The sequence below is a fragment of the Blastocatellia bacterium genome (assembly GCA_025054955.1).
Taxonomy (GTDB): domain Bacteria; phylum Acidobacteriota; class Blastocatellia; order HR10; family J050; genus JANWZE01.
In genome coordinates this window covers 1-57671 of the sequence record JANWZE010000114.1, presented here as the reverse complement: position 1 = coordinate 57671, position 57671 = coordinate 1, and the positions used below count along the sequence as shown (strand labels likewise).

44 protein-coding genes (1 of these 44 running past the window's edge) are annotated in these 57671 nt (G+C 55.8%); 26 read left to right on the top strand and 18 right to left on the bottom strand.

Translation table 11 applies throughout. The annotated features are described in order from the left end of the window. The 5 genes from NZ823_14885 to NZ823_14865 all read left to right on the top strand — a co-directional run. A protein-coding gene (locus NZ823_14885; protein ID MCS6806415.1) for a phytanoyl-CoA dioxygenase family protein crosses the window boundary here: on the top strand, positions 1-774 show its 3' portion. Its footprint begins 36 nt before the window's first position; 774 of the gene's 810 nt are visible here — the last part of the coding sequence; its start codon lies beyond the left edge, outside the window; its stop codon occupies positions 772-774. A gap of 508 nt (positions 775-1282) precedes the next feature. Next, complete coding sequence (locus tag NZ823_14880; GenBank protein ID MCS6806414.1) at positions 1283-1708, top strand: c-type cytochrome; 426 nt, start codon at positions 1283-1285, stop codon at positions 1706-1708. Between the two features lie 68 nt (positions 1709-1776). Next, positions 1777-2874, top strand: a complete 1098-nt coding sequence (gene amrS / locus NZ823_14875) for an AmmeMemoRadiSam system radical SAM enzyme (GenBank protein MCS6806413.1) — start codon at positions 1777-1779, stop codon at positions 2872-2874. 2 nt (positions 2875-2876) lie between these two features. Next, positions 2877-3077, top strand: coding sequence for a hypothetical protein (locus NZ823_14870; GenBank protein MCS6806412.1), 201 nt, complete (start codon positions 2877-2879; stop codon positions 3075-3077). A 194-nt stretch (positions 3078-3271) separates the two neighbouring features. After that, the gene (locus NZ823_14865; GenBank protein ID MCS6806411.1) at positions 3272-4624 is read left to right on the top strand and encodes an alginate export family protein; all 1353 of its coding nucleotides are present in this window, start codon (positions 3272-3274) and stop codon (positions 4622-4624) included. A 400-nt stretch (positions 4625-5024) separates the two neighbouring features. Here NZ823_14865 and NZ823_14860 read toward each other — a convergent pair whose 3' ends face one another. The 3 genes from NZ823_14860 to NZ823_14850 form a co-directional block, all read right to left on the bottom strand. Then, a complete protein-coding gene (locus NZ823_14860) occupies positions 5025-5438 on the bottom strand; it encodes a response regulator (GenBank protein MCS6806410.1) in 414 nt (137 codons plus the stop codon). Between the two features lie 209 nt (positions 5439-5647). Next, positions 5648-6508, bottom strand: coding sequence for an SDR family NAD(P)-dependent oxidoreductase (locus tag NZ823_14855; GenBank protein MCS6806409.1), 861 nt, complete (start codon positions 6506-6508; stop codon positions 5648-5650). Further along, the gene (locus NZ823_14850; protein ID MCS6806408.1) at positions 6508-7425 is read right to left on the bottom strand and encodes an NAD(P)-dependent oxidoreductase; all 918 of its coding nucleotides are present in this window, start codon (positions 7423-7425) and stop codon (positions 6508-6510) included. The genes NZ823_14855 and NZ823_14850 overlap by 1 nt, the downstream gene beginning before the upstream one ends. A 267-nt stretch (positions 7426-7692) precedes the next feature. On the opposite strand from NZ823_14850, the gene NZ823_14845 reads away from it, so the two are divergent. Both NZ823_14845 and metH read left to right on the top strand, forming a co-directional pair. Continuing rightward, positions 7693-9420, top strand: coding sequence for a proline--tRNA ligase (locus tag NZ823_14845; GenBank protein ID MCS6806407.1), 1728 nt, complete (start codon positions 7693-7695; stop codon positions 9418-9420). Between the two features lie 50 nt (positions 9421-9470). After that, on the top strand, positions 9471-13151 hold the full coding sequence (gene metH / locus NZ823_14840) for a methionine synthase (GenBank protein ID MCS6806406.1): 3681 nt from the start codon (positions 9471-9473) through the stop codon (positions 13149-13151). Positions 13152-13157: 6 nt separating this feature from the next. On the opposite strand, the gene NZ823_14835 is transcribed toward metH, so the two are convergent. Further along, a complete protein-coding gene (locus NZ823_14835; GenBank protein MCS6806405.1) occupies positions 13158-13328 on the bottom strand; it encodes a hypothetical protein in 171 nt (56 codons plus the stop codon). Positions 13329-13413: 85 nt separating this feature from the next. Here NZ823_14835 and NZ823_14830 point away from each other — a divergent pair, with 85 nt between their 5' ends. The 4 genes from NZ823_14830 to NZ823_14815 all read left to right on the top strand — a co-directional run bounded on the left by NZ823_14830 (position 13414) and on the right by NZ823_14815 (position 19828). Then, a complete protein-coding gene (locus tag NZ823_14830; GenBank protein ID MCS6806404.1) occupies positions 13414-14772 on the top strand; it encodes an insulinase family protein in 1359 nt (452 codons plus the stop codon). Beyond that, positions 14765-16051 carry an insulinase family protein gene (locus NZ823_14825; GenBank protein MCS6806403.1) on the top strand — a complete coding sequence of 429 codons (1287 nt, stop codon included), beginning with the start codon at positions 14765-14767 and terminating at the stop codon, positions 16049-16051. The genes NZ823_14830 and NZ823_14825 overlap by 8 nt, the downstream gene beginning before the upstream one ends. A gap of 114 nt (positions 16052-16165) precedes the next feature. Beyond that, a complete protein-coding gene (gene gltX, locus NZ823_14820; GenBank protein ID MCS6806402.1) occupies positions 16166-17743 on the top strand; it encodes a glutamate--tRNA ligase in 1578 nt (525 codons plus the stop codon). A gap of 1350 nt (positions 17744-19093) precedes the next feature. Beyond that, a complete protein-coding gene (locus tag NZ823_14815) occupies positions 19094-19828 on the top strand; it encodes a hypothetical protein (protein ID MCS6806401.1) in 735 nt (244 codons plus the stop codon). A gap of 23 nt (positions 19829-19851) precedes the next feature. Here the strand turns inward: NZ823_14815 and NZ823_14810 are convergent, their stop codons facing one another. From NZ823_14810 to ftsY, 3 genes are all read right to left on the bottom strand, one after another. Beyond that, positions 19852-21141, bottom strand: a complete 1290-nt coding sequence (locus NZ823_14810; GenBank protein ID MCS6806400.1) for a glucose-1-phosphate adenylyltransferase — start codon at positions 21139-21141, stop codon at positions 19852-19854. Positions 21142-21204: 63 nt separating this feature from the next. Then, on the bottom strand, positions 21205-22401 hold the full coding sequence (locus tag NZ823_14805) for a divalent metal cation transporter (protein MCS6806399.1): 1197 nt from the start codon (positions 22399-22401) through the stop codon (positions 21205-21207). Positions 22402-22404: 3 nt separating this feature from the next. Continuing rightward, positions 22405-23412: a signal recognition particle-docking protein FtsY gene (gene ftsY / locus NZ823_14800; protein ID MCS6806398.1), complete on the bottom strand. Its 1008-nt coding sequence runs from the start codon at positions 23410-23412 to the stop codon at positions 22405-22407. 473 nt (positions 23413-23885) lie between these two features. Between ftsY and NZ823_14795 the strand changes: the two genes are divergently transcribed. The 3 genes from NZ823_14795 to lysA are packed head-to-tail and all read left to right on the top strand — an operon-like array spanning position 23886 to position 27354. Beyond that, positions 23886-25148 carry a dipeptidase gene (locus NZ823_14795; protein MCS6806397.1) on the top strand — a complete coding sequence of 421 codons (1263 nt, stop codon included), beginning with the start codon at positions 23886-23888 and terminating at the stop codon, positions 25146-25148. A gap of 20 nt (positions 25149-25168) precedes the next feature. Next, on the top strand, positions 25169-26116 hold the full coding sequence (locus NZ823_14790) for a glycosyltransferase family 2 protein (protein MCS6806396.1): 948 nt from the start codon (positions 25169-25171) through the stop codon (positions 26114-26116). Then, entirely contained in the window at positions 26113-27354 is a 1242-nt protein-coding gene (gene lysA, locus NZ823_14785) for a diaminopimelate decarboxylase (protein ID MCS6806395.1), read from the top strand. Before NZ823_14790 ends, lysA begins: the two co-directional genes overlap by 4 nt. Positions 27355-27401: 47 nt before the next feature. Here the strand turns inward: lysA and guaA are convergent, their stop codons facing one another. From guaA to larB, 3 genes are all read right to left on the bottom strand, one after another. Beyond that, positions 27402-28943, bottom strand: coding sequence for a glutamine-hydrolyzing GMP synthase (gene guaA / locus NZ823_14780; GenBank protein MCS6806394.1), 1542 nt, complete (start codon positions 28941-28943; stop codon positions 27402-27404). A gap of 150 nt (positions 28944-29093) precedes the next feature. Beyond that, a complete protein-coding gene (locus NZ823_14775) occupies positions 29094-29558 on the bottom strand; it encodes a transcriptional repressor (GenBank protein ID MCS6806393.1) in 465 nt (154 codons plus the stop codon). A 913-nt stretch (positions 29559-30471) separates the two neighbouring features. After that, positions 30472-31215: a nickel pincer cofactor biosynthesis protein LarB gene (gene larB, locus NZ823_14770; GenBank protein MCS6806392.1), complete on the bottom strand. Its 744-nt coding sequence runs from the start codon at positions 31213-31215 to the stop codon at positions 30472-30474. A gap of 539 nt (positions 31216-31754) precedes the next feature. Between larB and NZ823_14765 the strand changes: the two genes are divergently transcribed. The 8 genes from NZ823_14765 to NZ823_14730 all read left to right on the top strand — a co-directional run bounded on the left by NZ823_14765 (position 31755) and on the right by NZ823_14730 (position 44029). Further along, entirely contained in the window at positions 31755-32681 is a 927-nt protein-coding gene (locus NZ823_14765) for a hypothetical protein (GenBank protein MCS6806391.1), read from the top strand. A 103-nt stretch (positions 32682-32784) separates the two neighbouring features. After that, a complete protein-coding gene (locus tag NZ823_14760) occupies positions 32785-35673 on the top strand; it encodes an alpha-amylase family glycosyl hydrolase (protein ID MCS6806390.1) in 2889 nt (962 codons plus the stop codon). Positions 35674-35860: 187 nt separating this feature from the next. Next, a complete protein-coding gene (locus NZ823_14755; GenBank protein MCS6806389.1) occupies positions 35861-37204 on the top strand; it encodes an SBBP repeat-containing protein in 1344 nt (447 codons plus the stop codon). A gap of 95 nt (positions 37205-37299) precedes the next feature. Then, entirely contained in the window at positions 37300-38538 is a 1239-nt protein-coding gene (locus NZ823_14750; GenBank protein MCS6806388.1) for an alpha/beta hydrolase-fold protein, read from the top strand. Between the two features lie 91 nt (positions 38539-38629). After that, a complete protein-coding gene (gene malQ, locus NZ823_14745) occupies positions 38630-40165 on the top strand; it encodes a 4-alpha-glucanotransferase (protein ID MCS6806387.1) in 1536 nt (511 codons plus the stop codon). A gap of 122 nt (positions 40166-40287) precedes the next feature. Beyond that, a complete protein-coding gene (locus NZ823_14740; protein ID MCS6806386.1) occupies positions 40288-41682 on the top strand; it encodes an MFS transporter in 1395 nt (464 codons plus the stop codon). A 26-nt stretch (positions 41683-41708) separates the two neighbouring features. After that, positions 41709-41945 carry a hypothetical protein gene (locus NZ823_14735; protein ID MCS6806385.1) on the top strand — a complete coding sequence of 79 codons (237 nt, stop codon included), beginning with the start codon at positions 41709-41711 and terminating at the stop codon, positions 41943-41945. Between the two features lie 197 nt (positions 41946-42142). Further along, positions 42143-44029 (top strand): alpha-amylase family glycosyl hydrolase, encoded by a 1887-nt coding sequence (locus NZ823_14730; protein ID MCS6806384.1) that lies wholly within the window; start codon positions 42143-42145, stop codon positions 44027-44029. Positions 44030-44213: 184 nt separating this feature from the next. Here the strand turns inward: NZ823_14730 and NZ823_14725 are convergent, their stop codons facing one another. From NZ823_14725 to NZ823_14715, 3 genes are all read right to left on the bottom strand, one after another. Continuing rightward, positions 44214-45164, bottom strand: a complete 951-nt coding sequence (locus NZ823_14725; protein MCS6806383.1) for an aldo/keto reductase — start codon at positions 45162-45164, stop codon at positions 44214-44216. A 109-nt stretch (positions 45165-45273) separates the two neighbouring features. Further along, positions 45274-46581, bottom strand: coding sequence for a carboxypeptidase-like regulatory domain-containing protein (locus NZ823_14720; GenBank protein ID MCS6806382.1), 1308 nt, complete (start codon positions 46579-46581; stop codon positions 45274-45276). Between the two features lie 881 nt (positions 46582-47462). After that, on the bottom strand, positions 47463-48146 hold the full coding sequence (locus tag NZ823_14715; GenBank protein MCS6806381.1) for a dienelactone hydrolase family protein: 684 nt from the start codon (positions 48144-48146) through the stop codon (positions 47463-47465). Positions 48147-48206: 60 nt separating this feature from the next. Between NZ823_14715 and NZ823_14710 the strand changes: the two genes are divergently transcribed. The 4 genes from NZ823_14710 to NZ823_14695 all read left to right on the top strand — a co-directional run bounded on the left by NZ823_14710 (position 48207) and on the right by NZ823_14695 (position 52516). Next, entirely contained in the window at positions 48207-48827 is a 621-nt protein-coding gene (locus tag NZ823_14710) for a DNA-3-methyladenine glycosylase (GenBank protein ID MCS6806380.1), read from the top strand. A 48-nt stretch (positions 48828-48875) separates the two neighbouring features. Continuing rightward, on the top strand, positions 48876-49616 hold the full coding sequence (locus NZ823_14705) for an SDR family oxidoreductase (protein ID MCS6806379.1): 741 nt from the start codon (positions 48876-48878) through the stop codon (positions 49614-49616). Positions 49617-49804: 188 nt separating this feature from the next. Further along, a complete protein-coding gene (locus tag NZ823_14700) occupies positions 49805-51004 on the top strand; it encodes an aminotransferase class V-fold PLP-dependent enzyme (protein ID MCS6806378.1) in 1200 nt (399 codons plus the stop codon). Between the two features lie 30 nt (positions 51005-51034). After that, the gene (locus NZ823_14695; GenBank protein ID MCS6806377.1) at positions 51035-52516 is read left to right on the top strand and encodes an NADH:flavin oxidoreductase; all 1482 of its coding nucleotides are present in this window, start codon (positions 51035-51037) and stop codon (positions 52514-52516) included. Between the two features lie 91 nt (positions 52517-52607). On the opposite strand, the gene NZ823_14690 is transcribed toward NZ823_14695, so the two are convergent. The 5 genes from NZ823_14690 to NZ823_14670 form a co-directional block, all read right to left on the bottom strand. Continuing rightward, positions 52608-53681: a hypothetical protein gene (locus NZ823_14690; GenBank protein MCS6806376.1), complete on the bottom strand. Its 1074-nt coding sequence runs from the start codon at positions 53679-53681 to the stop codon at positions 52608-52610. Between the two features lie 511 nt (positions 53682-54192). Continuing rightward, a complete protein-coding gene (locus NZ823_14685) occupies positions 54193-54348 on the bottom strand; it encodes a hypothetical protein (GenBank protein MCS6806375.1) in 156 nt (51 codons plus the stop codon). Positions 54349-54658: 310 nt separating this feature from the next. Continuing rightward, entirely contained in the window at positions 54659-56026 is a 1368-nt protein-coding gene (locus NZ823_14680) for an AAA family ATPase (GenBank protein ID MCS6806374.1), read from the bottom strand. A 297-nt stretch (positions 56027-56323) separates the two neighbouring features. Continuing rightward, complete coding sequence (locus NZ823_14675) at positions 56324-56557, bottom strand: DUF2283 domain-containing protein (GenBank protein ID MCS6806373.1); 234 nt, start codon at positions 56555-56557, stop codon at positions 56324-56326. Between the two features lie 388 nt (positions 56558-56945). After that, positions 56946-57671 (bottom strand): DUF1998 domain-containing protein (locus NZ823_14670; protein ID MCS6806372.1); only part of this gene is annotated, 726 nt, incomplete at its 5' end.

Sequence of the window (57671 nt, the reverse complement as noted above, 5' to 3'; positions counted from 1 at the left end):
CATGCATGTTCGTGTGTCCGACAGGATGTGCTTCAGCAAGCTGTCAAGCAGTTTCGCCTTCATGGTTGCCTCTTTCTGGGCAATGTCTTTCCTACGAAGTTTATGACTCGCCTGCGCAATGCTTACCAGAAGCGGTATGCACGCTATTTTGAGGAAGCGCACCATCTGGATGCGTTGGAGGTGGGCCAGAAGCGTTATATGGTGACAGTCGCCTTTCGTCCTCCATTCACAGCGCCGCTTTTATATGCTCATCCACTCGTCTTGCCGATCATCAGAGCCATACTCGGTGAAGATTGTGTGCTGGGAAGTTTGGCCTCCGTGGTTTCGTTACCGGGGGCTCCGTTGCAGCATCTTCACCGTGATGGGCCCGCCCTATTTCCTACAATGCCGAACGAGTTGTTGCCCTGTTATGCTCTCACGATGGCCATTCCTTTAATCGAATTTAATGATGTGCATGGAACAACAAGGATGTGGCCGGGCACACATCTCCAGATAGCTGAGCAGCCAGTCAACGCGTCGTTTGTAGACCCGCAGGTGCCGGTCGGGTCGTGTTTCTTGATGGATTACAGAATACTGCACCAAGGGACTGAGAATCGTTCTCAGCACGTACGCCCGCTTTTGTATTTGGTTTATCATCGCCCCTGGTTCAAGGATTATCGAAACTATAAGAAACAACCGTTCCTGATTATCTCCAAGAGGCAGTACCAGAAGATACCGGAATGCTATCGCGGGATGTTTGCCTGGATCGAGCATTATAAACACGGCCTATTCTGATAAAGCGTTTGACGGCAGTAGCCCGAAAAGGGGTTCATACGCTCGCCACACGTCTTAATTGCAACCGCATAGCACGCGGATGGACGCCGATGAAGCGGATATGGGCCGATGTTTTGATCTGCGTTGATCCGAACGGCTCGCGTGATCCGCGTAGATTTGGGTCTGCCGGTTGAAAGCGGACCTGAATCTCATTGCCTACCATCTACCCTCGTGTGAGCTCCCTCTAATCGTTTCCACCTTTTTGCGTCAGTTTCTCCTCACCATCTGAATCCGCGAAGCGTCTGCTACATAGTGATGGCGGAGCCCTGCTTTGGTGGGCTCATAGCGCCACACTGATGGCTCAACTGGGTGATATGACGCTTTGCAGAGGGCGAAATTCCCATGCGCATTTGCTCGTCAGGGCTAATTGATTGTTTATCAACGGATGGCATTCGATGGATGGCTGGTACGTTGTTTGCACATATATTTGCCTACCCAGAGGTGAAGAAACTAATCGTAGGAGGAAACTATGATGAAGAACGCGGGAGTCATCCTCATGATGGGCTTTCTGGCCGCATGGATGCTCGGCGTGAGTGTCACGCCCGACCATGTTGTGGCGTGGCAGGATGAAGGGTTTATAAGCAAAGGGCAAGAGCTTTACCGCGAGCACTGTGCAACATGTCATGGGCTAGATGCCAAAGGCAACGGGCCGGCGGCGCGCGCGTTGAAGAAGAAGCCGACTGATCTGACGCGCATTCAGCAGCCGGGCGAGAAATTCCCTGCATATCGCGTGTTGAATGCGATCGAAGGTGAGAAGATCACGCCAGCTCATGGGAGCCGGGAAATGCCCGTGTGGGGAACGATCTTTCGGCGTACCAAGGGCTCGATGCAGGAGAAAGGTGATATTTACGCCTTGATGAAGTACGTCGAATCTATTCAAGTGCACGCTCAATAGCTCTGCGCCACCTGTTCCCAATTGAATATCTCCCGGCATCGAGCCGTCCGAGCAGCGAGGAGGACCACATGAGAGAAGCGATGCTGTATCATCGGACTGGCGACAAGGGGGTCGTGTGTGATCTTTGCCTTCATCAATGCCGCATTGAGCCGGGACGGCGTGGACGGTGCGGCGTGCGCGAAAACCGCGATGGGACACTCTATACGCTTGTGTACGATCATGTGGCTGCGCTGGAAGTAGACCCGATTGAGAAGAAGCCCTTCTTTCACGTTCAACCTGGCTCAATGTCTTTATCCGTTGCCACCGTCGGGTGTAATTTACGGTGCCGGTATTGTCAGAATCATTATTTGTCGCAACTGACCAAGGGGCGCAATCCGCGCATCATTGGCGAGCTGCTGAGCCCCGCCGAGATTGTGGAAACTGCCCTCAGACACGGCTGCCGAAGCATTGCCTACACCTATACTGAGCCGACCGTTTTCTTCGAACTCGTTTACGAGACGGCGCGGCAAGCTTATGCCCAAGGATTGAAGAATCTGCTGGTGACCAACGGGTATCTTTCGCCGGAAGCGATTCGTCAACTCATGCCGTATGTGATCGCGGCGAATGTAGATTTGAAAGGGTTCGATAACGCCGCGTACCGACGGCTCACCGGCGGCAAGCTGCGGCCTGTGCTTCGGTGTATTCAGTTCATGCGGGCGCTTGGGATGTGGGTTGAGGTCACGACGTTGATTGTTCCGGGACATAATGATTCGGATGAAGAACTACACGCCATCGCGGAATATCTGGCCTCGCTCTCATACACCATCCCGTGGCATGTGACCGCTTTCGTCCCAGCCTATAAAATGGCTGACCATGCGCCGACGCCGGTCGAAACGTTACAACGAGCTTATACCATCGGGCGTCATGCCGGGTTGCACTACGTTTACTGTGGCAACATTCGAGGGAGCGTCGGCGCTAACACGTGGTGTCCACACTGCCGCCGCTTGCTCATTGAGCGAGCTGGATTGACGGTGTTGGCCAACTGGATTGTCAATGATCAATGTCCTGACTGCGGCACACCAATCGAAGGCGTGCAGATGAGCGGCCCGGCGGTCCACCACCATGTCATGAACAACGCCGGACGACAGCCGCTCAGGACAATGTCAGCTTACACCAGCCGGAGGTGAGTATGGTTCGACTCGAGTTGACCGTCGAAGAAGCAACCTTGTTGTTGGAGGAACTCAAGGAGCGGCTCGGCACACTTCGCGAGGAGATTTATCATTCCGACACCTATGAATTCACCGAGGAGCTGAAACGAAAACAGACTGTTTTGCGAAATCTTATCGAGAAAGTTGAGACCAGCTTGGCGCCGCCGGATGTTACGCAGTGATGAACGTTCATGCCCCGCCAGAATCAATCCGGATGCCGGGTGAGCGGATTAGCTTTTCTCGTCAACAAGAGAATGCGTTATGCCATATCAAGCAGACTGACCAATGAAGCGGTCTCGGGTTGAGCGGTCGTGTGGTTTTGATATGACAGGCAGCGCTAAGGAGGATCGTGATGATACAAGGAGCGTCGCGTTCTGTGGCAGTCATCGTTATGGTATTGTGGTTTTGTGGGACCGTTTCGGCCCAGCAGCTTGTGCCGGCCGTTGCTCATTCACCGACCATTCCATCGCCAACCGAGGGCTGGCGCTGGCCGCATCAAGGGATGGCTCGGATCAACCAGCGGACCAAAGAGTGGCTCACGCTGGGCGCCGAACTGCGGCTACGCTGGGAAACCAGGCAGAACGCCGGGTTTCGCCCAAACAATGACGACGGATATTTGCTGACCCGCGTCCGGCTGAACGTGGATATTCATCCTGGCTCATGGTTCAAGATTTTTCTTGAAGGCCAGGATGCGCAGGCGCTCGGTTTCAAGGCTGATCCTGACCCGCCCGCTTTTCAAGATTCATTCGACTTGCGGCAAGCCTACCTGGAATTTTTTCATCGCCAACGAAAAGGATGGGGGCTGCGCGTTGGGCGGCAGGAGGTAAACTTTGGCGATGAGCGGCTCATCGGTTCGTTCAATTATGGCAATACGGCCCGGACGTTTGACGCTGTGCGCGTTTTTTATGAACACGCACGAGTCCGCCTCGATGGCTTTGCTGCGGCTGTGGTGCGTATCGAAGATGGCCGATTCAATCGAACGACCGACGGCGACAATCTCTACGGGCTGCATGCCACGTTCCCCACGGCGATTCCAAAGGGACGCTGGGACGTCTACACGTTTTGGCGGGCGCAGTCACGCTTGTTGAATGAGCGCGGTCAGCCGGGCGATGCCGACCGGATCACGTTCGGCACACGCTTGGCAGGCACACTACCGGCCAACTTCGATTACAACATCGAGCTGGTCGGCCAAACCGGAGATGTGGCCGGCGATGAAATTCGCGCCGGCGCCGTTCATGCGCTCATCGGGCATACGCTAAGCAACGTGGCCGGCAAACCGCGGCTCGTCGGTGAATACAATTTTGCTTCCGGCGATGGCAATCCGAGCGATGGCAAGGTTGGAACGTTCGATCAGTTGTTTCCGACGAATCACGCCAAGTACGGTTATGCTGATCTGGTGGGTTGGCGCAACATTCATGATCTGCATGGCGGCGTGTCAGTCAAGCCGGTTGAACGCGCCAGTGTAGGATTTGATCTCCGTTGGTTTTGGTTAGCCAGCCCTCGTGACGCATTTTACAATGCAGCCGGACTGCCTGTTGCGCGGATCAGGGACGGCGCGCGCCATCGGCATGTGGGCCGCGAGATGGACCTCTCTACCTCCATCAAGTTAACCAACCATCTGTTTATCGAATCGGCGATCGGTTACTTATTCGCCGGCAGTTTCCTCAAGCAAGCCACACCGGGGGCTAATTCGAGTTACATTTACGGCATGGTAGGTTATCGGTTTTGATGAACTGTCGTCGTCGTTGTGACTCATTGTGCCTCATTGCGGAGGAACCGTCCGATACATCAGCCCAAAGCCGTTAGGTGCTGAACACGTGTGCGCCGCCGGCCTACTCACCGAGCTGAGTAGGTGGACAAAAGTTCCGGGAGATTTTGGGGGACGGGTTGGAGGGACGGGACGTTTCGGAGCGCGGTGACGTGTCACCGCTTTCTGGCCAAAGCTACGACGAGTCGCAGCACTCCAAAAACGCCCCGAACTTTTTTAGAAATGCAAGAGCTGAGGGTTCGACCTGCTCAACCGATCCGAGCGATTTGTGAGTGAGTTTACCCTAGGGCACACGCTTGCGGCGTGCATCAGCTCGCAAAAAGATGCGGGGCAACCAGGATAAATGCAATTGAAAATCGCTCTAGGCGGCCGCAGCACATGGGGTGTCAGCCGTGCGCTTGTTGGTTGTTGCTTCAGACCGCAAACAAAAGTGCCGGAGCGCCGCAGTAAATTCATCGCGTGTGAACGGCTTTGACATATACAAATCAGCGCCCGCTGTTTCAGCCTGCGTCCGCGTGTCTTCTTCAGACCAACCTGACAGGGCAAGGATTCTCGTCTCTGGTGAAATGAGTCGCACGCATGCGATCAGCTCTTCTCCCGGTATGGGTTCCATCGTCATGTCGGTGACTATGAGGTCATATCGTTCTCGTTGAATTTTGTATGCAGCTTCAAGCCCGTCACAGGCTATCTCTACTTGATGTCCTTCGCTTCGACAGAAAATATCGAGTAGGTGTCGAATCGGCGCTTCGTCATCAACGACCAGAATCTTTGACATACTGTCTGTTCTCCTCTTGGTGTGGTTGAGACCCCTGATGAGCCGAGGCTGAGCCATCGCCCGCGGGGCGCTTCGTCCGGTGCACCGGTATCTTGACATAACAGCCTTGCCGAAGAGAATTCGTATGATTGCTTAGTTCTGTCGGTAGTTTTACGTAACCGGTGTGTCGCCACGCATGTCAAATCCGTCGGGCGGATTCGGAACAAGCTTTACGATTTTTGCGTGGCGGTCAGTTGGCGATTGAGTAAAGAATCAAACACGCGGTCGGGCAGCAGTCGCTTGAGCAGTAACGCGATTTGGGCATGAAGCGGCGCAGCGTAGCGTGCGCGTGGATGGTCGGCCTTCAAGGCTTCGACAATCAGCCGTGCAATATCGTCGGGTTGGCCGGCGATCTTTTTGATGCGCTCGTACCCGCGACTCAAGTTGGAAAAAAACGGGGCATACGGCCCGGCCTGTTCGCTCATCGGTTTGGCGAGTTCATTGGCCACCTGAACAAATTCGGTGAGGATGAAGCCTGGCTGAATCAGTACGACTTGTATGCCGAATGGCGCTAGTTCACCACGTAGCCCATCGGAGATCGCCTCCAGGGCATGTTTGGTGGCGTCATAGACGGATGACATCGGCCGGGCGATGCGTCCGGCGACCGATCCAACGTTGATGATTCGGCCACTGCGTTGTTGCCTCATCAGTGGAATCACCAGTTGCGTCAGCGCAATCAGCGAGAAGAGATTCGTCTCAAAGTTTTGGCGAATGGCTTCGACCGGAACCAATTCAATCGGGCCACGTTGACCATAGCCAGCATTGTTGATCAGTGCGTCAATGCGACCGAAATAGCTCACCGTCTCTTCAATCAGCCGCCGACGATCTGCCTCAGATGTCACATCTGTGACAACGGGCAGGGCAAACCCACCCGCGCTGGCAATCTCTCGTGTGAGAGCTTCCAGTCGCTCCTGCCGTCGTGCCGCCAGCACAACTTTGGCGCCTTGCCCGGCCAGGCGTCGCGCTGTTGCTTCGCCGATGCCGGCCGATGCGCCCGTCACAATGATGACTTGCCCACGAAGCTCTCTCATCAGATTGTCTCTGGCAAAGCTGAGCCCGAACCGATGCGCGTCCGAGCCATTTCTTCCAATACCTTGATGGCCGCCGAATAATCTTCACGGCTATAACCGGCTGCTTCCGCTGCGACAAAAAGCTCGCGCGCTGCCGCTAAACTCGGTAGCGCCACACCAAGCTCGCGAGCTGCTTGCAGTATCAGCTCAATGTCTTTGAGCATGTGTTGAACATAGAAATTTGCTTGCGAGAATTGGCGTTGCGCGATCATGCGTGCCTTACTTTGATACATCGGCGAGTTGAGCGCTGAGGCCGCCAGTACGTCCAGAATTGTCTCAATCGGTATGCCAGCCTTTTGACCCAATACCAACCCTTGCCCTAGGGTAACAATCATGCTGGCGATGAATTGATTGCAAATCAGCTTCAGGTAAGTTGCCTGCACAACATCTGGGAAGCGCCAAATGCGATTGCCAAGGGCGCGGAATATCTCATCTGTTTGTGGCCATGCCTGAGGTGATCCACCAACAAAGATCAGCAACGTGCCATCGCTGGCCTGGGGGCGGCTGCCAAGCACCGGCGCATGAATGAAGCAGAAGCCTTGAGTTTGGGCCAGGGATGTGAGTTGTTGCGAGAGGGCTGGTGAAATCGTGCTCATGTCAACATGGACTTTGCTTTCGACGCGCTTGGCGTATAACCCCTGTTCACCGCAGGCCACTTCGTGGAGCGCGCGGTCGTCTGACACCATTGTAATGATGACATCGCACGCCGCTGCCACATCACATGGCGCCGCGGCCCGTCGGGCGCCGCGTTCGACCAAGGGTTGCGTCTTTTCGACTGTGCGATTGTAGACGGTTAGCTCAAAGCCCGCGCCGAGCAGCCGCTCAGCCATCGGCCGACCAAGCGTGCCTAATCCGATGAAGCCGACTTGTTTTGTCATGGCGGCGGTCAATGTAGCTTGAAGCGCCCTCAGACGCAAGCGTGTCAGGAATCAAAGACAGAACCTCGCCTCGGCCATCCGCGTCGGAGGCGGATGGGACGTGGCGGGTTACTGCCTTTCGCTGCTTTGTGTCTGAGCCGGTGAACAACTAACTTTCGGTGGCCGCACTCGATATGACGTTGCCCGTATACAGATGAGGCCGAGATGGATACAATGCTCCATTCTCGAAACATGATGTTACTGCGTGGAGGATGAACAAGGTCGTTTATGCGTTGGTCGAATTATTTCATTCCAACTTTGAGAGAAACACCGGCTGATGCCGATGTCATCAGCCATCAGCTCTTACTACGCGCCGGGTTGATCCGCCAGTTGGCGGCTGGCGTCTATAGCTATTTGCCGCTGGCGTGGCGCACGTTGATGAAGATCATGGACATTATTCGTGAGGAAATGAACCGCATTGGCGGTCAGGAGTTTCATCTGCCGGCGATTCACCCAGCCGAGGTCTGGAAAGAGAGTGGTCGCTGGGAGGTGATGGGCGATAACATGTTTCGCCTGACCGACCGCAAAGGCGCTGCCATGTGCTTGGGCATGACCCATGAAGAAATCTTCACGGCCATTGCCCGTCACGAATTACGCTCGTATAAGCAACTGCCGCAGACATGGTATCAGATTCAGACCAAGTTCCGCGATGAGCCACGCCCGCGCTCCGGCGTGTTGCGTGTGCGCGAGTTTATCATGAAAGACTCCTATTCGTTTGATCTGGATTGGAGCGGTCTGGATAAATCCTACGAGCTTCACCGTCAGGCCTATTGTCGCATCTTCAGCCGTTGCGGGTTGGAATTCGTCATGGTGCAGGCCTCGTCAGGTTCTATGGGAGGGTCGGAGTCAACCGAATTCATGCTGTTGACCGATTCCGGCGAAGACCATATTGCGTTATGCGCAGCCTGCGGCTATGCAGCCAATACAGAGAAAGCCACGTCACGGCTGGCGCCAATTCATGATGAAGACGGCCTGAGCCAGCCGGAACCATTTCCAACGCCCGGTGTGCGCACGATCCAGGACCTGGAGCAATTTCCTAACGGCGCGGCGGCTGAGCGGCAGATCAAAACGTTGGTCTACATGGTGGATGGTCAGTTAACATTGCTGTTGCTGCGTGGCGATCATGAATTGAATGAGACGAAATTGAGCGATCTGGTCGGTCCGGTGCCGCTTCGTCCGGGGCATCCGGAGGAGATTCGAGAGGCCCTGGGCGCGTTACCTGGCAGCCTTGGCGCCGTCGGCGTGACGCGCTATCCGATCATCGCCGATTATGCCATTCGCGGTCGAAAGAATATGGTCACGGGAGCGAATCGCGATGATTTCCATTTGCGCGGTGTTGATGTCGAACGCGACATTGCCGTCACGCAGTGGGCCGATCTACGCTCGGTCAAGAGCGGCGAAGGCTGTCCGCAGTGCGACGCCTCGCTACAAGTAAGGCGGGCGCTGGAAATCGGGCATATCTTCAAGCTCGGATTGAAGTACAGCACTTCGATGGGCGCTTATGTGTTGACCGAGCAGGGCCGAGAAACGCCGATTGTCATGGGCAGCTATGGGATCGGCGTTGAACGTGTCATGGCCTCAGCCATCGAGCAGCATCATGACGCCGATGGCATTATCTGGCCGATGTCTATCGCGCCGTTTCAGGTGGTGATTACGCCCGTCAACCTCAGCGATTCACAACAGGCGCAAGCCGCCGAGCGCCTTTATCAAGAGCTGACCAAAGCTGGCGTTGAAGTTTTATTGGACGACCGAGACGAACGCCCTGGCGTCAAGTTTAAGGACGCCGATTTAATTGGTATTCCGTTGCGCGTGACCATCGGCCCGAAGAAACTGGCGCAGGGACTCGCTGAGATCATGCTTCGACGCAACCGCCAAACCATTGAGGTGACGCTCGACGCAGTTGTTCACAAGGTGCGCGAGCTGATCCACGCCGAGTTAGAATCGCTGGCCGGCTAAATTGCTGGCTTCTACCTGAACCGCTATAATCGTTGGCGGGTGCAAAGGAGATGATCTTCGATACGCTGACTGAACTGCTGCAAAAACGAATTCTGCTGCTTGATGGTGCGATGGGCACCACCATTCAGCAGTACCGGCTGACAGAGGCAGACTTTCGCGGCCAGCTCTTGAAGGATCACCCATACGATGTGAAAGGGAACAATGACCTGCTGTGCTTAACTCAGCCGCAGATCATCACCGAGATCCACCGCGCGTTCCTAGAGGCGGGAGCGGACATCATCGAGACGAACACATTCAACGGGACGGCTATCTCGCAAGCCGATTATCACACCCAGTCGCTTGTCTATCAGATTAACTTGCAGGCAGCGAAAATCGCTAAGGAGGCGGCGCTGGAGTTTACGCGCCGGACGCCTGATAAGCCGCGCTTCGTTGCCGGCGCGCTCGGTCCTACCAACAAGACGGCCTCGCTCTCACCTGATGTCAATGATCCAGGGCTGCGGGCCGTCTCGTTTGACGAGTTAGTAGTGGCTTACACCGAGCAAATCCGCGGCCTGATTGATGGCGGCGTTGATCTGTTATTGGTCGAAACCATCTTCGATACACTCAACGCCAAGGCCGCCCTGTTTGCCATTGAGGAGTATACACGGTCGCTTGGCAAGGCGCTGCCGGTGATGATTTCAGGCACGATCGTGGATGCCAGTGGCCGCACGTTATCAGGACAAACGACCGAAGCGTTTTGGATTTCTGTTTCGCATGCGCGGCATTTACTCAGTGTTGGGCTTAATTGCGCCCTCGGTTCGCAGCAGATGCGCCCGTTTATCGAGGAACTGTCGCGGCTGGCGCCGGTGTTTGTCAGTCTGTATCCCAATGCCGGGCTGCCCAATCAGTTTGGCGGTTATGACGAAACGCCGGAGATGATGGCTGAGACGCTGCGCGACTATGCGCGGCACGGCTTCGTGAACATCATTGGTGGATGCTGCGGCACGACGCCTGAACATATCAAGGCGATGGCTCCCATTGCCGATGAGTACCCGCCCCGGCAGCGGCCTGAGGTTCCTCCTTATCTGCGATTGAGCGGCTTGGAGCCGCTCGTGGTGCGGCCTGAAACAAACTTCGTCAACATTGGCGAGCGCACCAATGTAGCCGGCTCGCGCCGGTTCGCGCGGTTGATTATGGACGGCGATTTTGAAGGCGCTCTGTCGGTGGCGCGGCAGCAGGTGGAAAATGGCGCTCAGATTCTCGATGTCAACATGGACGAAGGGCTGTTGGATTCGGAAGCAGCCATGGTTCGGTTCCTACGGTTGTTGGCGGCTGAGCCGGACATTGCCCGTGTGCCCATCATGATTGATTCATCCAAGTGGTCGGTGATCGAAGCTGGGTTGAAATGTCTGCAAGGGAAATCCATTGTCAATTCGATCAGCTTGAAGGAAGGCGAAGAAGCGTTCAAAGCACAGGCACGTAAAATTCTGCAATATGGCGCGGCCGTGGTGGTCATGGCGTTTGACGAGCGGGGGCAGGCTGATGTTTATGAGCGCAAAATTGAAATCTGTGAGCGCGCCTATCGGATATTGACGCAAGAAGTCGGATTCGCGCCGCAGGACATCATTTTTGACCCCAATATCCTCACGATTGCCACCGGCATTGAAGAACATCAAAACTACGCGATTGACTTCATTCGCGCGACACGATGGATAAAAGAGCATCTGCCGTTGGCCAGCGTCAGCGGCGGCATCAGTAACATTTCGTTTTCGTTTCGCGGCCACGAGCGCGTGCGGCAGGCGATGCACGCGGCGTTCCTCTATCATGCCATCAAAGCGGGCTTGGACATGGGGATTGTCAATGCTGGTCAACTGGAGGTTTATGAGGAAATCCCGCATGACTTGCTGACGTTGATTGAAGATGTGCTGTTCAATCGCCGGCCGGATGCTACAGAGCGGCTGGTGGCCTATGCAGAGGGTCTGAAACGGACGGGCAGAGAAGCTGTTGTTGAAGATGGATGGCGGCGCGCTTCAGTGGAAGAACGATTAAAGCACGCCCTGATCAAGGGCATTGTTGACTACATCGAAGAAGACACGGAAGAGGCGCGGCAGAAGTACGTCAGCCCATTGAAAGTGATCGAAGGCCCTTTGATGGACGGCATGAATGTGGTCGGTGATCTATTTGGCGCCGGCAAGATGTTCCTGCCACAAGTGGTCAAAAGCGCCCGCGTGATGAAGAAGGCTGTGGCGTATTTGGTCCCATTCATTGAGGCGGAGAAAGCGAAATCGAATGAGGCGCGCGCAGCCGGAAAAATCGTGCTGGCTACCGTCAAAGGCGATGTGCATGACATCGGCAAGAACATCGTCGGCGTGGTGTTGGCCTGCAACAATTACCAGGTGATTGATCTGGGCGTGATGGTGCCGTGCGAAAAGATTCTGCAGGTAGCCCGTGAGCAGAACGCCGACCTGATCGGGTTGAGCGGATTGATCACCCCATCGTTGGACGAGATGGTTCACGTCGCGCAAGAGATGGAACGACTGGGTTTCCAGGTTCCGTTGCTGATTGGGGGGGCCACGACGTCGCGGATTCACACGGCTGTCAAAATTGATCCGCATTATTCTGGGCCAACCGTTCACGTGGTGGATGCTTCGCGCACGGTTCCCGTCGTCAGCCAGTTGGTTGATACTCGCACGCGCGCTGCCTTTGCTCAGGCTGTTAAATCAGAATACCAGAAGATTCGCGACGATTATCAACGCCGCCAAGCTGATAAATCCTATTTGACGTTGGAGCAGGCGCGAGCGAATCGGTTGCAATTTGATTGGACGCAGGTGCACATTACTACTCCTCAACGCATGGGCATCACGGTGTTGACGGATTATCCGCTTGAAGAGATCAGCCGGTATATTGATTGGACGCCATTTTTCCTGACGTGGGAATTATCTGGCAAGTATCCTGATATTTTTGAGCATCCCAAAATCGGCCAGACGGCACGCAAGCTCTACGAAGACGCGCAGGTCATGCTGGCGCAGGTGATTGCCGAAGGTCTTTTGAAGGCTCAGGGCGTCGCCGGTTTGTTTCCAGCTAACAGCGTTGGCTATGACGATATCGAAGTCTATGCTGACGAAACGCGGCAGCGGGTGCTGGCCGTGTTTCATACGCTTCGGCAGCAGAGCATAAAGGCGCCGGGGCATCCGAACCTGGCGCTGGCCGATTATGTCGCGCCAAGAGAAACCGGCGTGAAGGATTACATTGGTGCGTTTGCTGTGACAGCCGGCATTGGCATTGAGCAGGTCATTGCCCGATTTGAGCGTGAGCACGATGATTACAGCAGCATCATGATCAAAGCGTTGGCCGACCGGCTGGCCGAGGCGTTCGCCGAATTGCTGCATCAGCGCGTGCGAACCGAGTTGTGGGGATACGCGCCCGACGAACAACTGACCAATGAAGAGCTGATCAAAGAAGCCTATCGTGGCATCCGGCCGGCTCCCGGCTATCCGGCCTGTCCGGATCACACGGAGAAACGGATTTTGTTCGATCTGTTACAAGTTGAAGCACAGACCGGCATCCGGCTGACGGAAAATTTAGCCATGTACCCAGCAGCCTCTGTGTGCGGTTTGTACTTTGCTCACCCAGCGTCCAAGTACTTTGCCGTCGGCAAAATCACCCGCGATCAGGTCCTCGATTACCACCGTCGCAAGGGCATGAGTATCGAAGCTGTTGAACGCTGGTTGAGTCCTTATTTGAGCTACTGAGCAGGCTCAGGCGGTGTAAGGATCACCGATGCGTCCCGTCTGCCTGAGGCGCCGGTGACGAACGATGGCTCGACCGATGAGCTGGAGTGTGGCGCAGCCCGCCGGCTGACCGAAGCTGATAGCCCGCAACCGTCCGTCACCTCCAGGAAACGTCAGCGAACCAAACAATGACGACAAAGACTATTCGCTCACGGCAAGATTGGCTATAATGATGGCTCGTGGTTGATTGAGCACGCCGAAGGATAAATAAGGAGAAATAATCTTGGCTGAGCATATTTATGTCACAGGTCAGGTCGTAGCCGAAGGGATCACGTTCGTTGATGCCGCGCAGGGTATTGAGGAGTACCGACTGGACAATGGCATGAAGCTGCTATTGGTCGCGCAGCCCGTCGCGCCGGTGGTTGCGTTGATGGTTCTTTACCATGTGGGTTCGCGGAATGAAGCGGTCGGTTATACGGGGGCGACCCACTTGCTCGAGCACATGATGTTCAAGGGAACGCCGACATTCAACACAAATCGAGGCACGCAGATTGCCGCCGTCCTCAAGAGACTTGGCGCGCATTTCAATGCCACCACCTGGCTTGACCGGACGAATTACTTTGAAGCAGTTCCGAAAGAACATCTGGAATTTGTCATCCAGTTGGAGGCAGATCGGATGAGGAACTCGCTCATTCGTGACGAAGACCGAGAAGCTGAGCGGATCGTCGTCCGCAATGAGCTGGAGCGAGGCGAGAATGAACCCCTGCGCGTGTTAGATCAACACGCCTGGGCCGCTGCGTTTCGCGAGCACCCATATCATCATCCGACGATTGGTTGGCGATGTGACGTGGAGAATGTGCCGACAGAACGATTGCGCCAGTTTTACCACACGTTTTACTGGCCCAAGAACGCGACCACCATTATCGTCGGTGACTTCCAGCGCCATGAGGCGCTCTCGTATGTGGCCAAGCACTTTGGGCGAATTCCGTCACCGCCCCATGAGATTCCTCCGGTCTATACGGTCGAGCCACCCCAAGAAGGCGAGCGACGGTTCAAATTGCGTCGAGTCGGCGAAGTGGGATTGGTGCAACTCTGCTTCCATATTCCTGAAGCGCGTCATCCCGATGTCTACCCGTTGGCTCTGTTGTCCCGAATCTTAACCGACGGCATCACCACGCGATTATATCAACGGCTCGTAGATGCAGGGTTAGCCATCAGTGTCAATTCAATGGCTTCGCACCTGAAGGATCCGGGCCTGTTTGAAATTGTTGCTGTTTTGCGCCCGGAGGTGCCGCATCAACAGGTTGAGGATGCCATTTTGGCTGAATTGGCCTGCATTCAAGATCAGGGTGTGTCCCAAGCTGAACTGGATCGCGCCAAGGTTAAGATTGAAGCCACTGTGTACTACGAGCGCGACGGCGCATTGAATTATGCCTGTGCGCTTGCTGAAGCTGAGTCCAGCGCCGACTGGCGTTGGTTTCTTGATTATGTTCCGCAGGTGCAACGTGTGCAGGTGGGCGATATTCAACGGGTCGCGCAACAATATCTGGTTGAAGACAATCGAACCGTCGGGTGGTTTGTCCCCAAGGCTTCGCCCGGCCCGCAAGACCAGCCGCAGGGAGAAGAAGAAAGCGATGAATAACGGCATGTTTGCATCCCGCACCCACCGCGCTTGTTTGCCCAACGGGTTCACACTGCTCGTTTATGAAAATCCGGCTAGCCCGACCGTGCACCTGAGTATGGCGTTGCGGGCCGGTCGGTTCCTCGATCCGCTGGACAGACCTGGCCTTTCTCAACTAACTGCCTCAATGCTCAAGCGTGGCTCAAAGCAACGCTCCAAATTTGAAATTGCTCAGACGCTCGAAGACGTTGGAGCGAACGTGGAGGTTTCAGCAAATCGTTTCCTGATCGGCGCTGAAGGACAGGCGTTGTCCAAAGACATCGGCCGGGTCTTATCAACGCTGGCCGAAATTCTCCGACAACCGGCCTTCCCTGAAGATGAGCTGGACAAACTCAAGAAACAGGTCATCGGCAGCTTGAGACGACAACAGGAACAAACCGATGTCCGCGCCTTTGAACGGTTTTGTCAGATATTATATGCGCCAGGCAATCCGTTTTATCAACCGCCCGTTGAGCAGCGCATTCAGTCCATTGAAACCATATCGGTTGAGGACTTGCAACGGTTTTATCAAACCTATTACGGAGCTGCGACAGCCATGCTCGTGGTGGTGGGCGACGTCAAGACGAAGCAAGTGCAGCAGCAGGTGGAAGAGCTATTTGGCGATTGGGCAGCCGGCGCACCGGTGCCAATTGAGGTCGAACGAACCAGACCCGGCGAGCAAACTCAACGTGAGCTGATCCACATGCCTGATAAGGCCAATGCCAACGTGGTGATGGGACACGCGGGGCAATTACGTCGAACCGATCAGGATTATTATGCAGCGTTCATTGCCAATGCCGCGTTAGGCCAGTCCACGCTCTCATCACGATTGGGCCTGCGCGTCAGAGATCAAGAAGGACTGACTTACGGCATCGCTTCACGATTTTGGGAAGCGAGCTTTGCTGATGGTCCCTGGGCTGTCAGCTTCACGGTCAATCCAGATAATTTGAACAAAGCGCTGGCGTCCACATTGGAAGTCATTGACGCTTATCTGCAACAAGGTATCACTGATCGCGAACTTGAAGATGAAAAATCATCCTTCGTCGGTTCATTCATTGTCGGATTGGATACCAACACCGGCATGGCGACACATCTGCTCTCGGCGGAAGCCTATGGCTTCGGCCCGCAGTATTTGGACCGCGTTCCTCAGTTGGTTCAGGCTGTCACCAAACAACAGGTCAATGCGGCGATTCAAAAATTCATCCATCCGAGCGGATTCGTCACCGTGATCGCTGGTTCATTAAATGACGTCGCGCTTTGACCGGACCAACTCTTGCCTCGTGCGCGTAGCGACGCAGCCGCCAATGAATACATCCCGTCGTATGATCGCTGAGGCTCCGATTTTGATGGCTTGCATGAAGCGATTCAACTCTCAATGAACACATCCTCGTTGACTCAGTCAAATTCTCCCCAGGCCAGCGTGCGCGTGCGATTTGCCCCCAGTCCCACCGGCCAACTGCATGTTGGCAATGTTCGCACGGCGCTTTATAACTGGTTGTTTGCCCGGCAGCATGGTGGCGCGTTTCTCCTGCGCATTGAAGATACAGATGTCGAGCGGTCTCGGCCTGAGTACGAACAACGCATCTACGACGATTTGCGCTGGCTGGGCCTGGATTGGGATGAAGGCCCGGACGTTGGCGGAGCCCTCGGCCCTTACCGGCAGAGTGAGCGACTGGCCGTTTACCGCCGCTACGCCGAGCGGCTGCTTCAATCAGGCGATGCTTACCATTGTTTTTGTACTGCCGACGAGTTGGCCGCTGAGCGCCAGCAAGCGGAAGAAGCGGGCAGACGGTTTGTTTATTCCGGCCGATGTCGGACGCTGCCGCCAGAGCAGGTTATAGAGAAATTGCGCCACGCTGTCTCCCACACGATACGCTTCAAGGTGAGAAGTGGAATGGTGGCGTGGGACGACCTTGTGCGCGGGCACATTGAGTGGCAGGCGGATTTGCTTGGAGACTTCGTCATCGTTAAATCGGATGGCTGGCCTGTCTATAACTTTGCTGTCGTGGTGGACGATATTGAAATGAAGATCACGCATGTCATCCGTGGCGAAGGGCATTTAGCCAATACACACCGCCAGTTGTTGCTCTATGAGGCGCTGCAGGCGCGTCCGCCCGTGTTTGGCCATCTTTCTACAATCCTTGGGACAGACGGAACCAAGCTCTCCAAACGACATGGCGCAACGGCGCTGGCCGAATTTCGCCAGCAAGGGTATCAACCGGAGGCGTTGTTGAATTTTCTCGCCTTGCTGGGCTGGTCGCCCAAGACAGAAGGCGAAATCCTATCGCGCGATCAACTGATCGAGCAGTTTTCGCTCGACCGTGTGGTCAAGGCGCCAGCGATTTTTGATCAGGAAAAACTCAACTGGATCAACCGTGAGTATCTGAAACGCGCTGATCGAGCTGAGCTAGTCCGCCAGAGCATTGTCTACTTGAAGCAGGCCGGACGACTCCCCGACGGCGACCTGAACCAACACGCTCAGGAGTGGGTCTCGCTGTTGTTGGAAGTCACCTTGACGTACGTTGACACGTTGGCTCAGTTGCCACAGCACGCTGCTGTAGTCCTCGACTACGATCTCACACGCGCCGAACAAACCGAAGAGATAGCCGATGTGATCGCTGATCCACAAGCGATTCGTGTGCTTCGTCTCTTGCAGGACGAGCTTGCCTCATGCCAGCCCGTCACCGTAGAGGCGTTTCAAGCTGCTGCCCAGGTTGTCAAGGAGAAGACCGGACGCAAAGGACGAGCGCTGTTTCATCCGATCCGCGTCGGATTAACGGCCCGCGCTTCAGGGCCTGAACTGGTCAAGCTGATTCCGTTGTTTGAACTGGGCGCTGCGCTCCAGTTGCCCATCCCTGTATTGAGCGTCAGGGAACGGCTTGCTCGATTCCTCGAGCGATATGATCACTCCAGTCATGCTCATACCAATAGCCCAGAGAAAAGCGATTTTTGAGAAGCGAATGGGAGAGCAGGAACAGAACGTCCCAAGCGGCGGTCTCCGATTTTCTCTGCGCTTTAGGTAGAAGGAGTCCCGAAGGGGACCGATTCAATAGCCGATGGCAACGCCACCGGATTAGCAGCCCCGTCCAGTCCAACCCTCAAACCCAAAAGCTCGTGGAGGGGATCAAGAGGAGTCAAAGTGAACAAGTCAATCGAAACGCCGGGGCGGGCTTGAATCGGCAGTTCCAGGGCAGTCTGTTAAAGGACACGGATCAAGGTCTCGCCACGTTTTTGGCTCCATGAACATGGTCCTTCCCTCCGCATTTGGTATTCCTCATGCTATGCGCGTTTCTGCTGAGCCATGCAAGTGGCTCGTAAGCAGGTCGCCAGACGTGCAACGTCTGGAACAGAGAACGTCCAAGGTCAGCGTGCGCCGGAGGCGCAAACAGCAGGTCGCCAGACGTGCAACGTCTGGAACAGCAGAGCAAACAATTGTGGCGCGTTGGAGACGCGCCAAGATATGGGTGTTCGCGGCGAGTGTTTCAGTTGCACGAACGACCTTATGGGAGGGCTGCTGGCGCCTCTCCAAAGCGCGAGGGATTAAGGGATGACGGCTCCCAGACGTTGCACGTCTGGCTACCTGCTGGTGCGCGGCTGCCGCCGCCAAAGAGTGAAGGCGGATTGGAGATGACGTTCACGCAGACGTTGCACGTCTGGCTACCTGCTGGTGCGCGGCTGCCGCCGCCAAAGACTGAAGGCGGATTGGAGATGACGTTCACGCAGACGTTGCACGTCTGGCTACCCTCGTGCGGCGTCTGCCGACGCGGCTGCTGCTGCAGATCGCTCGGTTCAAAACGCCAAATCTCAATTGAACTGTTGATGGTTCTGCCAACGCGAACTATTGATTGTCTTGCCAGGATGGTTGGGCTATAATGGGGGCAAACAGGAGAAAAAAGGCCACACGGCTTCTGCCGAGGAGAGTCCGTCCGGTGGGCTGAGGCAGCTTTAACCAAGGAGTTGCTCATGTCGTCGGTGACGACCCGAAAAACAAGCAGAGAGCTGCTGATTGACTGATTGAAAATCTGTTCATCAGTGAATCGGTGCCTGTCTTTTCCAAGGAGTCGTCCATGCGCGATTGCACGCCACGAAGAATGAAAATAGAGCACAGGCGGGAACGCCTGTGCCACATTCTCACAGGAATCGCCCATGTATGGTCACACACCACGAAGGATGAAAGAGAGCAGAGGCGGGAACGCCTGTGCCACATTCTCACAGGAATCGCCCATGTATGGTCACACACCACGAAGGATGAAAGAGAGCAGAGGCGGGAACGCCTGTGCCACATTCTCACAGGAGTCATGCTGTGGACGCTGATCGAATTTTTCTGAGGATTAATGCGGTGTTTTGTTTCCTCCTGGGGCTGAGCCTGTTAAGCCGAGCTATCGGCATTTACCGCTCGCTCTCCGGGCCAGTCACGGAGGTCAAAGATGTAGACGTTTATCTGGATTTACTGCTGCGCTATTTTGCTCAGCAGTCATTTTATTTCGCCGTGTTTGCTACCTACATTCCCTCGATCATATTTCTCTCGTTGATCATCTGTTTTTCTCTGTATCTGCACGAGCGCAATCGTTGGGTGGCAACTCTGGCGTTTCTGTCGGGCGGGAGCGTTGGTGTGCTCTGGTTGTATCGTCAACTTGCCGGGAAAGTCATGCCCGCGCCGGGCTCGACCTTTCGCAGTTCGACCTCAGCGCCGATTCATCGGGAATTGTTCGCTCATTTCGAGAGCCTCTATTACTACGATTCGATGTGGTACTTGATCCTGACGCATGCCAGCCTGATTGCCTATATGCTGTTTGGCTTGTTGTTCTTGATGGGGAAAGGTCTGGAGTTCTTTGTCGGCGCTTTGTTCGTGGCCAGCTCACTGTTGTTGATCATCGCGCAGTATTTTGTTCCCTCGTCGCATACGATTGAGGCGGTCGGTGTGTTGATCGTGCCGGCGTTTGCATTTCTGCTATCGAGCCTGGTTTTGTGGCGGAATAGACCGACAACCGGCGCTGCCGTTGAGCCGGTTCTTCCGAGCCATGCCATTGTTGATTAACGTGTCAGCGATGGGCGCGTTGGTTATATCACCGTTCCGTCGGGCACAGTCGCATTCTTTGGGATGATGACCAGGCCATCTCGAATGAAATAGTTTGGACCGTCAAACACCGTCAGATTGGCTTCATTGAGGATTCTGACGCCGCGTCCAATGCGAGCGTTCTTATCAATGATCGCGTTGCGGATTAGCGATCCTTCGCCGATGCCGACTGGCACAATGCCGGCTTGCTGATCGGCCAGGATTTCAGAGACAGTCTGATAGTAGTCAGCTCCCATGATGATGGATCGCTCGACGCGCACGTTTTCAGCAATTCGTGACCGAATGCCGACAATACAGTGAATCAGCTCAGCTCCGCTCAGAATAGAGCCTTCGGCAATCAGTGAATCATGCACCTGGCATTCTCGGATTTTCGCCGGTGGCAAGAATCGCGGACGCGTGTATATCGGCGCGTTTGGGTCGTATAAATTAAATCGAGGAACGACCTTGGCCAAATCCATGTTGGCTTGATAGAAGCTGCTAATCGTTCCGATGTCGCGCCAATAACCGTTGAACAGGTAGGCTTGAACATGATATTTGTCGAGCGCCGCCGGAATCACTTCTTTGCCGAAATCAACTTTTGACGGATCGGCCGTCAGCAGGTCGTAGAGCACGTGCGGATTAAACACATAGATGCCCATCGAAGCCAGGTAGGGTTTTTGTTTGGCTTCCGCCGGGTCAAGACCGATGACGCTGGTGTCCACGCGCATAGACAGGAGGTCATCGCCTTTGGGTTTCTCCTTGAACTCGACGACCTGCCCCTTTGAATTGATCCTCATCAATCCGAATTCGCTTGCTTCCGTTTCGGTGCAGGGAATCACAGAGAGCGTGATGTCGGCTTTGGTGTCGCGGTGATGGCCGATGAAGTCGCGGTAATCCATGCGATACAGATGATCCCCAGCAAGGATCAGGAACGTGCTCACATTCCATTGTTCAAAGTGGCGCCAATTTTGTCGAACGGCGTCAGCCGTGCCTTGAAACCAGTCGCGATTATCAAGAGTTTGTTCAGCCGCCAGGATGTCAACAAAGCCGTCACTGAAGCGGCTGAAGCGATAGGTCCGGGAAATATGCTGATTGAGCGACGCTGAGTTGAACTGAGTCAGGACATAGATCTTGGTGATGTCCGAGTTAATGCAGTTGCTCACCGGCACATCAATCAGCCGGTACTTTCCGCCCAGCGGCACGGCTGGTTTGGAGCGCACGCCGGTCAGTGGAAAGAGCCGTGTGCCTTGGCCGCCGCCCAAGATAATTGCTAGCACATCATCTCGTCTCGCCATTGTCTCACGCTCCAGCCACGTTCGTCGTGGGCAGTGTAGTACGGAGCAGCATGAAAAGACAAGTTATAGGATGTTGGCAATGGTATGATAGGCCATGAGGATGGTGGTGAGCCAGGCCACAAACCCCATTGCCATCGCCCACCAGGGATGAGCGTAGTCGCCGACAATATCACGCCGGCGCGAGGCCAGCAGGATCACGCCGAAAACCACCGGCATGAGGATGCCGTTGACGGTGCCGGCCAGAATTAGCAGTGGCGTTGGCTTCCAGCCCAGATAGTTCAGCGCAATGGTCGTGCCGGCAGTCAAGAGAATGAAAACGATGGTCCCGCGTGAGCGCCGTGTTTGGTCACGCAATATCGGAACAAATGTCATCGAGGTATAGGAGCATCCAACAACCGACGTGATGGCCGCCGACCAGAAAACAAGTCCCGACAGCACGTGACCGACGCTTCCGGCGCCGGCGCGAAAAGCGTCAAACACAGGGGCCTCACGGCTGATCTGAGCGCCCGATTGCACAACGCCGAAGACGGCTAAAAACACGACGACGCGCATCAGACCCGTGATCAGAATCCCTTGCACTGACGCGCGGGAGATGCGCCCCAGATTTTCTACGCCGTGAATACCACCATCCAGCAACCGATGAGCGCCGGAAAACATGATGTAGCCGCCAATCGTGCCTCCTACCAACGTGATGATACTAGTCACATCAACCTGGTCGGGATAGACGGCTTGTCGGATGACCTGGCCGACAGGCGGGCGCGCCAGCAGCACGATGTAGCCTGTCATTAAGATCATTGCCGCGCCCAGCAATTTGGATACCCAATCAACCGAGCGGAGCATCTTGGGACGAGCAAATAGCAGAATCGCTATGGCGGCTGAGCCGGCAGCCCCGACCGACTGGTTCAAGTCAAAGAGCGCCTTCATACCCAACGCACACCCGCTGATGTTGCCGATGTTGAAGGCAAATGAACCGAACACGATCACTGCCGTCACCAGCTTGCCGAGACCGGGAATAACGGCGTCTGCGATTTCGTGGCCACGCCGTCGCGAAACGCCAATAATCCGCCAGGTGTTGAGCTGAGCGCCAATGTCAATCAACACTGAGACCAGAATGGCAAATGCAAGGCTCGCCCCAAGCGTCACCGTGAATTGCGTCGTTTGTGTGAGGAAGCCAGGGCCAATGGCCGACACCGCCATCAAAAACGCTGCACCGGTCAGCGCCCCAGACGGACTGGAAAATGGACGCTCGCGTTCCACCACGTGTTAGTCTTCAAAGAGACTGTCAACGTAGGCATCCGGGGAAAACTCAACCAAATCATCCAACGCTTCACCGATGCCGACATATTGAATGGGAAGATTCAACTCACGAGCGATAGCGACGACGATGCCGCCTTTGGCAGTTCCATCGAGTTTTGTCAACACAAGGCCGGTCACGCCGGCGGCTTGCAAGAACTGTCGGGCTTGTTCCAGCCCGTTTTGCCCGGTGACGGCGTCCATCACCAGCAAGACTTCGTGTGGCGCACCCGCGACTTCACGCGCGGCGACGCGGCGCACTTTCTGGACCTCTTGCATCAAGTCGAGTTTGGTGTGCAAGCGCCCGGCTGTGTCCACGATGACGATGTCAGCGCCTCTGGCTTTGGCCGCCTTCAGCGCGTCAAATACGACGGCTGCCGGGTCGCCGCCAGCCGCGTGTTGAATCAACGGCACGCCCGCGCGTTCAGCCCAGACGGCCAGTTGATCTGTGGCCGCCGCGCGGAATGTGTCCGCGCCGCACAGCAGAACATCAGCGCCCTGTTGTTTGAACCGATAGGCAAGCTTTCCAATGGTGGTTGTCTTGCCTGTGCCGTTGACGCCGACCACCAGGATCACATAGGGCGCGCCCGAATGTGGTGATGAATCGAGTTGGTTTGAGGCCTTCGAGAGAATAGAGCGGAGTTCCGACTTGATGAAGTTCTTCAGCGCGTCGAAATCATCGAGCGCCTTTCGATCAACCTGTTGCCGGGCCTTATCAAGAATTTCCATCGTCGTTCGCGGGCCGATGTCAGCAGCGATCAGCGCCTCTTCTAAATGCTCCAATACATCGGCGTCAATGCGTCGTTTGCCCAAAGCCAGATCACCGATATGACTAAAGATACTTTTTCGTGTCGCTGAAACAGCCTGCTTAAATCGGTTGAGCAGACCCGGTTTTTCCATGTCAGGTCTCGCTTCAGTGACCGACGCAGCCGCGGCATCGGATGCCTTTTCTTGATTCCGTTTCCAAAATCGTAACATGATGCACTCACCTCAATAGTCCTTGAGAAATTAGGCGGTAAAGATACCGGACTGACCATCAAAAGTCTACTACTACGGGCTTTGATTGACTTCCTTGAGAATGTGGCGTAGACGTTCCGCCTGTGCTCTTTTGAAAATAGGTGTGGCGCAGGTTGCCAACTTGCGCTGCGTCATTCCCCGTCTTGGTGGCGTGTCGTTGCGCATGGATGATTGCTCAGATGTTCAGCGCGTCTCAAGCACGCATACGGCTTGCGCCCGCGACGCGCCGGCTTTTGAAATGGCTCTGCGGTATTCGCCGTCTCAGCATTCAAATCTACGTAGGCAATGACGACGCTGCCAACGTTGAAATGGTTCTCTGTGCGTCTGGTGTCTCAGCGGGCGACACGCCGCAGCCATGGTGGCGCTTGCTGTGTAGACGCAGCTATCCGCTTTCGATATAATCCCTGACTCCAACGTCAGGAGGAAAAGAAGCGATGCAATCGAGTTCAGTTCGTGGTTGGTCTCTGGGGCTAGTTTGTGTCATTGTCTTAGCGAGCATGCTGGGCGTCCCTGCTCAGCCGGGGCGCGACGAGAAGCTCTGGCGCGAAGCGTTGAGAATTCATCGTAGCGCCATTGTGGTGGACACGCATTCGGATGTGACCTCGCGGATCGTTGATGAAGGATTTGATCTGGGCGCACGGGCGCAAGATGGTCACATGGATATTCCACGAATGAGGGAAGGCGGGATTGACGCTGAGTTCTTCTCCATTTACGTGGCGGCCAGATATGCGCAACAAGGTGGAGCGGCTCGGCGGGCGCTGGACATGATTGATGCGACTTATCAGCAGATCGAAAAGTATCCAAACGCCCTAGAGCTGGCCGTCACGGTTGATGATATTCGTCGAATTGCCAAGGCTGATAAAATTGCCGTGTTGATGGGCATCGAGGGCGGGCACGCCATTGAGGATAGTCTCGGCGCGTTGCGAATGTTTTATAAGCTGGGCGTGCGCTATATGACGTTGACGCATACCAACACGAACAACTGGGCTGATTCCTCTGGCGACAAGCCGCGGCACGGCGGATTGAGCGATTTTGGCCGAACGGTCGTCTATGAGATGAATCGTCTGGGCATGCTCGTGGATATTTCGCATGTCTCTGATGAAACGTTTTTCGATGTCATTGAAGTGACGCGCGCGCCGGTGATTGCTTCGCATTCCTCGTGTCGAGCGTTAACCAACGTGCCGCGCAACATGACCGATGAGATGCTGCGGGCGATGGCGCGTAACGGCGGCGTTGTGATGATTAATTTTTATCCCGGTTTCATTGACCAAAATCGTGTTGACGCTGTCCGTCAGCGCGATCAGATCTTCAAATCCGCCCTCGATGAGCTGAGGCAGCGATACGGTGATGATACGGCTGGATTGCAAAAGGCGCGCGAGATGTTGCTCAGCTCGTTTATCCTTCCCAAGACGCCGTTGAGCAAATTGATTGATCACATCGAGCATGTCATCAAGGTAGCCGGCATTGACTATGTGGGACTCGGCTCGGATTTTGACGGTGTGCCCTCCCTGCCGGAAGGATTGGAGGACTGCTCCATGTTACCGAAAATCACCTATGAGTTGTTGAAACGTGGCTACAAAGAGCCGGAAATCAAAAAGGTGCTGGGCGAAAATTTCTTGCGCGTCATGGCGCAGGCTGAAGAAGTTTCTCGACGCCTCCGGCAACAGGATTTTGCTCAACGCGCCGGGCGACAATAAGCCATCCCTGTGAGTCGGTCATGACAGTTCCCAAGGTCTGCGCCGTCGTGGTCAACTGGAACGGCGGGGAGCTCGTGCAGCAATGTGTGGCCAGTCTGACTCAACCTGTTGACCCACCGTTAGAGATCATCGTGGTGGATAATCATTCCGCCGACGGTTCCGCTGCCGCGTTGCGCCGTCGGTTTCCGTTCATCACATTGATCGAGAATGAAACCAACGAGGGGTTTGCTCAGGGAGCCAACATCGGCATTGAGCGGGCGCTGGCGCGAGGCGCGGACTTCGTTTATCTGTTGAACAACGACCTGACCGTTGATCCAACCGCGCCGATGGAAATGATTACAGTGATGCAACAAGATGCGGCCATCGGCATCACCGGCGCCAAAGTGCTACGACAAGATGATCCAACACGCATTTATTGCGTCTGGGAAGAAATTCGCTATAACCACGTTCTGACGCGAGCGGTAGGCGAGTGGGAGATTGATCGAGGCCAATATGACTGCATCCGCGACGTGGATTGTGTCTGTGGCGCGGCCATGATGGTGCGTCGTGACGTATTTGAGCAAATCGGGCTGTTTGACGCACGCTTTTTCGCATATCAGGAGCAGGTTGATTTTTGTCATCGCGCCCGCAAGCATGGGCGCCGGATTGTGTTTGTGCCGCGCGCCATCGTCAGGCATTATGGCGAACACAGTTTGCGGTCCCGCGACGCGCTCTTCCTGAAAACGTATCTGCTTCGGCGCAACAGTGTGCTTTTCATGAAAAAGCATGGCGATTGGTGGACGTGGTGCCGGTTTCTCGGCTGGGTCGCGCTCAGCGTGGGCACTATGTGCGTGGTGGATTTACTGCGGAACCGCTGGGTCTACTCAAAAGCTCGGCTGCAAGGTTTTTGGGATGGTTTTTGCGGTCGGCTGATTGACGAAGAGCAGCTCACGGAGGTTCGCGCGTCGCTCATGGGAGGCAAGGGATGAAATTTGAAAATGGCATACTTCAGATTGGCGGTCGCTCGGTTGTTGACCTGGTGGCCCAGTATGGAAGTCCGTTGTACGTTTACGACCAGGAGGTCATGCTCGCCCAGTTAGAGCAAATTCGACAGGCAGTTTCCTATCGGCCATTCCAGCTTCGCTATGCGTGCAAAGCGAACAGCAATCTGACGATTCTTCGCTTGTTTCACCAATGCGGCCTTCATCTTGATGTCGTCTCTCCGGGTGAAGTGATCGTGGCCGAGCGAGCCGGCTATACGCCTGATCAATTACTTTACACTGGCAACAGCGTGACCAACGAGGAATTGGAGTTTGTTCATCAGCGTGGCGTGTTGATCAATCTGGATTCGCTTTCACAATTGCGCCGCTTTGGTCAACGCTTTCCTGGCACTCAGGCCTCGCTGCGCATCAATCCAGATGTTGGGGCGGGGCATCATCAGCATGTCATTACAGGCGGCCCTGACAGCAAATTTGGGATTGCGCTGGATGAGTTGGATGAAGCGCGCGCGCTGGCTCGGCAGTATCACATTCGATTGATCGGGCTGCATCAGCATATTGGTTCGGGAATTTTACAGCCAGAGATTTTCTGGTTGGCGATGACGCCCATTTTGCAGGTGGCCTCGGCGTTTGAAGAGCTGGAGTTCATTAACTTGGGCGGCGGATTCGGTATTCCCTATGAGCCACATGAGAGGCCGCTAGATATGGCTCGGCTGGGCGAAGGCTTGTCTGAGCGGTTTGAGGCATTTTGTCAGGCGTATGGCCGACCCCTTCGACTCGATTTAGAACCAGGCCGATTCCTGGTGGCTCCAGCCGGCTACTTACTGGTTCAAGTCAACACGATCAAGCGCACTGAAAAGCATACGTTCGTCGGAACGGATTCGGGATTTAATCATTTGATTCGTCATCCACTCTACAAATCCTACCATCGCATCATCAACGGCACACGCGAACATGGGCCGATGAAAACTGTGGCCGTGTGCGGCAATCTCTGTGAGAGCGGCGATCTGTTCACGCATGGCCGTGAGCTGGTCGAGCCGCGCGAGGGAGACATCCTGGTTATCTGTGACGCGGGCGCCTACGGTTATTCCATGAGCTTCACCTACAACATGCGTCCTCGACCCGCTGAAGTGCTGGTAGATCGTGGAGCCGCACAATTGATTCGGCGACGAGAAACGATTGATGATCTGTTGATGCTGATGACCGATGAAGCGGTGAGCTGCCGATGAAGCGGACGGTGCCGATCCTGTCAACGGGATTTCGACAGCGGACCGCCTCACTCCCATTCAATCGTGCTTGGCGGTTTCGAGCTAATGTCGTACACCACACGATTGATGCCACGGACTTCCGAAACGATCCGCGTAGAAATCCGTGAAAGCACGTCGTACGGCAGTCTCGCCCAATCTGCTGTCATGCCATCTTGACTGTTGACAGCGCGAATCGCCACTGTATGTTCGTACGTTCGTTCGTCGCCCATCACGCCGACGCTACTGACCGGCAACAGCACGGCGAAGGCTTGCCAAACGTGATCATACAGGCCGGCTCGCCGAATTTCTTCGATCACGATCGCATCGGCGTCACGCAACATACGCAATCGTTCCGGCGTCACTGCGCCGATGATGCGAACCGCCAAGCCCGGTCCAGGGAATGGGTGACGGTCAACAATCTCAGGCGGCAGGCCGAGTGCCCGTCCAACCTCTCTGACTTCATCCTTGAAGAGTTCGCGCAGTGGTTCCACCAGTTGCAGATGCAACGTATCGGGCAAACCGCCGACGTTGTGGTGACTCTTGATGACAGCCGAAGGACCTTTCACCGATGTGGATTCAATCACGTCAGGATAGAGCGTCCCTTGAACAAGGTAATTAACATCGCCGAGTTTGGCCGCCTCTTCTTGGAACACTTCGATGAATACCGCTCCAATCGTTTTTCGCTTGACCTCCGGATCGGTCACACCTTCCAGTCGTGACAGAAAACGCTCAGCCGCCCGAACGGCAATCACGTTCAGGTGCAGTTGATGACGATACAGGTCGAGGACGTGCTCAAATTCATCTTTTCTCAATAGCCCATTATCCACAAACAGGCAGGTCAAGCGTGAGCCAATTGCTTGCGCCACCAACGTCGCTGCGACCGACGAGTCAACGCCGCCGGAAAGCCCGCAGACCGCTCGCCCATCGCCGATTTGCTGCCGAATGCGTTCGATGCTGGACTCGATGAACGACGTCATTGTCCAATCCTTGTGTGCGCCGCAGATGCGCGTCAGAAAGTTCTCCAGCATCGCTTTTCCATCCGGCGTGTGCACGACTTCAGGGTGAAACTGCAAGGCGTAGAGTTTGCGCGATTGATCCTCTGCTGCTCCTAGCGCGTTGTCGGTGCGGGCGATGATGTCGAACCCCGCGGGCGGTTCGCACACTTCGTCGCCGTGACTCATCCATACCGGCAAGCAGCGTGGCAAGCCGACAAACAGCGGGCTTTCTTTCAGCACGGTTAACGTGGCGGGGCCATATTCGCGCCGCTGCGAAGGCGCGACACGGCCTCCCAAGAAAAAAGAGAGCAATTGAAATCCGTAGCAAATTCCTAAGATGGGAATCCCGGCGCTCAGTAACCTTGGATCACAGTGGGGAGCGCCCGGCGCATAGACCGAACTGGGGCCGCCTGAAAACACAAGGCCGATCGGCCGCTTGCTGATGATCGTTTCGTAGGGCGTGTTGAACGGAATGATTTCGCAGTAGACGCCCAACTCGCGGATACGACGACCAATCAGTTGTGTGTACTGAGAGCCAAAGTCGAGCACCAAGACGATTTCATGGGTCATGGTCATGTTGCTCCGTTGTTGATCCTGGATCACGCAGTGTGAGCGGCATGCTCCTAGGTGAGTCGCGTCCGGCGGCGCGTCCTGCCGTTGTTGATGCTGAATCACGCAGTGTGAGCGGCATAGCCGTGAGCTTTATCACGTGAGACGTCAACAGCGTCAAGCTGAGGGCGGCTGGCACTTTGAGCAAACGCCCCATATCCGCAGGCTGTGATCAACCATCTTGAAATGGTGACGATGGACGATCTCCTCTTGGATTGCTTCCAGTTGAGGATCGAAAAATTCGGTTAGCTCGCCGCATTTGACGCAGATCAGGTGGTCATGATGGCTGTAATTGAATCCTTGCTCATATCGTGTGCGCCCATCGCCCACCTGGACGGGATAGGCCAGTCCGCATTCCAACAGCAACTTCAACGTTCGATAGACCGTCGTGTAGCCAATCGAGCTGTCCACCTGATTGACCCGTTGATAGAGTTCTTCGCTGCTGAGATGTCCCCGTGTTTTCAGGAACACGTCCAGGATCGTATCTCGTTGAGCGGTTCGCTTGAGCTTCTTCTTGCGAAGGCACTCGTAAAAGATTTGCCGCTCCGGGCTATCCGGTTGTGACTGATGTGTTCTGCTCATGATCGAGGCAAGCATGATTCTAGCATATCCGCGACGCTGGCAAACAGGGAAAGGTTGACATCAATTGCGAGGGGAACCACCTCGTTCTTTGTAGAGGCGTCGCTGTGTGGCGCAGGCTGCCGTGTGGTGTTTTTGTGTTGCGGTGACGCACGTTTTTTGTAGGGGCGTCGCTGTGTGGACGCTTGCTAAAGTTTGCCGTTTTGAACCGAGCGAGCAGCAGGAGCAGCGGCGGCAGCCGCGCGCCAGCCGGTAGCCAGACGTGAAACGTCTGGGTGGGCGTCATCCCCAATTTATCGCGCCTGACGGGGCGCCACCGTTCACCCATCGACTGCTGTCCAATCGCTGGCGACGAACGCGGACATCTCGGCGCGTCTCCAACGCGCCACTGCTGCTCGCGTCGCTGTCCCAGACGTTGCACGTCTGGCTACCTTGTTACGAGCCGCTTGCGCGGCCTCTGGAAGGTGACCTGCCATCATGAAGATGTCATAAAATGCCCGCGGAAAATCGTAGACGGCCGCTTGGACGTTTTGCTCCTGCTCGTCAGTCATCAGACCAGAGCGTTACGTCATCCACATCGTAGACGGGGCCGCTTGGGACGTTCTGCTGCTGCTCTCCATGTTGCTCCTGAAACATAGCCTTTCTCCAGACGATTGGTATTTCTGCCCCTGGCTCCTGACTCCTGACTCACACATGGCCTTTCTCCATACGATTGGTATTCTGCCCCTGGCTCTGACTGCTGGCTCCTGACTCAAACATAGACTTTCTCCAAGCCATTGGCATGACTTCGCGGTTCGAGTGTTCCAACTGGTCTTGGATGGGTCTTGTCAACTGCATGCGTTATTGAGATGAGCCACGACGCCGGCTGAGAATCCGTTATCAATGTTGACGACGATGAGTCAACCGGATGCTCACTTCATTGATTGATCAGGTGAGCCACGACGCCGGCTGAGAATCCGTTATCAATGTTGACGACGACGACATTGGAGGCGCAGCTATTGAGCATGGAAAGAAGCGCGGCTAGGCCGCCAAAGCTAGCCCCATAGCCGATGCTGGTTGGCACGGCAATCACAGGGACGCCAACCAGTCCGCCCACCACGCTGGGTAGAGCGCCTTCCATGCCGGCAACGCAGATGACCACCCTGGCCTTGATGAGCTGATCGCGGATACTTAAGAGCCGGTGAACGCCGGCGACGCCGACGTCATAAAAGCGGTCAATGGGGTTTCCCAACGTATCAGCCGTCATGGCCGCCTCTTCGGCAACAGGCAAATCCGATGTGCCTGCCGCGACGACGGCCACATGGCCATGTTTGCGGGGAGCCGGCTGTCTGATGATGCGGATCATCCGAGCCGATGGGTGGTACTCGGCATCGGTGATGATGGCGCGCACCTGATCGAAGACTGCCTCGCTGGTTCGCGTGACCAGAATGTTACCATCGAACTGGAGCATAGATTCGATGATGGCGATGATTTGCTCGGTCGTCTTCCCTTGGCCGAAGATGACTTCAGGGAAGCCCTGACGGAGTTGCCGATGATTATCAATGCGGGCAAATTCGAGGTTCTTATAGGGAAGATCGCGCAGGTAGCTCATGACCTCGTCGAGTTCCATCTGCCCTCGCCGGTAAGCTTCCAACATCTGCTTGAGCGTCTCCGGATTCATCAGCCGACATTGTACCAAGCAACGCGTTGTCAGGCTACTGTGTTCACGTGGCAGCAAGCCATCAACCGGTCGCCCTTAGCCACCCGACGCGATGGAGGGGTTGGCGAAAGATCAAGGAGGAATTTTGGCTCTGGTGAACTTCTTATGAAGATGACTGGGGGATGGCGGCGGCAGTGGCCGTCATCGTCAGTCTATTTCCTCCGGCGTTGCTCCAGCGCTGGGCGCAGGCGCGCCACTTCGGCTTCAGCGCGGCGGCGGCCTCAGCCTCAGCCCGAGCCCCTGCCCGGAGGGCGTCCACTCACCAACCCTCCTCGAAACGTGCGTCGCCGCGACACAAAAACACCACACGTCAACGGGCGTCCACGCAGCAACGCCCCTGCAAAAACGTGGCCTTTACCGAAGCTATTGGATTACATTGACAGACTGACGGCGGTTTTGTATGTTTGCCCAGCCCGGTAAGGAACAAAAGGAATCCACTCACGCAGTCTTTAGAGTGGGGAAGCTTGTTTTATCACTCAACAATCGAAGGAGGGGACGTTATGAAGCTACAAACAATGCTCGCGGGATTGGCGCTCGCGCTATGTCTCGCTATTGGGAATACTCAACTGAGCGGTATGACAACGCATGCATCAACCCCAGCGCAGGCGCCGCTGGTGATTGATGGCGACATTACAGATTTCACAGTGAATTACAATCCGATTGCTGTCTCTGGCGCAAACGGGGCGCGGGATGACATTCCTCCCATACCGCCTGAGCAGGAAGATTTCGGAGCGGATGGCACAATTACGGAGCTTTATGTTGAGTATCAAGCAGGCCAGTTATTTTTCGCCATTCGTGGTGATATGTTCGGTGGCGACGAAACCAATGTGGGTAATGGAACGCTCATTCTGCTGGACGTTGATCCGGGCGCAGGCACCGGCGCCAAGGACATGGACGATGGGTTAGATGGATTCGGCGATGATGGTGATCCATCTGACCTGAATGATGTTTCTGATCAAACATTGCCGGATGCGATGAAGCGGCGTTCCATGATCTCCGATGCCGGCACCAACTTGTCGGCTGAGTTGATTGCCGCGGGCACGGGCTGGGATGCAGCGTTTGCTATTTCCAGTCCTGATGTGGGTGGCTTTTACTCGTGGGGGAGCGCCAGATTGCCTGGGACAACCACTAATTTTGCGGAGCTGCAAGGTACATTTGCTTATGATGTGGTGGTCAGGCCGTTTGGTCCGGGCCGGGGTAAACCGGGGACCGTGTATGGCGCGCCCAACGGGTTTGAGGCTGCAATTGCTGTGTCTCAACTCCGGCTCGGCTCCGGCATGCATCGGATTCGACTGGTGGCGATCACCACGTCGAAGACGGGCTATCCTAGTCCAAATAATCTGCCCGAAAGCACCGACCTTTCCAATGCCAATCATGGCACAATGGTCATTGATAGGGTAGCGGACATTATCATCACAGTTCCCTAAATTGATCATTGAGCGGCAGAGTTGGCAGATTAGCAGAAATCGAATTGATTTGTGCTGGTCTGATCCAACTCTGTGAGTCATCGGCTGCCTCATTAGGGCTGACATGGAACGATTCATCGCTCTGTGTGTGTTGCTCTCGTGCGCGCTTGGACTGGGCGTGTGCCACGCGCCGATCAATGCCCAGCGCAGTACTGGTGGCGCGCCGTCGGTTGTGTTGCAATGGTTTGAAACCAGCTATAGGGATTTGCAACGACGGTTGCCAGAGGTCGTGCAGATGGGGTACGGCGCAATCTATTTGCCGCCGCCCAATAAGGCCGGCTCTGGAGCGGCATCGGTCGGGTATGATCCGGCTGACCGGTTTGATTTCGGCGACCGGCTTGGATATGGCACGGTCAGCACGCGCTATGGCACCGCTCAAGAGCTGCTGGATCTGGTCAAGGCGGCGCATCAACTGGGATTGGAAGTTTATTTCGACACGGTGATGAATCATAACGCCAATCGCGGGGTGACGCGCATCAGCGGCTACCCGGACCTGATCCCGCAAGATTTTCACATCCGCTCTAACACCGATACGAGCAATTGCGAGATTCGGAATTTTGTGCCGCTCAGCGCCGAAATTTTCAATTGTGATCTGCTCGGGCTGGCCGACATTGCGCAAGAGGATGGCAACAACATCAGCGGCCCGCTTGATCCGCCGGGGCCGATTGGCTTGAACGAGTTCGGGAAGCCAACGTATGTGCGCCACCCACTGACGCCGCAGTATTATCCCGATGGTCGGCCGGTCAGTGAAGACGTGCGCCAATTCCTTCATCGTTGGGCGTGGTTCATGGGCGCGGTCATTGGCGCGGATGGTTACAGGCTGGATGCGGTCAAGCACACCATACCGGCGTTTTTTGGCGGCCCAGCGGAGCAGGTTGGCGGTCGGATGTCAGGTCCGCCGTTTCTGGAGGGATTGCATCGCGGCGTGCGCGCGCGCACGGGCCGCGATGCCGTTATCTTTGGCGAAAACCTATCGGCTGATGCCCGCGAGCTGGCCACCTACGCGCAGACCGGCATGGCGTTGTTGGACTATCCGCTCTATTTCACGCTCAACCGGGTGTTCAATACAGCCATTGGTGATCAGTCCATCGGGTTTTGGCTGGGCAATCCGCCGCGCCTCGATCAAGGCATCCGCTTCGCTTATGGCGGCCTTGATCCACGCATCGGTTTCACGTTCGTTCAGAATCATGACGTGCTGCCACCGCGAGCGAATAATCTGGCGCATGCATGGGTTCTAACGCGGCCCGGTCGCCCCATCGTCTACTTCGATGGCAATAACATTCCTGATGACGCGCGAACGAATTTTCCGCGGCCCGGTCGTACCGATGCGCTGGGTGAGGGAAGCAACCTGCTGCGAGCGCTCATTGACTTTCACAACGAATTTGCGCGCGGTGACATTGTCGTTCGCGCGACGGAAGAAGGGGCGGATGACGATGTCTTTGTTTTTGAGCGCGTCGTGGAGGGCAAGGGGCTGGCATTGGTTGCATTGAATGATCTAGCTGATTCCAATGATGCAGAGCAGGTCACTGTGACGACCTCATTTCCACCTGGCACGGTGTTGGTTGATTATGGTGGACAGATGCCGCCGGTTACAGTTGGCTCGGATCGTCGAGTGACCATCCGCGTGCCCAGTAACAACAACCCGGCTGATGATCCGCCCGGTCAGATTCGATTTGACAACAACGGTCGGGGGTTTGTGTTGTACGGACCGCGCAATCCCGGTGGACCACCTGACGGCTCACATCCCGTCCGCCTGGAGCAGCAAGGCGTCGTTCTGCCCTTGCAACCATTCCCCACTGCCGATGGACGATTTGCTGATCCGGAGCCGAACACGCGAGTGCATGCGCCAGTTGTCCGAGCGGACGTGATTACATTGCGCCTCTGCACGGATGGCACAGCCGCCGACGTTGTTGTGCAAATTGACGGAGCCGCGCTTCCATTGGCCGGACGAAGCCCGATTGCGGGCAGCCCCGAAGGATTGGCAGACGGCTTTGTGCGGGCGGATGCGCTCGGCGCTGGTCAGTTCCTCCTGCCCGATGTAGACCTTTCGAGTCTGAACGAAGGTTGGCATGTCGTCAAATTCCTGGCGTTCGGTGCGCCGGGCGATGGCGTTGCGCCGGTGTTTAACACCTTCACGCAAATTTTCTTGCTCGACCGACCCGATCGTTCAGAGCATGTAACCGACGGCAATATCGTCGGCGATTTCAGTGCTGAGCCGATCGCTGTGCAGATGGTTGATCCTGGCCCGCTCAATGGACAGAATGAGCTAAATGCATTGCTGGTGGAAGCTGACCGAACGAATCTCTACATCGGTCTCTCGGCGATTGTCCAGGGGCCGCACGCGACGGGCGTTGTTTTGTTCATTGATGTGGACTATGGGCGAGCCACAGGGCTGCGTGAGCTGGGACGCATTGATGATGATTCAGGTCCGGCGACGCGACTCATTTCCAGCACTGAGATCACCGCGCCGGACGAACGCTTCGGCGCTGAGTTTGTGGTAGCCACGTTGGGCGGAGCCGGGCTTTGCAGCGCGCCGGCTGCGCCGATTCGCAGCGGAGCGGCAACTGCTCCACCGGTAGCCGCCCGAGCCGGCCTGTATCGGATCAATCTGTCTGAGCTACGCGATCTGGTGGAGCTAGCTGCCGAAATCGCCTTTGATCCTGAGTATGTCGCGATGCGCGGGCCGGTGGCCGTCAATCCACCGACAGGCGCTGTGACGGATGGATTGGAAATTGCTATTCCATGGACGGCTTTGTTTGCGGATGGTCGCGTTCCGCCGGACGCGCGATTGGCATTGTTTGCCTACATCACGTATGGTGGCGAGTCAGGGCAGTTGACATCACCAAGTTCACCGGATCGGATTGAGTTTGGTGGTCGCTACCCGGCTGAAGTTTTTCCGACCAACCAGCGATTGTTTGGCGTTGTGCCCAGCACAATTTTCGTCCATGAATGAAGCACTCTCTGCGATGGGAGGTCGCTAAAGCAATGGATGTGAAGCGAGCGCGATGCGCTCTGGCTAGAGGCAACAATGAAAAATAAGCACCGATTTACTGATGGCTGATTGAAAATCTGACCGATTCAAAATCTGTTCATCAGTGCATCTGTGCATGCATTTTCGGAGGAGTTTTATGAGGGACAGTTTGAAGAAGAGAATGTTTGTTAGCTTGCTAGCGATGGTTTTTACGCTTACGTTAAGTGTGATCCGGTTCGGAGCGTCCGCTGCTGGACCGAATGAAATCGCCAGTTCGATTGTCGTTGACGCGGCCGGTTATGCGTATATCACCGGCTCGGTCTCAGACGGATCAAGCCATGACTACCTGACGACCAAATATGATCCAACCGGCGTGCCGGTATGGTCGGTTCGTTACGATGGTCCATCGCATGGTGATGATACGGCCAGCGCGGTGGCTGTTGACGCCGCTGGCCATGTCTATGTGACTGGTACCAGCCAGAATGACTATGCGACAGTCAAGTATGACGCCAATGGCGTCCAGCAGTGGGTCGCGCGGTACAACGGAACAGGCAACGATCTGGACATGGCGACAGCCATTGCGGTTGATGCCGCCGGCAATGTCTATGTCACAGGGCTGAGTGTGGCGCCTCGTGTGTCCAAGGATTATGTGACGATCAAGTACAATGCCGCTGGCGTTCAGCAGTGGGTCGCGCGTTATAACGGTCCTGGTGATGATCTGGACAAAGCGTTCGACTTGGCGATTGATGAAGCCGGCAACGTCTATGTCTCTGGTTTCAGCATTGGCGCCGGCACAGCCCGTGATTTTGCAACGATCAAGTACAGTGCCGATGGCGTCCAGCAGTGGGTGGCGCGGTACAACGGGCCAGGCAATGGCGCCGATGAGGTGACTGCGCTGGCTGTTGACCAACTTGGTAACGTCTATGTGACTGGTTACAGTGTCGGCGTGAATTCCTCCAGTGATTACACGACGATTAAATATCGGCCTGACGGCACGCAAGTGTGGATCGCACGTTACAATGGTCCGGACAATGGCATTGATGCGGCGACGGCCTTGACGCTTGACGCTGCCGGTAACGTCTATGTGACAGGCGCCAGTCAAGGCGTAGGGACGTTTGAAGATTACGCGACGGTGAAGTACAGCGCCGATGGCGTTCAGCAATGGGTCGCGCGGTACAACGGCCCTGGCAATGATGCCGACACCCCCAGCAGCATCGTCGTGGATGCACGCGGTCAGGTTTACGTGACCGGCGCGAGCGAAGGCGTTCATTCGTTGACCGATTACGCGACGGTGAAGTACAGCGCCGATGGTGTCCAGCAGTGGGTTGTCCGTTACAATGGCCCCGGCAATGATGTGGATCGAGCGACAGCGATGACGATTGATGCTGCGGGTCATATCTACGTGACGGGCAGCAGCGTTGGAGATGATCATTCTGCTGACTGGGCCACGATGAAGTACGATGGCGAAGGCATCGAGCAATGGGTCGCTCGGCTCAGTGGCGTGAAAAACTGACAGAGGAGTTGTTCATGTCATCGGTGACGACGCCCAGAAACGATGAAAAACACCACAGGCAGGAATGCCTGTGCCGCTTTTTCTGAGGAGCGCGTATGAAAGTCAGGTCTGTGTGGTCGGCTGTATTGATAACAGCGATGTGCAGTCCGCTGGCTATCCAGCCGATGCCTGTCAGCAGGGCGTTCACAGCGCCATGTCCTCCGTTTGACGAATTCCTTCAGCGGGTCAATGCCGCTGAAGGGCGAGCTGCCAAGCAGGCGCTGGTCAACCAGTTCATTGATTGCCTTCAAGACAAAAACACGCCAATCATCGAAGCCAGCGCCTCACAGGGATTCGGCCGAGCGGTGTTTCTCTATCAAGGGCCTGCGACCAGGGCCGCCATTGCCGGCGACATGAACGGTTGGAATCCCAACACGCAACCGATGACACACGTGGCGGAGACCGACCTGTTTTATTTTGCTCGCGAGTTCGAGCTGGATGCGCGACTCGATTACAAGCTGGTCATCAACGGCAGCACGTGGATTCTCGATCCGCTTAACGAGCGCACGATGCCGAGCGGCTTCGGCCCGAACTCGCAATTCTGGATGCCCGATTATGTGCCGCCGCCCGAGGTGGAGTTTTATCCAGGCATACCGCACGGCCAAATCGAAACGTTTTCACTCACAAGCAATATCCTACGCACTACGCGAACGATCAGCGTTTATCTGCCGCCGGATTACCGTCAATCGTCAGACCGCTACCCTGTCCTGTATGTGCATGACGGAGCGGACTACCTCAGTTTTGCCAAAATCAACAACATCGTTGATTATTTGATCAATCAGAAAACGATTCCGCCAATCATCGTGGTGATGGTGCCGCCGGTGCAACGGACAAGTGAGTACAACATGAACCCGGCATTCGTGGAATTTTTCGTCAACGAAGTGGTGGCCACCATTGATGAGCGCTATCGAACCAAGCCATCGGCGGCATTTCGCGGGTTGCTTGGCGATTCATTAGGCGGGCTGGCAGCAGTCTATATGGCGCTGACTCGTCCTGACGTTTTTGGCAAATCGGCGGGGCAATCCGGCGCCTATTTCGACCGACTGCTGCAACTGATCAGCGCGACCGACAAGAAGGATGTCGTGTTTCATCTGGATGTCGGCACGTATGAAACCAACGTCTCCGGATTTAATTTGCTGGAATCCAATCGCCGGCTGCGCCAGATCATGACGCAGAAAGGCTATGCATTTCGCTACATCGAAGTTCACGAAGGTCATAGTTGGGGAAGTTGGCGGGCGCGGATTGATGATGCGTTGAAGTTGTTCTGGGGCGTCAGCGGGCAACACTCCAGATGAGCGTCGCCAGCGCACTGGCGCGGGAGCGGCTCCTCACCGCACGTTACTCGATGCGCGCCCTTGTGCCCGATGGCAGTGGTGGAATGCCTGCATGAAATTTCCTAGATCAAGCGGAATCCTATTGCATCCGACATCGCTGCCGGGACGATATGGTATCGGCGAGCTGGGCCAGCAGGCGTATCGGTTCGTTGATTTCCTGCGCGACGCTGGGCAACGATTGTGGCAGGTCTTGCCGCTGGGCCCGACCGGATACGGCGATTCTCCTTATCAATGTTTCTCAGCATTTGCTGGGAATCCGTTGCTCATCAGCCTGGATCAACTGGTTCGAGATGGCTGGCTGTTGCCACGTGATGTGAAAACGGCGCCGTCATTGCCAGATGATCACGTCGAATATGGCGCAGTGATCGCGTTCAAGTTACCGCTGCTCCGGCGCGCTTACCAGAGGTTCCACGCTCGCGCTTCCCTTCGGGAGCGACGCGCATTCACGGCCTTTTGTCGGCAGCATGCTTCGTGGCTGGATGATTATGCGTTGTTCATGTCGCTCAAGCAGGTTTACGAGCATGCCGCTTGGACGCAGTGGGACAACGACATCAAACGGCGCGAACCAAGCGCGATCAACCGTTGGCGTCGGCGCTTGAAAAGCGAAATCCAATGCCACAAGTTTGTGCAGTATCAGTTTTTCAAACAGTGGGAGGCGCTGCGGCAGTATTGCCACGAGCAAGGCATTCGCATCATGGGTGATATGCCGATCTACGTCGCTCACGATAGCGCCGATGTCTGGGCGCATCCGGAATGGTTTGAGTTGAACGCGGATGGGACGCCGGCGATGGTGGCGGGTGTGCCGCCAGATTATTTCAGCGCCACGGGTCAGTTGTGGGGCAATCCGCTCTATCGTTGGAAGGTGATGGCCAGAACAGGCTACCTGTGGTGGATTGAGCGACTGAAGTTGGCGTTGTCGCTGGTGGACATCGTTCGGCTTGATCATTTTCGCGGGTTTGAGGCCTACTGGGCTGTGCCGGGGCATGAAACAACAGCCGTCAATGGCCGATGGAAAAAGGGGCCAGGCGCAGCGTTGTTCAAAGCCCTGCAACGCGCGCTCGATGAGTTGCCGATCGTCGCGGAGAATTTGGGCGTCATCACCCCGAGCGTGGAAGCGATACGACATCGCTTCGGCTTTCCTGGCATGGCTGTCTTGCAATTTGCCTTCGGCGGCGATCCGCAAGCGGGGACGTTCCTGCCGCACAATTACGTTCGTCATCTGGTTGCCTACACCGGCACGCATGACAATGATACGACCATCGGGTGGTGGACGAGCGCAGGCGCAGGCCATAGCACGCGAACGCCGGAGCAGATCGAGCGCGAGCGCGCCTTCGCGTTGAATTACCTCAATACGGATGGGCGAGAGATGAATTGGGTCTTCATCCGCGCATTGCTCGCATCGGTCGCCGATGTGGTCATGATCCCGCTTCAAGACGTATTGGGGTTGGGCAGCGAAGCGCGGATGAACGTGCCGGCTCGACCGAGCGGCAATTGGCGCTGGCGATTTCAGGCTCACATGCTCACGCCGCAGCTTCGTGACCGGCTCAAGCAGTTGACGATACTCTATGGCCGCGCCAGCAGCCAGTGAGCGGCAAGAGAGCGCGAACCGCCACTCATGAGCGGTGTGATTCCTCCACACTCATGAGGCCATGCGCAGGCGTTTTGTGGCTGCATGGTGACTGCCTTTGAGGAGGGATTCAAGAGAGAGTGATGGACAAACCGCGATTGAGCTTCTGGCAAATCTGGAACATGAGCTTTGGCTTTCTCGGCATCCAGTTCGGCTGGGGCTTGCAGATGGCCAATATGAGCGCCATCTACGAATATCTAGGCGCCGAGGCTCACCAAATTCCTATTCTCTGGCTGGCCGCGCCCCTGACCGGCTTGATCGTGCAACCGATTGTCGGGCACATGAGCGACCGCACCTGGAACCGGCTGGGACGCCGACGGCCATACTTTCTGATAGGGGCAATACTGAGTTCGGTGGCGCTGATCTTGATGCCTAACTCATCGGCGTTGTGGATGGCCGCCGGGTTACTCTGGATTCTGGATGCTTCTATCAACATCAGCATGGAACCATTCCGCGCCTTTGTTGCTGACCTGCTACCGGAAGAGCAACGCACGCGCGGATTCGCTATGCAAAGCCTGTTCATTGGTCTGGGCGCAGTGATCGCTTCGGCGCTGCCCTGGCTGCTGACCAATCTGGTTGGCATACAAAGCACGGCCGATGGCGAGCACGCAATTCCGCTGACGGTGAAACTCTCTTTTTACATTGGCGCGGCAGCCTTCTTCGGAGCTGTTCTGTGGACTATCGTCAGCACCAGAGAATACCCGCCCGATGACATGGATGCCTTCATGAAGGTGAGGGCGGAAAAGAGGGGTGTCTTGGGCCACGCGCGCGAAATCTTCAGGTCCATCGCCGGCATGCCGCAAACCATGAAGCAACTGGCGTGGGTGCAGGTCTGTACCTGGCTGGGACTGTTTTGCATGTGGCTCTATTTCCCTGTGGCCGTCGCCCGCAATGTGTTCGGTGCCTTGGACGAGAAATCACCCGCCTACACCGAAGGCGTCGAATGGGCCGGGATTTGTTTTGCCATGTACTCGGCGGTCTGTTTCGTCTTCTCATTTGTGCTGCCCACGCTGGCGCGGTTGACGAGCCGGAAGATAACCCACACGCTCTGTCTGCTATGCGGCGCAGCCGGGCTGCTGTCGGTGGCGTTCATTCACAACAAGTATCTCCTGCTGCTTTCAATGACGGGCGTGGGCATCGCGTGGGCCAGCATCCTGGCCATGCCTTATGCGATCTTAGCCGGCTCACTCCCGCCGGCAAAGATGGGCCTCTACATGGGCATCTTCAACTTCTTCATCGTCCTTCCTGAAATCGCGGCTTCGCTCGTCTTTGGTTGGGTCATGCAGCATCTACTGAACAACAATCGCCTCTCGGCGGTCATCGTTGGCGGTGTGTTCATGATGATGGCGGCAGTGCTCGTGCAGCGGGTGAAAGATGTGACAGCGGAGCAAGAGCGGGCGGCGCCGTCGCTTGTGGCCATGACGCCGGACGTTCCAGGAGCACGGGAAGTCGCTCCGTCTCAAGAGGAGCAAACGTGATAGAGTGAGTCGCGGGGTGAACACCAATGAGTCAGACATTGACACTGGAACTGCCCGATGAAGTTTACGAAGCTGTCCGGCAGGCAGCGACGGCGACCGGCGAAACTCCGGCTGAGTGGCTCGTGAAAGGCCTGGGGCAGCGCTTCGGCGGGCGTGATGGTTCCGCCGAATGCGACGAGCAGCCGCTTGAAGGGCAATTCTCAAAGGAACTCTTGCCAACGGTCCAAGCGGAACGCGGGATCATAGAAGCCATTGTTAGTTAAGTAATCAATTGGGGAGTGGCGTTTTTTTGTTGGTGGCAGAACGCGGGATCATAGAAGTCTGACCACCGACCGTCACTTTGAGCAAGCCGGCTTCATTCGGTGACTGAAATAGGGAACTATTTGCCATAGCTATGATACAACTGCGACACCGCCAAGTTCTCCTGTTCGTATGCCTCATCCTTGCAGTAACAACCTCAATGCAGATAAGCAGGGCTGGGGCTTCTGCGCTCTACCACTCACAAGCGGCCGGCGCGCCGGAGGTGTTGAAGGTCGAGCCGCCCAATTGGTGGGTCGGCCATTCACTCAATCCGGTGCGGGTGATGATCCGTGGACGGAATCTCACAGGCGCGCGTGTTGACGTCTCAGGTAGTGGCGTGCAGGTTGGCCTAGTGCGCGTCAACGCCGCTGGCACGTACGTGTTCGTTGATCTGCGCATTGACCCGCAAGCTACACCAGGCAGTCGCCAGATCAAAATCACAACCGAGAGCGGCTCAGCAACTGCGTCATTCAGCCTGCTCGTGCCATTGCCTCGTCAAGGGCGATTTCAGGGCTTCTCGCCGGACGATGTCATCTACCTGATCATGCCCGACCGATTTTGCAATGGCGATCCTTCAAATGATGATCCGGCTATCTCACGCGGACTATTGAACCGGCAGAAAAGTCGCTACTATCACGGCGGCGATTTGCAAGGCATTATCAATCGGCTGCCCTATCTGAAGCAGCTCGGCGTGACGGCCATCTGGCTCAATCCGATCTATGACAACGTGAATCATCTGAATGAACGCGAGACTTACAACAACGAAGCGATCACCGACTACCACGGCTACGGTGCTGTTGACTTCTATGCAGTAGATGAGCATTTCGGAGACGTAGCCAAGTTCCGCCAGCTCGTTGAAGCCGCCCACCGACACGGCCTCAAGATCATTCAGGATCAAGTGGCCAATCACACCGGCCCCTATCACCCCTGGGTGAACGATCCGCCGACGCCCACCTGGTACAACGGCACGGAAGCCAACCATCTGGCCAACACTTGGCAAGTGTGGACGCTGATGGACCCATACGCTACGCCAGCATCCCAGCGAGAGACGCTCGATGGATGGTTTATCAACATCCTCCCGGACTTGAATCAAAATGACGAAGAGGTCGCCCGTTACATCATCCAAAATTCGCTCTGGTGGTTGGGCATCTCCGGCGTGGATGGTATCCGGCAAGATACGTTGCCCTATGTGCCGCGTTGGTTTTGGCGCCAGTGGATGACAGCCATCAAGCGGGAATATCCGACTGTGACGGTCGTCGGCGAACTGTTTGATGGCGACCCGGCGCTGGTCTCGTTCTTTCAAGGCGGTCAGCCGCGCTTCGATGGCATTGATACAAGAATAGACGCGCTCTTCGATTTTCCTTTGCACTTTCCGCTTCGCCGCGCATTCGCTCAGGGGAAACCGATTCGGGAAGTCGCCATGATGCTGGCCCGCGATCATCTTTACGTGAATCCCAATTTGCTGGTGACGTTCCTTGGTTTACATGATGTGCCGCGCTTCATGAATGAGCCGGGTGCGACCATTGAAGGATTGAAACTGGCCTTCACATTTCTCATGACGACACGCGGCATTCCATTGATTTACTACGGCGACGAAATCGCCATGCCGGGCGGCGGCGATCCAGACAACCGTCGCGATTTTCCCGGCGGCTGGCCCGATGATCCGCGCAACGCATTCGAAGCGTCGGGCCGCACTGCCGATCAACAGGCTGTGTTCGAGCATGTCCGCAAGCTGACCATGTTGCGCGCTGAATTAGAGCCATTGCGACGCGGTCAACTGGCTCATCTTGTTGTGACCGAGCAAACCTACGCGTATGCCCGTTTGACGCGGACTGAGTCGGTGGTCGTGGCGTTCAATAACGATACCAAGCCAGCCACGATTGAAATCCCGGCAGCAGCAGCTCGGCTTGATGATGGAACGGTTCTTAAAGATCGGCTCAATGCAGTTCCAGATTCTCGCGTGGACGGCGGCAAGCTCAAAGTCACCCTGCCGCCTCGTGCGGCTGCGCTTTTGGTCAAGAGCTCTGTTGGCAGCACACCGCGATGAGGCGCGTGTCAGCAGCACGCGCGCGGCAGGGCGCTGGCTGAGGCATTCCTTGATACCAATAGTCCCGAGAAAGGCTCCGTTTGATGAAGCGATATGGAGAGCAAGCGCAGGACGTCCTAGGGCGGTTTGTGAGTGAGTTTATCCTAAGCGTGCGCTCGCGGGATAAACTTATTCACAAACGACTCTAGGCGACGGCGGCTTCCAGTAATCGAACCTCTTCCGCCGTGAGCGCCGGCCCGTCGCCGGCAGCTACGTTTTCACCGAGCTGTTCCGGAGTCTTAGCGCCGGGAATGACGGTCGAGACAGCCGAAAAACTCAAACAATACTGCAACGCCAGATGCGTCAGCGGACGATTCAACTGTTGCGCGATGCCTTTCAATCGCTCGACTTGTTCGAGCGTTCGGCGAATCTGTTCGGGCGGTTGTTTTGAGCGATGATCGTCTGGCGAAAATTGAACCTCCGGCCCGAATTTTCCCGTCAGAAAACCAGAGGCCAACGGCACACGCGCAATGATGCCAATGTTGTGAGCCTGTGCGAGCGGAAATAAGCCGGTTGCCGCTTCGCGTTGCAACAAATTGAACAAGACTTGTAGCGCGTCGCCGCGACCGGTCTCGATAACAGAGATGCCGTGTTCCCATGGGCCGACCGAAACACCATAGAAGCGAATCTTGCCTTCGTCTTTCAATCGCTCGAAGACATCAAACAGGTCTGCCGTGTAGTGGAAGTCTCGGTCGGGCGAATGCAATTGGTAGAGGTCAATGTAATCGGTCTGGAGTCGTTGCAGGCTCGCTTCGACAGCTTGGCGCACCCATTCCGGCGAGAAATCTTTGAACCAGCCACGTTCCGGCGTCTCGCGATTGCCAACTTTCGTGGCAATGATGACGCGGTCACGGTTGTTTTTGAAAGCTTGTCCAATCAGCTCTTCGCTGTGACCGTTGCCGTAGACATCAGCCGTATCAATGAAGTTCACGCCAAGGTCTAAACAGGCAGCAAGCGTTCGCAGCGAAATCGTATCATCGGTTGCGCCCCAGCCAATCGGCCTGCCCCCAAGCGTGGATGGACCACCGATAGCCCAAGCGCCGAAACCAATAGCTGAGACGCGCAATCCGGTTCGACCGAGGGTTCGATATTGCATAATTGTGTAGTGCTCCTTGGCATCACCGCCGAGGCGCGGAAGCGCGTCAGGTGAAGAAACGATCTCTGCTGCGCTTCCATGCCCCTGCGGCAGGATACGTCCGGTTCAGTTAGAACGATTGTTGAGAGAGCGATTGCAACCGCTCCAGCCATTTCTGCGCCGGTTTTTTGCCACCGGGCGCTGCGGCTGGCTCGGCCTCAACCGTATAGTTCGTTCCGCTCAACACGCGCAGTTGATACATGCCGGCGCTGTTTGTCTCCGTGCTGACACCAAACGCGACATTCGGAGTGTTCGTAATCGTAGTCGAGAAGGCGCCAACAACAGCGCCGGCCACCGGCTGCCCTTGTTGGGTTCGGACTGTTCCAGAGATGACGACGACAGCCGGCGTATTGGGAACGGTGAAGTCCCTAGTTTGATTCCCGGCTACCGTCAACGATTGGAACGGGAAGGGAAAAATCAAGCTCCCCTCTTGCCCTTGTCCCAGATCAATATCAGTGATGGCGCCAACGTTGTATGTGCCGGCTGGGATAGTCATCCGGTACTGGCCGGTCGTAGTTTGTTCGGGGACCGTTGAAGTCGCGCTGGTCGCCTGTAGTGGGTTGTTGACGTTCGTCGTGGCAGAGACCACAGCCCCTGGGACCGGTGAACCGTTAGCGCGTCTGACCACGCCCGAAAGGTTCACGCCATTGGGCAACGTGAAATTGAACGTCTGTGGCCCACTGACGGTGACCGTCCCCATGGCAATGAACAAACCTTGTTCAATCCCGCCTGGTTGAGATACGTTAGGCGAAATGCTAACGAAATAGCTTGCTGCCGGCAGTGCCAGGTTGTAGCTTCCATCCAGCTCAGTGACCGCTTGGATTCTCCCGTCTGACGAGGTGAAGTTGATGCCACCCCGCGGAGGGAAGGCGCTCGAACCAGTGACATTGCCGGACACAGCAAACGTTGGAGGCAGCGGCGGCAACACCAGATTGCGTGTCGTGTTGCCATTGATCGTGACCATGATGCCCAGGTTCTGCTCGATGAAATACGTGTCACCTGTCATGAAGTCAAGAACCAACCGAGTGACACTCAAACTGTAGGTGCCGGCAGGTAACACGATGGAATAGGTGCCACCCAAGCCTTGTGGTGTGATGGGGCCGCTATAGGCAGCGTTCGATGACTGTGCAGTGACTGTGCCGCCCAACAAAGGAACGCCACCCGTGCCGGTGATATTTCCGGACAAAATGAATCCGCTCGGCAAGGTCAGGTTGAGCGTGATGTTCGTCGTGGCATTCACGTTCGTTACTGTGGTGGGAAGTAAATTGCTTTGATTTTGAGCTTGTGTGTTCCAAGATGAACTCGTGAAAAGAAACGTGATGAACAAACTAACCAGCATGAATCGAAACAGCTTCATTGTACCAACTACTCCTATCATGATTTTCTCCTTACTGGATTCCTTCGCTTCCCAACGATGTTTGGTTTAAGCGGACGCCTGATCGTTGGCTGATCCCGCATGTCATATCTGGTTTTGTATCGCAGTTGCTAGGACACTTCAACCGCCACAGTCATGTTACTCATCAAATTATGAGTTTGTGCGTCACATTGGTGTAATGATACCTCCTCATAGGGGATTCTCTGTACCGGGCTGCCACAAAAGTAGACCACCGGTGCTTCAACGTCAAGTGTGTGACTCGGAAATCGCGGTAGTCGGGAGCTTTTAGGGGAAGTAGCCCACGAGACACACGAACGACACAAAAGAATTCCATTACATCTAGTGGCGTGCGAAGGTTCTTGGAAGATTCCTCTCATAGTGGCACACGTAGGGCTTGCGCTGGAGGCGCAAGCAGAAGGGAGCCAGACGTGCAACGTCTGAGACAGCAGGTCAAATAAATATTTGTAGCGCGTTGGAGACGCGCCAGAGCAGCGCATTGGCAACCAGCGATTGGAGAGCATGAACGGGCCGATGGGGAACGGGTGGCGCCTCTCCAAGGCGCACTGGAGACCGGGGGATGATACGTCACCCAGACGTTTCACGTCTGGCGACCTTCTTGCGGCGTCTACCGACGCTGCGTCCGGGGCGGTGATTGTCCACATTCTCGATATGAGACCGGCGACCTTCTTGCGGCGTCTACCGACGCTGCGTCCCGAATTCGTTCCTTTAGACTTTATGATATAGGTTTCGTCGTGTCAGCGACGGTTGAATCCCGCCTCCGTCATAGACAGCTCTCAATTTGCGCGGACCAAGCGAAACAACACCCTCACTTATTTTGCAGCGTGCCCTCGCTTTTGAATGATTCCGCCAAGAAGTGGCCAAATTTATTTGCTCAAATGTTGCCGATAGAAGGCCAGGACACGACGCCAAGCATCCTCGGCAGCTTCTTTGTTGTAGACCTCTGGGCGAGAATCATTGAAGAACGCATGTTCCAGGCCGGGATAGATATGCACCTCCGCCGTCTTGCCCAGTGCTTTCAGCTTGTCCTCAAGCTCACGCGCGGCTGAGACTGGAACAAAGGCATCCCGTTCGGCGAACAGACCGAGAAAAGCTCCTTGCAGTTCCTCTAGCGGCGGATGAACATTGGGATGAATGCCGTAGAAATTGACGCAGGCGGCGATCTGCGGGTTTTTGCACGCTGCATAGAGTGAGAGTTGGCCGCCCATGCAAAAACCGATGCTGCCCACCTTGTCGCCAGTGGTGGCGGGGTGATCAATCAAGTATTGAACAGCGCCGCGCAGCTCTTTTTCGACTTCATCAATGCGCAAGGCCATCATCAGTTTGCCTGCTTCATCCGGTGATGTGGTTGCCTGTCCGTGATACAGGTCTGGCGCCAGCGCAACGAATCCTTCGCCGGCCAGCCGGTCGGCAACCTCTTTGATGTGTGGAACAAGTCCCCACCACTCTTGAATGACAATGACACCAGGACCCTGGCCTGAAGCGGGGATGGATAAGTAGCCAGGACACGTCCCTCCGTTGACTTGAAACTCAATCATTTCCCCTGACATCAAGATTGTTCCTCCTCAGTGCAAAAATAATCAGGCGACAAGTCTATTGGATTTTGCCCGATGTATCAATATCATATAGCACGCATGAAGCTGAACCGGTTACCACGATCGTTTTATGATCGTCCTGCGGTGGACGTCGCCCGCGATCTGTTAGGCAAAGTCTTGGTTCATCAGTTGCCCGATGAAAAACGTGTCGGGCGGATTGTCGAGACCGAAGCCTACGTCGGTCCGGAGGACCGCGCCTGTCATGCGTCGCGGGGCAGAACCAATCGCACAGCCGTGATGTTTGGCCCGCCGGGCTTTGCTTATGTTTATCTGATTTACGGCATGTATGACTGTTTTAATATCGTCACCGAGCGCGATGGTTTTCCTGCTGCTGTGTTGATTCGAGCATTGGAGCCGGTCTCTGCGCCCGAACTGTCCGTTCCATACGATCAGCGTCGTCAGTGGGAACGGATTGCCAGCGGACCGGGCAAACTGACGCGCTTTATGCGAATTGATCGAAGATTGAATGGCGCTGATTTGTGCGGCTCGGTGCTGTATCTGGAAGACTGGGGCCACGTCATCGAACCGCAGGAGATTGTCGTCACAACCCGAATCAATGTTGACTACGCCGGCGAGTGGAAAGACAAACCGCTTCGATTTTATCTGAAGCACAGTCCGAGCGTCTCACGGCGGTAGCGAGTGATCGGTCGCTGAGCGTTGGGAATCGAGAAGTATCAAGGCCGTATGCACATCCAAGATAAAGTGGCACTGATTACAGGCGGCGCTAGAATCGGGCGCACTGTGGCCGTCACGTTGGCGCAAGCGGGCGCTGATGTGGTGCTGACTTACCATCGTTCGCGTGACATCGCTCAGGCCACTGTGCGGGATGTGCAGCAACAGGGGCGTCGCGCCATAGCCGTGCAAACGGACGTATCGCAGGCTGAGCAAGTGCGCGCCCTGGTCGCGCAGGCGCTCTCGGTGTTTGACGGCATAGATATTCTCATCTACATGGCATCGGTCTACGAGCACAAATCCTACGAGGACCTGACCGAAGCCGATTGGGACCGCAATTTGAATGTGGATCTGAAGGGAGCGTTCCTTTGTGTGCGCGAAGTCGAATCAAGCATGAAAGCGCGTGGCGGTGGTCGGATCATCACGGTGGCCGATTGGGGAGCTGCCAGCGGGCGTCCGCGGTATCGCGGCTATCTGCCTTACTATGTGGCGAAATATGGTCTGATTGGGCTAACACAGGCGCTGGCGCTTGAACTGGCTTCGTTCAACATCTTGGTCAATTGCATTGCGCCGGGGCCAATCCTGCCGCCACCCACGACGACGCCGGAGCAAGATGCTGCCATTCGAGCGGCAACACCGCTCGGTCATTGGGGCGGCGCCGAAGAAGTTGCAAAAGTGGTCGTAGCGTTAATTGAATCGGAGTTCATCACCGGCGAGTGCATTCGCGTGGATGGAGGCAAACATCTTCGTTGATCAGCTCAGGACGATTGAGCTATGTTATCCCAGACGACACCTACAGGCCGTCTAGCGGGTTCTAGAGCCGATGCTTCTATGGCTGGTTTCAGCCGATGGTATGCTTGACGTTCGTGATCAATTTTGAGTCTTCCAGCCGATGGTATGCTTGACGTTCGTGATCAATTTTGACTCTTTCAGCCGATGCTATGCTTGATGTTCGTGATCAGTTCCCTGGAGTGAACGATAAGATTTTTCTTGATGCAGCCTGTGTGAGTTTAGCGCCGAAGGTCGCCGTCGAAGCTATCCAGTCGTTCTTGGAGATGACGTTGCGCTGTCCGAGCCGATCCTCAACTGAGCTGCATATTGTGATGGATCAGCAACGCGCCGAAGCTCGTCCGCAACTTGCGCGGCTGATTAACGCGCATGCCGATGAAATTGCGCTCGTCGAAAGCACGACGCATGGACTCAACATCGCCGCCGAAGCGTTGCCGCTCGTGCGTGGTGATCGCGTGCTGTTGTCCGATTTGGAGTTTTTGCAAGTGGCTCTGCCGTGGCGTCAGAAGCAGCAGAGGGCAGGCATCGAGGTTGAAGTTGTGCCCAATCGTGACGGCGTGATTCAGATTCAGGACATCGCCGACTGGCTCACGCCTCGGACGAAGGCCGTTGTGATCAGCTCGGTTCAGTGGAGCAACGGTTTTCGCTGTGATTTGGCGGCGCTCAGCCGGTTGTGTCGTGAGCAGCGTGTCTGGCTCGTGGTGGATGCCATTCAGCACATTGGTGCGATGCCGATGGATGTGCAGGCCACACCAATTGATCTGCTCGCTTGTGGTGGACATAAATGGTTGAATGCGCCATTTGGCTGCGGCTTTCTCTACATACGTCGTGATGTCATGGAGCAATTGAAGCCGCCGCTTGGCGGCTATTTGAGTTTGCAATCCCCGCGCGGCGGCTGGGGGCAGTATTTTCAAACGCCTTCCATCAGGCCCATGCAGAACCATTCGCTTGTCAGCCAAGCGCGTCGCTATGAGGTTGGCGGCACGGCCAATTATCCCGGCGCGATTGGACTGGCTGCCTCAGTCACACTGATTAACGAGCTGGGACCAGCGCGTATTGCTGAGCATATCTACGCGCTGACGGATCGTTTGATCGCCGGCTTGCAAACGCTTGGCGTGCAGGTTGTAACACCGATTGAGCGCGAGTATCGTTCCGGCATTGTCACATTCAGCGTCGGTTCAGCGCAGGAGAATGTCGCGCTGATGGAGTGGTTGCTTGATCATGATGTGCTGGTGTCGGTGCGGTACACGTCGCAGGTGGGCGGCGTGCGTGTCTCGTGCCATTTCTTCAACTCACCTGAGGAGATTGACCGGCTGCTCAATTTGGTCGAAGATCATTGCGGGCGACACTGAATCACTCAACCAGACGAGCGACAGACGACGATGTGGCATCCTGAGAATCCCATTCGACACCCACTGCCCGAAGCGCGGTGGCCGACCGCCGATGAAGCGGCGCGTTCACGCTTGTTCAGTCCAATCCAAGTGGGTTCGGTGACATTGGAATCACGGACGTGGGTTCCGGCTATGGTCCCGTGGCGCGCTACTGAAGAGGGATACGTCACGCCCGAAATTCTGGCGTGGTACGCTCGATTTGCTGCGGGTCAACCCGCTGCCATCGTTGTGGAAGCCACCGGCGTGCGTGACATTCCCAGTGGACCACTGCTGCGCATTGGGCATGATCGGTTTATTCCCGGACTGCGGCAGTTAGTCGAGACCGTGCGCCATGAAAGTCGCGGTCGAACGCGCCTGTTCATTCAAATCATTGACTTCCTCACAGTGAAGCGACGACCTGCTCCGGCCACCTACTTTCAACGATTTTTTGTGGTCACCGAGCGGCATCGGCGCGCGCTGGTCGAGCTGAGTGGTGATGAGCGCTGGCTCCACGCTGATGAGCAGGAGATTCGTTCATTTCTCGCTTCGGCCTCCGATCAATGGCATGATCGCATCCTGAACGAACGCGAATTGGAATCGCTGCGCTATGGCTATCGCGAGCGCGTCACTGACATGCACCTACCTCATATTCGTGAATTGCCACAGGTCTTGCCGGATATTTTCGCCGCCGCCGCTGCGCGAGCCAGGGAGGCTGGTTTCGACGGGGTCGAATTGCATTACGCGCATGCGTACACGATGGCCTCGTTTCTCAGCGCCCGCAATGACCGTGCGGATGGATATGGTGGGCCGCGTGAGCATCGTGTGCGATTGCCGCTGGAGGTCTATCAGGCTGTGCGCGAGCGAGTCGGGCATGATTATGTCGTCGGCGTTCGCTTCCTCGGTGACGAGGTGATCGAAGGGGGCAATCGGATTGACGACGCTGTCTATTTTGCCGTCGAATTTGCCAAAGCCGGATTCGATTTTCTTTCAGTCTCCAAAGGCGGCAAATTTGAAGACGCCAAACAACCCCGCATTGGTTGGGCTGTATATCCCTACACGGGGCCGAGCGGCTACGAGTGCATGCCGACGGTGCTGTCAGATGAACGCGGACCCTTTGGGCGCAATGTGCCGTTGGCTGCGGCCATCAAGCGCGCCGTCAATCAAGCTGGCTATACCACACCGGTGGTCACATCGGGCGGCATCTGCACGTTCCAGCAAGCTGAAGGCATTCTCCAACGCGGCGAAGCCGACATCATTGCAGCAGCTCGCCAATCGTTGGCTGACCCTGATTGGTTCTTGAAGATGCGGCTGGGGCGTGGCGCCGAGATTCGCCGCTGCCAATTCACCAACTATTGCGAAGGGCTGGATCAAATGCACAAGAAAGTGACCTGCAAACTGTGGGACCGGACGCAACTAGATGAGCCGGGCATTTCGATTGAAGATGGCCGCCGCTTGACTGCGCCACGATGGAATGCCGAGCAGCGGACGAGTTAGGTTGGCTGGCAAGAAGTCGCTTGTGCAGCGATGCCGCCGCGCCGCTACGACGAAGAGAAGTTCATCGGCGTGTAACCCCTTGAGGCCTTATTTATTCCACCCAATCAGCGATGAAGATATTTGTGTCGTTCGGCTTGCGATTCATGCGATTCGATGCGAACACGAGTTTCTTTCCATCTCTGCTGAACATCGGGAAGCCATCGAATCCATCAAAGAATGTGATCTGTTTGAGACCTGTCCCATCTTCGTTGATCATCCACAGATTGAAATCTGGGCGACGACGATTGGGGCTATTCAGACTCGAACAGAAAATGATTCGTTTATTGTCGGGGTGATAAAACGGAGCAAAGTTGGCTGCCTCATTATGCGTGATCTGACGTTTATTGCTGCCGTCGGCGTTCATCACCATGATCTGAAAGTTGGAGGGCTCGATCAATTCTTCGGCCAGCAGGTCTTTGTAGCGCCGCACTGCTTCGGGCGTTTTCGGATGGTATGAGCGATAGACGATTTTCTTGCCGTCCCACGAAAAGAACGGTCCTCCATCGTAGCCCAGCTCGGTGGTCAGTTGTTGCAAGCCGGTGCCATCCAGATTGACGGTGTAAATATCCAGATCACCGTTGCGCATCGAGGTGAATACGATTTTATCTTTCTTGGGCGAGATCGTAGCTTCGGCGTCATAACCGGGGGCGGGCAAGAACGGCTTCGGATTGGAACCGTCGGCATTGGCTACGTACAGATCGAACGAGTTGTAAACTTTCCAAACATAACCTTTCGAGAAATCGGCCTTCGGCGGGCACTCAGGGCTGGCTGCGTGGGTTGAAGCGTAAATGATTTTCTTGCCATCGGGGAAGAAGTAAGCGCAGGTGGTTCGTCCTTTGCCGGTGCTAACCAGCTTCATGTTGGAGCCGTCCAGGTTCATCGTGAAGATTTGATCGCACTGATAGGGGCCATGAGTTGATTGGAAGATGAGTTTGTTATCTTTGAAATTGAAATACGCTTCAGCATTTTCGCCCTCGACGGTCAGCATGCGAATGTTCTTGAAATGCTTCTCGCCGGGGTAGATCAGATTTGCATTTTTTGTCTCCGGCTTGTGTGCTGGGTGGACGATCATTAGACCAGCAAGCCAGCACCCGATCATCAAAGTAGCGATGTAGAATTTTTGCATAGACCCTCCATTTGTTTTGAAGCCTTATCTTAGAACGTCTTCAAAGGCGAGTACAAGGTGGAGCGGCAAAAATTGCGGGCGTCTCGTGATAGCCGGAGTGTGGTTTGCCTCAGCGCGTGACAGATGAGGGTGATCGTCAAATTTCCCATCAATCGAGGGCGCGTGCGGTCCACCATCCACGCAGGTTGCCGGCGTCAATGAGAGGCTGTAAGCATCCACCGATAAGCTGGCCAACAGTGAATATCCTGGGGCGGATCAGCAGGCGTGCGGTCACGGGTCAGGGTCAGAAGCCACCGTTTGGCGCGTGGCCATCGGCGTCCGGCGTCTCGTAAGGCGCGCACCTCACGGGTAGCGGCTTCAGCGTCGCCGGAATCACCGCAGAGGAAGGCCGAGCTGAGCCCCTTCCAGCTCCGCTAAGCGCTCACCCTCAAAGTTGACATAAGGGATTGCTGTCCGAGCGCCGCCGTGCGCCAGATATTCACTCCGCAGTTGGTACACGAACGTCGTCTTTTCAGCCCGCCGCACGCCCAGCACTGAAGTCACCTTTCCCTGGCACGTGCACAGGCTCGGAGACGCGGCGCGGCGTCCCTTCGGGCAAAGGGCCTTCCAGCGAAGCAACAAGCGCTTCGGCCAATGCGTCGCGGGTGAGGCTGGTGGGGGCTGCCATGAAAATTCTCCTTGTGCAAAGGAATCGCCCATGAGCTCCGCGCTCGCCACGGACCATGAAAATACAATTCTTTCGTGAGCTTCGTGTGTTTCGTGGGCGATTTTCTTATGCTCCGCGCACGCTGCGAAGCATGAAAATGATTATTCTCAAGGAGAGACATGGCTAGCTCTGGCGGCAACTGACGGAGCAAGTCTTCAGCCTTTGCATTGCTTTCTCTCCTTTTCTCAGGTCATGTTCCCCAACGCTGATGGCCCGGCTCTTCAAAGGGCGGGTTGAGGATGGGGTTGTCAACGAGGGGAGACGTGTGATCTCACCTCATCAACAAGAGTGATGAAAGGGGGAGAGGTACGATGCGAGGGTCAGTGACTGATACTGCATCCGAGAGAGTGACAAGGACGCCAAACGGAGCCTGGTAAACCGTCTTTTCAATGAACGCTCGCAGCCCCAAAGTATCGCGATGTTCGTCAATGTGCTGCCGATACTTGACCTCCAAAGGTATGCGGTGTTCACCCACTGTCATGACAAAATCCACTTCTGGCTCCATTCCTCGCTCCGGAAACCATGCGAGATCCAATCCGGGAATGGTGCCGAGAAAATAACCGACAATGCTCTCCGCGATATGCCCCGCCAGGTTGCTCATGTGGGGTGCAGTTTGTAGACCTTCAGGTGTGAGGGGGATCACTTCCTGCAGCCAACTCGCGCGCAGGGAGTGGTCGCACAAGCAAATCTTAGGGCGTCCTTTACGCCGTTTCAACCGAAGTTCCAACGGCTGCACCAACCGAATGAGCAACGTGTCATTCAGGAAGCGAAGGTAAGCCAGCACGCGCTGCCAGCCCACGTTAGCGGTCAAAGCCATCCGCAGTTCTTGCGCAAAAATGGACTGCCCCGGCGACTGACCCGCATAGCGGCAGCAGAGGCGAAAGATTTCCTCCAACAGGTCCTGGTCACGCTTGCGTCCGCGTTCACCCAGGCGCAAATCATGTTGAATCACTCGACGAATGACCGTTTCGTTCAACTGGTCTGCCACCTCTTCCCACGGGCGGTCGGTGCGCGCCTGGGCGACGGGATAACCGCCGCGCTCGGAAAAGGCAGCAAAGCCTTGGTTACGTATCGTGCGATGCCGCAGGCCATAGTCCCGCAGTTCTTCCCAAAACACGCGTTCCTTGAGGACTTTTAGCCCGTTGAGTGGAAGCAGGGGATCCAACGTGCCCCATCCGCGCATCGCTGCAACTTCACGCAGCAACAAGGTCCCCAGTTCCAACGTGGAAATTCTCCCCGCCAAACTGTCGCGCCCGTGTTCGATGCGCAATGCAGAACTGCCTGTCAGAAGCACCCGCACGGCGTGATGGTCCACCAGGGCTTTCACTTGCGGCGCCCAGTCGGACAAGTTCTGCACCTCGTCAAAAAACAGAAAGACGGGTTTCCCTTTGTGTGCCCAGGCATTGAAAGAGTCGCCCAGGATGCGGCTCTCGAACCAACGGCATAGGCTGAGGATGGGATCGTCCAACCCTTTGAGAGAAGGAATCTCGTCAAACTGCACGCGGAAGATCCGCCTTGGGTCCACGTCCTCCCGATGCAACAGGTGGTCAATGATATGCTCCTGCAACGTGGTTTTCCCTACCTGACGCGGACCACGCAGCACCGTCACAGCCGACAGCCCTGATTTGAGACGCTGCAACGTATGCTCAAACAGCCAGCGGCGAAAAGGAGGGAGGGGTCGCATGGGCTGGCCTCGCCACCAGGGGTTGATGTCATACAGAAAAGCCTCTAAGTTCGCTCCTAATGACGCACCAAACAACGTATTTTCAACTCTGCTCTCCTTCATTCCCTACCCACCCCTTCCGTTCTTTCCGCCGCCCCATCTGAAATTCACCGCTCATATTACTCCATCCCTCCCGAAAATCAATCACCTTCACGGTAATGCCTCGGTGCTCGCCTGGCTGGAAGGGAAACGAGATGGTGCCGCGCATTTTCGCTACGGCGGCCCAGCGGCGGCAGGTGTTGCCAGCGCGACGTTCTCCAAGATGACCCGTCGGAACACTTCCGAGTCGCCAAAGCGTTTGCGCGCGTCCAGGATTTCTATGCCAGCAATCCGACCATCCGCCGCATAGTCCACCACAATCCCTTCGGCCACATGCTCGGTGGTCACAGTGGTTTCAATGAAACGGATGTACAGCGCGTCCGCTTCGGTATCGTATGTGATTCTCATGGCTTCAGGTCTCCTGATTAGAGATAGTACACACAAACGGTGATCACTACAATCTCCTCAGCCTCCTCCACAAAGATAGGCCGAACTCGTTTTGTGGCATAGAATCTGCCATTCCAAATCTTATCCGTAAGCGAAATCTTTTCGACACTCCAACCGTCCCCGTTCGGTTGGCTCCCACGGGGCAGTCTCAATCGCTTCAACAACCTCCTGCTCTGACGCCCCGCGATAGTGCATGTTCTCACGGGCATGCCCTCAAAGACGAATCGGTTTCATTGTTTGTAAGCTACCTCGCCTAATGGTACCACTCGCACCACCTCATTCCCGCGAAAATCAATCACCTTCACCGCGACGCCCCCTACAAAGAACATGGTCGTTTTCTACTCAACTGTTATTGGCCCCCAAAGATCTCAGGATGCCGGTTTATCTGCCCCAGCAGGTCCTGGTCGTAACGGATCACGATCACCCGGTATCCGCGCCGAATCAGCTCGCTTCGCAGTTCCTGATCGTGGGCCGATTGATCTGGCTGGTCATGCACCGCGCCGTCGCAAAACACACAGACATTCGGTGCATAGAAAAAGTCCGGTATGCACCGTGGCGACGTGATCGGCTTCTGTGCTTCATCGGGTAATCGGTAGTTTCCCTCAGCCAGCGCCTGCAAGAACCGGCGTTCGAGTTCAGAGCGAGAGTCGGTCAGCGACCACAACCACACGAGATGTTCTTGTCGGGACCGGCCCTGCACACGAAGTTCGGTCCGGCTCGCGGCCAAATCCAGAAGCATTTGCTGAATCTTGTGTCGGTCAAGGACTAGCGCCTCCTGCTGGTTCCCGAAGTTCAGGAGACACTCGTAACAGGCTGCGTGGCAATCGGGCTTCACGTCGTTGCCGGTGGCATCGAAATGGCAGATCTCCAGCGCGCAGCGGGCCACCTCAGATAGAGCGTCGGGCTCCTCGATGAGCCTTCGCAATACCCCGGCGCCGCCTTCTGCTGCTTCGTAGATCAGGATGGCTCGATGCTCATCCCTGCCGACGGGTTCGGCGCCAAGTTCGGTCTCTTCGAGCTGAAAGGCTTCTTCCAGTCCGCGCTTGAGCGCGTATCGCAGCGTTGCTTCCAGCGC

Excerpts from the sequence above, each read along its gene's own strand:
- NZ823_14880 (MCS6806414.1), top strand. The coding sequence starts at position 1,283 with ATGATGAAGAACGCGGGAGTCATCCTCATGATGGGCTTTCTGGCCGCA.
- amrS (MCS6806413.1), top strand. The coding sequence starts at position 1,777 with ATGAGAGAAGCGATGCTGTATCATCGGACTGGCGACAAGGGGGTCGTG.
- NZ823_14870 (MCS6806412.1), top strand. The coding sequence starts at position 2,877 with ATGGTTCGACTCGAGTTGACCGTCGAAGAAGCAACCTTGTTGTTGGAG.
- NZ823_14860 (MCS6806410.1), bottom strand. The coding sequence starts at position 5,438 with ATGTCAAAGATTCTGGTCGTTGATGACGAAGCGCCGATTCGACACCTA.
- NZ823_14855 (MCS6806409.1), bottom strand. The coding sequence starts at position 6,508 with ATGAGAGAGCTTCGTGGGCAAGTCATCATTGTGACGGGCGCATCGGCC.
- NZ823_14850 (MCS6806408.1), bottom strand. The coding sequence starts at position 7,425 with ATGACAAAACAAGTCGGCTTCATCGGATTAGGCACGCTTGGTCGGCCG.
- NZ823_14845 (MCS6806407.1), top strand. The coding sequence starts at position 7,693 with ATGCGTTGGTCGAATTATTTCATTCCAACTTTGAGAGAAACACCGGCT.
- metH (MCS6806406.1), top strand. The coding sequence starts at position 9,471 with ATGATCTTCGATACGCTGACTGAACTGCTGCAAAAACGAATTCTGCTG.
- NZ823_14825 (MCS6806403.1), top strand. The coding sequence starts at position 14,765 with ATGAATAACGGCATGTTTGCATCCCGCACCCACCGCGCTTGTTTGCCC.
- gltX (MCS6806402.1), top strand. The coding sequence starts at position 16,166 with ATGAACACATCCTCGTTGACTCAGTCAAATTCTCCCCAGGCCAGCGTG.
- NZ823_14810 (MCS6806400.1), bottom strand. The coding sequence starts at position 21,141 with ATGGCGAGACGAGATGATGTGCTAGCAATTATCTTGGGCGGCGGCCAA.
- ftsY (MCS6806398.1), bottom strand. The coding sequence starts at position 23,412 with ATGTTACGATTTTGGAAACGGAATCAAGAAAAGGCATCCGATGCCGCG.
- NZ823_14795 (MCS6806397.1), top strand. The coding sequence starts at position 23,886 with ATGCAATCGAGTTCAGTTCGTGGTTGGTCTCTGGGGCTAGTTTGTGTC.
- NZ823_14790 (MCS6806396.1), top strand. The coding sequence starts at position 25,169 with ATGACAGTTCCCAAGGTCTGCGCCGTCGTGGTCAACTGGAACGGCGGG.
- lysA (MCS6806395.1), top strand. The coding sequence starts at position 26,113 with ATGAAATTTGAAAATGGCATACTTCAGATTGGCGGTCGCTCGGTTGTT.
- guaA (MCS6806394.1), bottom strand. The coding sequence starts at position 28,943 with ATGACCATGACCCATGAAATCGTCTTGGTGCTCGACTTTGGCTCTCAG.
- NZ823_14775 (MCS6806393.1), bottom strand. The coding sequence starts at position 29,558 with ATGAGCAGAACACATCAGTCACAACCGGATAGCCCGGAGCGGCAAATC.
- larB (MCS6806392.1), bottom strand. The coding sequence starts at position 31,215 with ATGAATCCGGAGACGCTCAAGCAGATGTTGGAAGCTTACCGGCGAGGG.
- NZ823_14765 (MCS6806391.1), top strand. The coding sequence starts at position 31,755 with ATGAAGCTACAAACAATGCTCGCGGGATTGGCGCTCGCGCTATGTCTC.
- NZ823_14760 (MCS6806390.1), top strand. The coding sequence starts at position 32,785 with ATGGAACGATTCATCGCTCTGTGTGTGTTGCTCTCGTGCGCGCTTGGA.
- NZ823_14750 (MCS6806388.1), top strand. The coding sequence starts at position 37,300 with ATGAAAGTCAGGTCTGTGTGGTCGGCTGTATTGATAACAGCGATGTGC.
- malQ (MCS6806387.1), top strand. The coding sequence starts at position 38,630 with ATGAAATTTCCTAGATCAAGCGGAATCCTATTGCATCCGACATCGCTG.
- NZ823_14740 (MCS6806386.1), top strand. The coding sequence starts at position 40,288 with ATGGACAAACCGCGATTGAGCTTCTGGCAAATCTGGAACATGAGCTTT.
- NZ823_14735 (MCS6806385.1), top strand. The coding sequence starts at position 41,709 with ATGAGTCAGACATTGACACTGGAACTGCCCGATGAAGTTTACGAAGCT.
- NZ823_14730 (MCS6806384.1), top strand. The coding sequence starts at position 42,143 with ATGCAGATAAGCAGGGCTGGGGCTTCTGCGCTCTACCACTCACAAGCG.
- NZ823_14725 (MCS6806383.1), bottom strand. The coding sequence starts at position 45,164 with ATGCAATATCGAACCCTCGGTCGAACCGGATTGCGCGTCTCAGCTATT.
- NZ823_14720 (MCS6806382.1), bottom strand. The coding sequence starts at position 46,581 with ATGATAGGAGTAGTTGGTACAATGAAGCTGTTTCGATTCATGCTGGTT.
- NZ823_14715 (MCS6806381.1), bottom strand. The coding sequence starts at position 48,146 with ATGTCAGGGGAAATGATTGAGTTTCAAGTCAACGGAGGGACGTGTCCT.
- NZ823_14710 (MCS6806380.1), top strand. The coding sequence starts at position 48,207 with ATGTATCAATATCATATAGCACGCATGAAGCTGAACCGGTTACCACGA.
- NZ823_14705 (MCS6806379.1), top strand. The coding sequence starts at position 48,876 with ATGCACATCCAAGATAAAGTGGCACTGATTACAGGCGGCGCTAGAATC.
- NZ823_14700 (MCS6806378.1), top strand. The coding sequence starts at position 49,805 with ATGCTTGATGTTCGTGATCAGTTCCCTGGAGTGAACGATAAGATTTTT.
- NZ823_14695 (MCS6806377.1), top strand. The coding sequence starts at position 51,035 with ATGTGGCATCCTGAGAATCCCATTCGACACCCACTGCCCGAAGCGCGG.
- NZ823_14690 (MCS6806376.1), bottom strand. The coding sequence starts at position 53,681 with ATGCAAAAATTCTACATCGCTACTTTGATGATCGGGTGCTGGCTTGCT.
- NZ823_14685 (MCS6806375.1), bottom strand. The coding sequence starts at position 54,348 with ATGGCAGCCCCCACCAGCCTCACCCGCGACGCATTGGCCGAAGCGCTT.
- NZ823_14675 (MCS6806373.1), bottom strand. The coding sequence starts at position 56,557 with ATGAGAATCACATACGATACCGAAGCGGACGCGCTGTACATCCGTTTC.